Below are 43,952 nucleotides of genomic sequence, written 5' to 3' on the forward strand. Positions count from 1 at the left end.
ATTATTTCACAATACCAAAACAGAATTGAAACTTGCTTAACGTTTAACTTTTTGCGCCGTTTGCTGTTGTATCGTGTATATTGAACTTTCAAATGGTTTTGAATTTGCGAAATTATTTCAGGATATAACATAGGACTTACGTAGTTGAACTGAAGAATCAGCAGTATTAAACCGTTAAATGTCTAAAGCATGACTTTAATCCACAATCTTTGACGTAATTGATTTTGGTCCTCAAGTGCGTAAGTCCTATAACAGATATCATGCCGGATTAAATCCATAGAAACTTGTATCTTTTTTCGTCAGTACCTATTAATTATCTTGAACAGGCATCATCCCTCATTAGAAATCTTTATTCAACAAATATCCTGTTTGAAATGGTATCTCAATAGATCAATATTATAATCAAAAAGCTGTCTTGTAATCAAAAAGCTGTCATCTTCTTTTGCTCAGTTCTACAAGTCTTACACTAAAGAACTTCCAGGGGTTATAACAAGATTTGAGATGTGGAATCTTCATTTATATGGAGAGGGTCATGAGTTTTATATATAAAAAAGTAATACTCAAGACCATATTTCATTGAACCGCTATTTACTGTTAGGCTTATTGACCACATATAGAGACGAAAGCAATATGAAAACAGTAATATATAAAAATCAAGGTTTTAAAAAGAATCAGTTTCCTTTTTTCTTATGGGTAGAAAAGATCACGATTTATCATCCTAGGGCTTAACGCGTGAAACTTTTATTTCAAATTTTATCTTTGTGCAAATTTCTGGAACAAAAAGGTGAATATTATGTTTTCCAAGTCAGAGTTCAGAGAAGTAGTAAAGTCTATGGGTCTTGTTTTTGGAGATATTGGGACAAGCCCCATTTATACTTTGACCGTTATTTTCCTTCTAACAAGACCTACACACACTCACATCATAGGAGTTTTATCGTTAATTATCTGGACACTTATCGTACTTGTGACTATGGAATACGCCTGGCTTGCAATGAGTCTGGGTAAAAAAGGGGAAGGAGGTACAATAGTCTTAAAAGAAATACTCGTTCCTCTGCTCAAGTCAAGTAGGAATGTAGCTCTGGTCACATTGTTAGCTTATATAGGAACATCTTTCCTCATGGGAGATGGAGTAATTACCCCTGCAATAAGTATTCTGAGCGCAGTCGAGGGTTTGCGAATCATTCCTCAGTTCGAAAACATAGGTCAGGGAACTATTATACTTATTTCTGCCGTAATTGCAATAGCACTTTTTTCAGTTCAGAGCAAAGGAATAGAAAAAATTACATGGGTTTTTGGACCTATAATGGTTCTATGGTTTGCAGCTATCGGATTTTCAGGTGTCGCCTCTATTTTCTATACACCAGAAGTACTTAAAGCCATCAATCCTTATTATGCTATCAGGTTCCTTCTGGATAACGGGATTATAGGATTTTTTGTACTATCCGAAGTCATCCTGTGCGCTACAGGAGGTGAAGCATTATATGCTGATATGGGACACCTGGGAAGAGAGCCTATCTTAAAAGCCTGGAGATTCGTATTTGTAGCATTGGTTTTAAATTATCTCGGGCAGGGTGCATTTCTTATCCGAAACCCGGGTTCGACAAATTTTTTGTATCAGATGATAAACCAGCAGGCAAACATTTTTTATATTCCGTTCCTCCTCCTGAGCATCGTAGCTACAATTATCGCTTCTCAGGCTATGATAAGTAGCATGTTCTCTATAGTATATCAGGGAATAACAACCCGGATAATTCCAATGCTGAAGATTGATTACACCTCCGGGGTATTTAAGTCCCAAATCTACATAAGTACCGTAAACTGGTTACTCCTCGTTGCTGTATTATTTATGATGCTTATATTCAGAGAATCGAACAGACTTGCAGCTGCATACGGCCTGGCAGTTACAGGAACCATGTCTATTACGGGCATAATGATGACTTCGATATTTTATCACAGAAAAAACATAACCAAAGCTATTATTTCGCTATTTATAACGTTTATTGATGTAGTGTTCCTTCTCTCAAATAGCTATAAAATCCCTCACGGAGGTTACTGGTCAGTCATCATAGCACTTTTCATCCTCTCTCTTATACTTATATACACGTCGGGACAAAAGAAGCTGTATAAGTTGATGAAGCTAATGAAGTCCAAAGATTTTCTTGAAAAATACAGGCAGGTCTATGCTACTCAAAATAAAATTATGGGGACTGCCCTCTTCTTTACACGCGACATTGAAAGAATTCCCCAGTATATTTCCCATGTAATGTTTAAAAACAACATCATTTACGAAAACAACATTTTTATTTCCATTATCAAGTCAGACAGTCCTTTCGGAATAGAAACCTCGTTCACAAAAGAACCGGCAAAAGGGTTAAAAATTTTGGAGATACGAGCAGGATATATGGAGATTGTTGATGTTGAAAAGATCCTTAAAGACCAGGGCATTGGTGAAAAAACCATCTTCTACGGAGTAGAAGATATCTTTACCAATAATATAATCTGGAGAATCTTTTCCATAATTAAAAAAGTATCGCCTTCCTTTGTCCAGTTTTACAAGCTCCCTACTGATGAACTGCATGGGGTTATGACAAGGTTCGAAATGTAAAAAAGGATTAAAAACTGACATATACATTTCTGGCCTTCAACCTGGATTTAAGACGAAAATACATCCGCATGAAATTAGGGTAGTGATCAGAAACCTTAGTTTCATGATTCTCTTTTTTTCTCGTGATCACACATTGCATTGCAGCAACTGAAGATAGATCCTTGTCTATTATAAGGCCGGAAGCCGAAGTGTCAATACGAGCAAACTTTTGGTAAACGCAGGCTACACAAACGTCAATAATATAGAGGGTGGGAATCATCCTAGATAGACGCAGGATATCTGGTTGTAAGCAGTTTTGTGAAGGAGTTTGAATGTGCAAGATAACTCAACCAAAAATGCTCATAACAAAAGTCAACACCAAACTCGGTTGCCTTAAAAAAGAGAAGAGTCTTAAAGTTATAGAAAAAGTCGACTATTTACGGTTTTTATCGAGAAAATAGAAGTTAACGCAGGCTGAATTTTGGAGAGCAAAATGACCTGCTCCATGAATCCACAAGCCATCTTAAAGGCCTCATATGATTCGTGGCTTATGCAGTTGCCTGTGGAACAGGCAACTTTTGATTTTTGTACACTCAGAATTATAAAACTGTTCTCATAAGTAATTTTATAAGTTCTGTTTGGCATATTTTCATATGCTTATAATATTTTTATATAGGTTGCATATTTTTACATACGTTGCATATTTTTACATACGTTGCATATTTTTACATACGTTGCATATTTTTACATACGTTGCATATTTTTATATTAACGTCTTTTTAAGATAAATGCCGCTACTAATACGAATACCAGGCTCGTCAGTCTAAATCCAGGTAAGGATTCTTCTACAGGATACGATTTTGTTTCGACCTTTATAGGTAGATTAAGCGTATAATCTTCGGCATTTTCAGTATCTTCCCCAAAATAATAAACCACCCTTCCCTCAACATTAAAGTCTCCAGGCTGGTTGGTTTCAATCCTTACTTCAATGTCCCTGCCCTGTCCGGGTTCAAGCTCGTAGGTTGTCGTATACTGTCCTGCACCAGACTGGACAAACTCCGAGGAAGAGACGCTCATTCCTGAAGGTGGAATTATTATGACCTGGACGTGCATGACAGGTTTTGTGATAAGATTAACGGCTGAAAGCTTGAGCAGAATGTCTTCTCCAGAAACAACCCTAGTCTTTTCACCGTGAAGATTGACACTTGCAGAGGGCGGTGCAGCAGATTTTGAATTTTCAGTTGATCCTGAACTTTCCAAAGCCTCTTTTTTTACAGGTTCGTGTTGTACATATGTGTTATTCTCTACTATAGTGTACTCTGAATGTTCGATATGATACGAATTTCCTGTGCGATGCGAAGAATCGTTCTCTATATCCTCTGCGACTCCTATATCTCCTGAAGTTTGATTTTCAGTACCTTCGGTTCCGACATCCTCATCCACTGAAGACTGATTTTCCGGGTTATCGGAGGACACGGTTTCGTTATTTTCCGAGTAATTTGTTTCGGTTGCCTCGATTGATTTCACTCTTGTATCTTTTGAAGAATTTGTTTCGGTTTCATCATCAGGTTCTATTTCCGTATTTTCCGAGAGATTTGTTTCGGTCTCTTCATCAGATGTTATCTCCGTATTTTTAGTGGGCTGAGTTCCTTCGCTTTCGGACTCATTATTTTCTGAGCTTTGCATGTCTGCATTTTCAGAGGATTTTAACTGCTCATCGGAGTCTTGAACCTCCTCTAAAGACTGCTTTTCTTCTGAAACCTCTGTTTTATTCTCGTAAGAATTTGCCGAAATATCAGATGACGCACATACACATGAAATGTTACTTACCAGGAAACAACCAATCAAGAGATAAACTATTAGAGTTTTTAAAATAGCCCTCTCAGACATTCTATCACCTTTTTTGGGCTTGCCGTCTGTAAATATCCGGTATAAGCTTAAATGAAAGGTTTCTCTGGATTACGGATGCCTTTCTTAACTACAAAAATTTAAAAAAGGAAAAATGTATGTATTTTCCCCGCAATCGCGTTTAAACGCTTTTTTAACCTGATTTTACTTCCTTTTAATAGCATAAACTCCTAAAAGGCCTATAGCTGCAATTAATATTCCAAATCCGGGAGCGCTAAATGAACCCTGTCCTTCAGCTTTTACTCCTCCAGTCTCTTTGGTTTCGGTATCTCCATTATCATCAGAACTGGGAGCTTCTTCGGGATTTTCGGAAGCTTCATTGACTTCAAAGGGATGGCTGAGTGAAATAGGGTTGTAACTGTCTTTATTGTCTCCAGGCCAGTAGAGACCACTGAAATGTACCGTATAGGAGCCTACTTTATCTCCTTTGAGATCAATAGAAATTGTTCGAGCGCTTCCTGGGGGCACTGAAAATGTTCCGTAAGCTGTACCTGCTGCACCGGTCTGAGCAAAATCCTGTCCATATACATGAATTCCAGAGGGTACGCTAATCCTTGCATCCACATTCAGAGTCACATCATTGAGGGATGGATTATCAACATAGAGTTCAACAAGGCCATCTTCGTCTTTGGTTATGACATCATTAACCGGCCTCAATACAACAGTCGGTCCCACCCTGAACTTCTGTTCAGCCACAGGAGTTTCTGCCGCAGGTTCATTCTGGTTTATGGACTCATTCTGGCTTATGTTGCATGTCTGATTTTGTGATGCGGATTGATTAGTAGATTTATTGACACATTCGTTGGTCTTTAAAACCTTTGATGCCGTTTCATTTACTACTGGGTTATCGGCTGCACCGGCAACAGTAATTGAGAGTACAGCCCCAAAAATAAAAATCGACATAAATAGCATGAGCAAATATTTTTTCAATTTTGATACCTCCTTTCAGGGGTATTAAATTACCTGTACAATAGCTTTTTGAAATAATTTTTTTTAAAATTCTCATTGTTGATTTTTACAGAGAAAAGTTTACTTTAAATCAATATTTTCCAGCACGTAATGAGCATCTTTGTTTAATTTATTTTCGGATTTTTTTGAGAATATCCTAAATATCCCATGCACATTTCACAGTAATGGCAGATGATAAATGTGATTTAATGTGACAGTATTTTAAGTATGTACCTTTTCCCAAGAGATTTACAGTTTTGTAGTCATTTTTTTCTGCAGTATTTGTACACCTGGCTCCCTGCGTTTCTGTGAATATTTATCTCATACACAGATGCAAACATTCAAATAAAATTTAGTTAAAATTTCAAACCACAAATTATATCTATATAAAATAATGTGATTGATTAATCAAAATTTTATGACTGAAGCATATAAATTGAAAACCGAATGACTTGATCCTGGCTTTATATGCCGTTCCTGGTGATAAACGATTCCTACGTTATCATGTCTTCAGGTCTTGGTTTTTAGCCTTATGGACTTGCTTTTTACTGTTTTACGCTACCACAATTTGAAGTCAAAACTGAAAATTAGCCCGCCTGGCTTTACAAAAATATGGATTCTCGAGTCTAGAACCTAACTCGGGAATCTTACAAAGGTGAGAAGATGAAGACCCAAGTAGCACCATTAACGATCAACACTGAAAATAAAACCGAGACCCTATTTACTCAATCAGATAAACTGGGGGTTTTTTTCCATAATCCTGCTTTGTTCCAAGTACCGGGTATGTACTCTCCCTTAGTGAAAAGCAATAGGGTTGGCCTTGTTTGCGGCGATGTGGCAGAGTATAAGCTTAAGATAAAGGTTGGATCCAAAGAATATGACTACATTGTACTCACCAACTATGTAAAAGAAAAGAGCGTCTGGAGCACAGCTCAAAATAAAAATTTAATAATCCTGCCCGGGCAGGCTTTGACTGAAAGTTTCTATTCCGATATGGCAATATACTATGCTCAGCTAGGATACAGTACATATATTCTGGATCGAAGAGAGACAAATGTTCCGGTAAATGAGACCGATTTCAGTTACATGAAAAACTGGACCATTGACAATTACCTGAATGATACATACAACGGCATCGCTGTGTCGAAAATTCATACAGCTTTCCTGAGTGATAAAGCGGCAGAGGAGATCGAAGTTACGGCAATTGGCCACAGTCATGGAGCTTTGATCCTTACCGCTTACGGAGCTAGCAAATACCAAAACCTTGTTTTAGGTTCGGTTAGCAGAATGGTACCTGTTGATATCATTATTAAGTACGAGCCTAAACATTCGGAGTTAATAAGAGCTCAGGCACAGGAATTTGATACTATCTCCAGATGTTTGGAAAACAGGGTCTATAACGGCAGCAATATGGCTTTCATGATGCAGATAGCCAGTATGGCTTTAACCGATCCTGACCGAGAATCTGTTTTTCAACCTGACCTTACAAACATACAATTTTTCCGGCTTATAGCTACTCAGACTCATACATTCAATGCATATCCCTATACTCCGAATTATCACTACTGGAGCGGAGATCTGGACGGCCTTTACTATGTTGATGAAAACAGGTTACTTAACTTGACCTTAACCGGAGGGGCTGTTCCTTACGCACCTAAGCATCTGGATCTTTATATGGCCGGACTGATGGGAAATGTGAAAGGCTATAAGATTGACTTTTCAAGAATAAGCTCACCTGTTCTTTATATAGGGCTTGGGGGAGGTTTCAGTGACTACGGTTCCTGGTGGTACAAAAACGAAGTCGGAAAAATAAATGATAAGGTTACTTCCATAAGCTGGAAGAACCAGGGTCACGGTAGCATAGCCCTTGATTATAATTCTCGTGATTTATGGGTAATTATACACAACTGGATAATGAGTAATTAGTTCTGAAAAATAAGAAACATTAGTTCTGAAAAATAAAAACCTGGAAGGAAAAAATCTGGAAAAAATATTCAATGTCTTAATAGCTTACCGACTCAAAACTAGCAGGGTTTATAAAAAAATTAGATATAAATGAAATTAAGGGTATTGGTAAAAGAGGGGAAAAGAGGGAGATAAAATTAATGGAGAACATGTTCAGATTTGCGGATGAACTTGGGCCATTTAAGATCATCCATGTTTACGAACCGTCTGCTGACCTGAAAGCGGTTCTTGTCGTGGACAATATAGCACGAGGGCCTGCTATTGGAGGGGTCAGGATGGCCCCGGATATAAGTACTGAAGAATGTTTCAGGCTGGCAAGAACCATGACCCTTAAGAATGCGGCTGCAGATCTTCCTCATGGGGGCGGTAAGGTTGTCATCTACGGGGATCCGCGAATGCCGCAGGAAAAGAAAAGCCAGATGCTTAGAGCACTTGCCAGTGCCCTCAGGTATGAGGAAGAATATATCTTCGCCCCTGACATGGGAACAGACGAAATCTGCATGGCCTGCATAAAAGATGAGATCGGAAGGGTGGTAGGCCTTCCCTGCGAGGTTGGAGGAATTCCTCTGGATGAAGTAGGAGCCACAGGTTGGGGGCTTGCGCAGGCTACCGAAGTGGCATTGCAGTACTGTGACTTCGAGCTGAAGGATGCCCGCGTGGTTGTTCAGGGCTTCGGAGCAGTTGGGAGACATGCTGCTCGCTTCCTTACACAGAGAGGAGCGATTATCGTAGGAGCCGCTGACTCCAGAGGTACGGTTTATGATCCCTATGGTCTTGATGTGGATACCCTGATCATGCTTAAGAAAGAAGGAAAAAGTGTGATTGAATACCCTGGAGGAAAAAAGCTTGACAGTAATGCCGTTATTGCCATTCCCTGCGATATCTGGATTCCAGCAGCCCGTCCGGACGTGATCAACGAGAATAATGTTCATCTTTTGGACGCTAAACTGATTATTGAGGGAGCAAACATTCCGATCACAGGAAAAGCTGAAAAAATCCTCTACGAGGCAGGTATTCTCTACATCCCGGATTTTATCGCAAACGCAGGCGGCGTGATCTGTGCTGCTGCAGAGTATCAGGGAGCCACACAGTACGCAGCTTTCGGGTCAATTGAAGAAAAAGTTAGAAAAAACACGGCTCAGATACTGGAAACTGCAAAAAAGAAAGGAATCCTCCCAAGGGAAGCTGCAGTCCAGCTTGCCGTAAAACGAGTTAAGCAAGCTATGGCGTACAGGCGCTGGTCGATCTTTTCTTCGGCGCCGGGCTTTGTGTAACCTGCCGGATTTGTGTAAGCTTTATGTGAGATTCCAATTTATCACTCCTTACTTTTTAAGTTAGTTAGTTAGGGTTTCTGAACTCCAGGTTATTCAGGATTTCTGAACCTCAGATCAATTTTCAGTTTATTTTCCCTCCGCACAGTACCACTGCCGCCCTGACCGCGCTCTCCGGGGTAAAAAAGACCGGCATTCCAATAGCTATAAAAGCCGAAGCCATTTCCCTGCTGAATCTTCCACCCGGTGAACATATTAGGACTGGTTTTGCACAATTACTGGCAAAAGCTCTGATTTTTTCCGCGACCCCTTTGGAAAGAAGAGGCGGACCCCATAGCAGGCTCACTATTGCAAGGTCATATTCTTCACCAAAAGCTTCCTGTAGAGCATCAACGTAGTGTTCGTCCTTTACGCTGCCTGTCAGATCAACAGGATTTCTTACGGAAGCAAAAGTAGGGAGTTTCTTCCTCAGTTTGCTAACAGCTTCTATGGAAATATCAGGAACCCTGAGCCCAGCCTCTTCACAGGCATCAGCGATGGAAATTCCAATCCCTCCTCCGTCAGTTATTATGAGGACCCTTTTCCCTTTTACCAGCGGATACCTGTTCAGGACTTTGCAGGCGTCTTTTAATGCTTCATAGCTCTCAACTTCTATTATACCTGCTTTTCTGAAAGCGGCTTCATAAGCCTCATATCTCCCGCTGACAGCCCCTGTATGAGAACTCGCGGCTTTTGCGCCTGGCTCCCGTTTTCCGACTTTGAGAGCCACTACCGGCTTCTTTTGCACACATCTGGAAGCAGCAGCAAGGAACCTGCGTCCGTTTTCAACATCCTCAATATAAAGAGCAACGGCTTTTGTTGCTTCGTCTCCTGCCAGGAATTCAAGGCAGTCACTTTCGTCCACATCCACTTTATTTCCATAACTTACTACCCGTGCAACCCCTGCTCCCTCGTTTGCCATTTCGTCCATAATCATAGCGGCAAAAGAGCCACTCTGAGTAAGTACCGAAACCCCACCTTTTGAAGGTCTTTCGACCTTATCGCTGCTTATAAAAAATGTATCCACTTTTGAAGCTGTATCGTAGATCCCAAGGCAATTCGGCCCCATAGCCCGGATCTTTTTAGTTTTTAAAATCTCTTTCAGGCGGACTTCCATTTCCTTTTCTTCAGGTCCAATTTCCCTAAAACCTGAACTGACAATTATTGCTCCTTTTATATTTTCCACAGGGCCATTGAGGATTTCAAGGACAGTAGAAGCTGGAACTGCAAAAATTGCAATGTCTATTTTGTCCTTTATCTCGTTCGAAGCCGGATAACATTTAAGCCCCCTGATTTCCTGGTAACCCGGATTTATGGGATATATATTTCCCTGAAACCCCATTTTCAGGAGGTTTTCCAGGATTGTGCAGGAAAGTTTTTCAGGGTTTGGTGAGGCCCCTATCAGAGCTATGCTTTCAGGCTTGAAGAAAAAGTCAATTTGTTCTTCAGTGGTCATTAATGGCCTTCCGAATTATATTCAGATTATATTCAGATTATATTCAGATTATATTTTAGAGCTTAAATATTTACACATAACAAACTCCGATTTTATAAAACAGAAAAGAAGCAAAATCTGGAAAAATTTGATTGGATAAAGAGAAGCTCATTACAAAACCTTTAAAGGACATTTAAAGGACATTTAGAGGACATTTAACTGCTACAAGCATAGATAAACTGGACGAGTGGAGGTCCCACTGCCTTTGTCAATGCCCTTGTTTTTTCTCGCATATTTACGTTTTAGGATTCTCGTTACTTAGTTACGGTTTAGTGCTCACAGTACATGCAAATAGCCTTTTCGCATTCTTCATTCTGGAATTTCCACTTCAGCCCCCAGCGTTTAATTTCCTGTATTATTTTCACGAAATCCATTCCGCTTTCGGTCAGGTAATACTCAGATTTAGGAGGATTTGTGGAATGATCAACCTTCTTTTCAATCATGCCTTCAGTTTCCAGCTCTGTCAGTCTTTCAGAGAGAATTTTGGGTGTTATGTAGCCGAGTTTCCTTTTGAGCTCATTAAAGCGCTTTTCCCTTTTTTCCCCCTTGTACAGCTCCAGAAGGATATGAATTGTCCATCTTTTCCCTATGATATTCATGGTCTTGTAGACTGTGCAGTCTTTCATAGTATAAACATAGAAACTGTCAAATATATAAATTAATATCTCTAATATACTAGTATTAAAAGAATATTAGTATATAACATATTTTATAAAACAAAATTGTATTAATTTCCTGTAAAAGTTTTCCTGTATCTGGCAAAACATAAAAGTGGATCTATACTCAAGAGACGGAACTCGAGAGTGGGATGCGGGCTATATTGTCAGAACTGCCGGAAAATTAACCCGATCGGAAATTTGCAAAGTATGGAGAGTGTGATAACCATGAAAGACAACTTACCGGAAAAAGGTGCAATCGTTCAGAGAGACCGTGAAACCTATGCAATCGCCCCTCATATCCCAGGAGGAATTGCGGACCCTAACACCCTCAGGAAGATAGCCGACGTTGCAGAAAAATATGGAGCTGCTGCCCTTAAGATGACTTCTGCCCAGAGGATTGCAATCGTGGGTCTAAAGGAGGAAGACCTTGATAATGCATGGGCTGATCTGGACATGAAACCCGGCGCAGCTGTAGGGCTTTGCGTAAGAAGTGTAAAGTTCTGTCCCGGGACTACTTTCTGCAAGCAAGGAAAACAGGATGCTGTAGGTCTAGGTCTTAAACTGGATGAAAAATACCACGGAATGTCGATGCCTTCCAAGTTCAAGATGGCAGTTTCCGGTTGTCCGAACTCTTGCTCTGAGCCTGCAATTAAGGACATAGGGGTAATGGGTACTGCTAAAGGATATACCCTGATGGTAGGAGGTGCTGCAGCTGCAAGTCCAAGACTTGCCGAGGTTGTTGCAAAAAACCTGTCAGAAGAGGAAGTTCTTGACACAATCGATAGAATTGTTACTTTCTATAAAAGCTCTGGCACGAAAAAGAGGCTTGGAAAGTTCATTGAAGGCATGGGACTTGAGAGTTTTAAATCCCAGGTAGGCCTGTAAAACCAGATAAGTTTGCATGTGTCATTTACAGCTCTTAAATTGCTTTATTCAGCATTGAGTGCTTTCGGATCTGTTCCCATTCAAAATGTTTCCCCTGTAAACTCTTAACCAAATCTTAAACCAAGACAAATCCAGAGTTTCAGGGATTGAAATTCATAACACTTTTCAAAGTAGTGGGAAAACTTATACCGACCAGGCATATATGGGACGGATATCATAATAACATATACTATAATAACATATACTATAGATGGATATCAGAATGGCATACATGATAGACGGATTTAGAATAATATATACTATAGACGGATATCAGAATGACATACATGATAAACGGATTCAGAGTAACATATATAATATAAAGCGTAATCAAAAACATCCGAACGATTCTCATAAACCTGGTCGGTATAATACTAAGGCACGGTGTTAAGGCATAATGCTAGGTCAAAGCATAATGCCGAAAAATAAAAAAATATGGTCAAAAGGGGAGAATTAATGAAAGTTACCGAGATGAAATCCTCACCTGAAAAACCGAACCCTCACAATGTGAGTGTCCGGATGCTCTACAATACCGAACACGCCCAGGCGGTACATATAGAGCTTAAGCCAGGGGAAGCTTTAAAAAAGCATATGACTCCCACAGATGTCTTTTTCTACATTCTTGAAGGAAAAGGTATTGTTGAAATTGGCGATGAACAACAGGAAGTTAGCCGGGATATGCTGATTGAGAGCCCTGCAAGAATTCCCCATCGTCTTCTGAATCCGGGAGATGGGATTTTCAGGGTACTGGTCGTAAAGGCACCAAGACAAACCGAAGCTACACGTATGCTCTAAATGTAAAGCAAATGTAAGAACGGCTGTCGAAATGGTTCAAAGCGAGGCATAAATGGAAGAAAACGCAAAACCTACAAAAATAGCGGTTGTGCGCTGTGAAATTGTCTCGGAAACCTGTCCGGGAGTAGGCTGCTTTAAAGCTTTCAACGAAAGAAAGTCACACTTTGAGGCCTACAATGAAAACACTCAGATGATAGCCTTTTTCACGTGTGGAGGCTGTTCGGGCAGAAGAGTGTACCGTCTGGTAAATACCCTCAAAAAGTATGGCCTTGATGCTGTACACCTCAGCTCCTGTATGCTTATGGAAGACACTTATTCTAAGTGCCCTAACCTTGATAATATAAAAAAGACGATTCAGGATGCAGGAATAAAGATTGTGGAAGGTACTCATCACTGAAGATAAGTTACTATTGAAGATAGTTAACTATTGAAAATAACTTACTATTGAAGACAATTCACTATTGAAGACAATTCACTATAAAAGATAAGTTACTATTGAAGATAGTTCACTATTGAAGATAGTTCACTATTGAAAATAACTTACTATTGAAGATAAGTTACTATTGAAGACAAATCACTAGTGAAGACAAATCACCACCAAAGACAACTTTTGATAAAAAGATTTATAGGCAAGAAGTACGTCAAAAGTCGAGCAGATAAACGCGCAAATGAGGGAAATCGGTCTAGAGGGAAATATGTTTACAGAAGAAAACAAGGCAATAGTTCGCCGATTTTTTGAAAAAGGCCCTTCTAAAGGAAATATAAGTGCTGCTGACGAGTTACTATCACCTGACTTTGCTATACATATTCCTTTTCTTTCTTCTACGGGAGTCGAGGGAATAAATGAACTAATCACTGCATGTAGGGCAGCCTTAGAACACCTAAATGTTACAGTTGAGGATATGATTGCAAAGGATAATGCCGTTACTGCGCGTTTTACAGATCGCAGTGTACCAGAGGTAGTTTCATGGGATTCCCGGCTACAGACAAGCTGATAACCATGAATGGAATAGAGATTTTCCGTATTAAGGACGGTAAGACTCATGAGTTGTGGAGTGAAGCTAATCTTCTTGGTCTGACGCAATAGCTAGGGATTGTTTCCGCACCTGGAAACGAGAGTTAAACTTTATCAGGTGCACGGTATCGTTTTTATGTTTCTTGCATTTAAAATTCTATGATAAAAATTGTATTAAAATTCTATGATGAAAATATAACTTATGAATAAACTAGGGTAATAAAATGAGCCATGATATAACTCGAGACAGGAATATTGAAGAAGATGAAAATTACGAAGGTGCGGACCTTGAGCTTCGTGACATTCCCCTTCCAAACACGGACAATATTCTGTATTCGATATTAAATTCCTTAAACCATAATATTGCAAACTTTTATGCTTACACGAAGTTCAAAGACTATATATCTGAAAAGACCCTGGATATGGAACTGCTCCAGAGAAGCATGAGCATCCACAGGGATTTTTCAGCTCTGTTCCTGCACACAAAAGAAGAGCTGGTACTTGTTTATCCTGATTTTCTGGAAAAAGCTGAAAAGCTGTTGTTCAAAGGAGATACAGGCACGGACTTTATAAATTATACTCGCAAACTGTGCAAATTAATAGGCGACTATAAGAAAATACTGTACAGAGAAGGATATTTGCCGGACCTTTGAATGTAACTCTTGCTCAACGCCATCTTATTCTGAAATTTCACTGCGTTGGGCAATTAAAATATATTTTTAGTTTGAATATATTGAGGGGAGTTGGTTAAATGGTAAAACGAATGATAGTAAAAATTGACGAAAAGAAATGCACAGGCCACGGAAAATATGTTGCATTCTGTGCCGAAGGTGCTATTAAAATCATTAACTGAAAAGCAAAGGTCGTATCCGAGGAAAACTCTGTGACGGTATGGGGATTCTGTCTTGGCATCTTGTCCCGAAGGCGCAATCTCAGTCGAAGAAAGACATACCGTCGAATTGAACCGGGAAAGAGCAGAAACTCAACCCAGGAAAAAAGGTATCTTCATCCACTGCTTCACCTGCGGGGCAGGCGAAGACACCAGCTATCTCCTCCCACTCAAGCACAACATGCAGTATGAGTATGTACCGCTGCTTTCCTAAACTGATTCAAGGCTAATCCAGTTCAATTAATCCAGTTCAATTTTAGAATCAAGCCCCCTTCTATGGAACTCCTCATGTTTTTCTGGACCTATTATTTCAGTTTCTGCAGCTTCAAAGGACTCCAGCAAATATTTCTGGTTAGCCTGTGAGAGGCAGGCATCTGCTATCGGGTACAGGATTCATTTTCCGGATTTGGAAGTTATTTTTCAAAAAACTTTTAAGATATCAGGAATTGAATTCTGTATGCAAAAGAAAAGGCTTCTTCAAGACATAGGGCTGAGTGCTTATGAAGCAGCTACATATCTTTCTCTCTTGAAACTCGGGATCTCCGGAGCAAATCACATCGGCAGGGACGCTGATGTACCCTATGGAAAGATATATACCGTTCTTGAATCGCTGGCAGGAAAAGGTTTTGTAGAAGTCCAGACTTCAAGACCTAAAAAGTTCAGGGCAGTTGATCCTGAAATAGCATTAGATCTCTTTTTTGAAAAGCGAAAATCCGAGTTTGAAAAAGAAATAAAGGTCTTAAAGGGCTTTGTTCAAGAAGCAAAACAAGTTCTGAAAACTATGCCGGTTCAGAAACGAAAAGACGAGGTTTTCTGGACGACTGCTATAACCGAGTCCGAAATCAGGAAGTTTGCCGTTTCCATCTATGGAGAAGTAAAAAAGTCTATAGATATAATTCCTCCTGCCTTTGGAATGCCTATCATTTCTAGCCTGCTGCCTGAGATATCAAAAGCTATTGACCGCGGGGTTAAAATCAAGCTGCTGGGATCTCATCGTTTTACAGCTCTTTCTTCTATGCTTTCACTGCTGGGAGAAGATAGTTTCGGTAAATTCAAAAAAGGCATAGAAATAAGGCTTGTTCAGAACTTTAATTCCTGTTTCGGTATTGTTGATGACAGTATTGTGGTGCTATTTCAGCTCCATCCCCTGGACAATGACCGCGTCCTTTCGGTTGTGAAAATCTGGGATGCGGGGCTTGCAAAAAATCTGGGTAAGGAATTCGAACTCCTCTGGAATGAGGGAGAAGAGTTTGATCTTGAAAAAGCTGCTGAAAGGTAAGTTTTCCGTCGTCAAGGACCAAAATATCTTCACCGATCTGAAGTGAAAAATCAACCACGGAAATCGCGGAAAACACAGAATAAAGGAAATTGGTAAAGGAAATGACAAAGGAAATTGGTAAAGGAAATGACAAAGGAAATTGGTAAAGGAAATGACAAAGGAAATTGGTAAAGGAAATGACAAAGGAAATTGAGGCACAATTCTTCCATACTTTCCGTGTCTTCCATGGTTATAAAGTAAGTGCTTAAGTTAGAGACTACGAATTCTCAGGAATAGATAAATAACATATATACAGATAATATTATACGAATATACAAATAATCAGTTGAATTATAGTGGGGGTTAACAGCCATGGGAGAACATGGGGAAGGAAGTCATGAAAGACATCACGAAGAGCACGGAGAGTTTGAACACGAAGAGTTACTGAAAAGTATGAGCGAGAAGCTGGGTTTTACCCCGCACATTCTTGAGATCCTTGGAGAACTTGACAGTGAATCCCTTAAAAAATATAGCAGATGCGACAAAAAATTACTGTCAGATGGCGCTCTACCTGCAAAGGTGAAAATCCTTATCGCCCTTGCTGTTGTTGCATCCAAGCAGTGTGAAAGGTGTACGGTTGTGCAGATGCAGAGTGCACTCAAGAATGGAGCTACCAAAGAAGAAATAATGGAAGTTATGGATGTTATATTCATAACCTCAGGGGCACCTGCCGTAGCAGCTTGCAGGGATGCTTTAAAACTGCTAAAATAAGATGTCTTTAATTTTATAGAATTTATATTTTTAATTCTATAAAGACTTTCTAGATGCCTGTAAGCCTGGATCTAACAGTTCAGACTTAATTATGGTATTTATAAGACAGAAAAACTGTAGAATTCTCTAGCAACATATTTAAATTTTTTGTATTAAATTTTTTCAAATTCATTTAGTTTAAGACGCTCTTGCGAAGAATCCATTCTTAATTCCTCGGTTTTTTAGTCTTGTATTTTGGAATTTTCCTTCTTCCACCCTGATAATTTTCTGTCCGAGCAATGGAAGCAAGCGAATGATGGAAGAAGTCAAATGATGAAGGCAGTCGAATGATGGAAGAAGTCAAATGCAAAATTTTTCATCCTTCAGGCAGGATTTTGTCAAGTATCTCCAGCTACTGCAGTTACGCAGAGTTTCCATATTTTCCAGATTAATTGTTTGGATTGCATCACTTTGATTTCCAGCACCTCACCAATCTCCCCGAAACATCCTGTAGTTTCTGCGGCTTTTTACACGCGTCCGTTTTCTCCCTGCACAATCTGTAGTAGGAACAGCCTGAAAAACCATCAGGCAGCTCTCCAAACTCTTCCGGCACCACAACTTCAAGCGACATATACTGTGCTGCATTCAGAAGAGCACGCGTATAAGGATGCAGAGGCCGGTCAAACACATCCTTCCCCTCCTCCACAATCTCACCTGCATACATCACCAGTACTCGGTCCGAAACAGCCTTCGCTGCCTCCAAGTCGTGCGTAATAAACACCAAACTGAGACCGCGTCTTTTCTGAATCTCTTTGAGCATCGTCACAATAAACGCCTGCACCGACACATCAAGCATCGAGGTCGCTTCGTCACAGACCAGCAACTCAGGCTTCAGAGCAAGCGCCCTGGCAATTACTACCCTTTGCAGTTCCCCTCCTGACAGCTCATGCGGGTATCGTATCTTGTGCTCCGCAGAAAGCCCTACCTCTGCAAACAGAGCATCTACATTTACCAAAATTTCTTCTTGGGAAAAAACTCCACAAATCATTAATGGCTCGGCAACCGACCGTTCAACTGTCCATCTCGGATCAACCACATCATCTGGGTTCTGGGGAATCAGCTGGATTTTTCCCATAAACTTCCGGAGATTCTTCCAGCTCATTCCAGTAAGCTTCGTCCCGTTGAAAAACACTTTCCCTGAAAGCGGCTCAAGTTGTTGGACAAGCATCTTTGCAAGTGTTGACTTTCCACATCCCGACTCCCCGACAATAGCCACCGTCTCGCCCGAACAAACCTCAAGATCAACGCCGCAAACGGCTGTTTTTTTGACGGTTTTGATCAGTCCTGATGTGTAAACGTAATGCAGGTTCTCTGCCTTAAGCATACAGCCAGCACCTCACACATCTTCCGTTAATATCCACAATCGGCGGATTCTTCAGGCACCTGTCCGTTTTATGCGGGCATCGAGAATGAAATCTGCAGCCTTCAGGCACTTCAATCATCGAAGGCGACGAGCCTGGGATCGGGTGCATACCGCGCTCAGGCACTGCGTCCAGAAGCGCTTTTGAATACGGGTGCAGAGGGTCTTTGAAAAACGCATCCTTTCCTGCAATCTCTATAATCTGCCCGCAGTAATTTACCGCGATTCTGTCTGACATCGCCCGGGCAAAACCTACATCATGCGTAATTAAAAGAAACGCACAGCCGTCCGAGGCAACTTTCTGAAATATTGCTGCAATATTGCGCTTCTTAAGCACATCAATGCCTTTTGTTGGTTCATCAGCAATAATAAGTTCAGGATCTGCAGCCGTTCCCATTGCAACCATTGCCCTCTGCAACATTCCACCACTGTACTGAAACGGGTACTCCTTTCCCCTCACTTCAGGAGGGATGATGTCAAAATACTTCAGAGCCCGAAATGTCCTGGCCTTTGCATCCTCTTTGCTCATTCCAAGATGTGCCTGCATCGGCTCTGCAATCTGAGTGCCAACCCTCATTCCGGGGTTCATTGCAAGATATGGGTTCTGGGCAATTGATGCAACTATTTTGCCGCGGACTTTCTGCATTTCCTTATCGGAAAGTGCTGAGATTTCCGTACCGTCAAGTTCCACTTTCCCGGAAAACACCGCATTTGGAGGAAGCAGCCGCATTATTGCCTGGCCAAGAATTGATTTACCGCTACCTGACTCCCCAATCAGTGAAAATATCTCGTGTTTGTTAATCGAAAACGTCGCATCATCAACCGCATGAACTGCTCCCTGCCCGGTTGGGATTGCTACAGAAACGCCGGATACTTTCAGCAATAAATCAGGCATATCAGAACCTCCCTTCAAGTTCAATATTTTTCATTTTCTGGTCAAGTACATCCCGCAACCCATCGCCGAAGTAGTTGAATGCAAGAACAGTTATCATTATAAAAAGCCCCGGGAAAAGCATCAGCCAGGGAGCAGTTGTGAAATATGTACGGCCTGCATTCAGCATTGCACCCCATTCCGGTGTTGACGGCTGCACCCCAAGCCCAAGGAAACTTAAACCGGCCGCTGCCAAAATTACATTCCCGATTCCAAGCGATGCCATAATCAAAACCGGAGAGATAATGTTTGGAAGAACATGCTTTATCATCACATAAGTGTTTGAAGCACCAACCCACCTGGATGCTTGAACGTAGCCTTTTGTCTTTACATCAAGTGTTGAACCGCGTGCAACTCTTGCAAACACAGTCCATTCGACAACAATTAAAGCAAGCATCATGTTTTCCATCCCCTGTCCCAGAAACGCAGTAATTGCAAGTGCCAGAAACATCGACGGAAAAGCAAGGAAACTATCCGTCAGCCTCATGATAATCTCATCCAGCCACCCGCCGTAATACCCTGACAGAACGCCAAATGTCATTCCTATTGCAAGCGAAACGCTGACAACCACAAACCCGACGAAAAGGGATGTCCGTGCACCGTACATCACCATTGTCAGGATATCGCGGCCAAGGTTATCGGTTCCGAACAGGTGGTCAGAAGACGGAGGCTGAAGACGGTTTTGCAGATCCTTTTCCATGTAATCATAAGGAGCTAAAACACCGGCAAACATGGCCATGAAAATAAGCCCACCAAGAATCATCAGGGAGATAATGATCTGCCGATTTTTAAGAAGTTTTATCATAACGTATCTCCGGGTTTGCCCAAACATAGACAAGATCTACAAAGAAATTGGTCAGAAGGAAAATAACTGCAACAAAGAGCACCGAACCCTGTACCATCATATAATCGTGGGAAAGAATTGAATTCACCACAAGATTTCCAATACCTGACCATCCGAAAATTGTCTCAACAACAACCGAGCCGTTTAAGAGAAAACCAATCGACAGACCAACCACGGTAATAACCGGAACAAGTGCATTTTTCAATGCGTGTCTGATAACAACGATTTTTTCAGAAAGCCCTTTTCCGCGTGCGGTCTGAATATACTCTTTTCCCATGACATCCAGCATGCTTGAACGGATCATCCGCATCATTACAGCCGCTGACCCTGTCCCAAGAACAGCCGCCGGCAGAATCATGTAGCTGATGTCTGTCCCGTGTCCGAATCCGGATGCTGGGAGCCAGTGGATGATTACCGAGAAGAGAATTATCATCAGATAGGCCTGCCAAAAGTTCGGTATGGACACTCCGAGAAGAGCACCAAAGCGACAGGCGTCGTCAACAATGGTGTTATGTTTCAGAGCTGAGACTACGCCGAGAGGGACAGCGATAACAAGAGCAATTGCAAGCGCGAGAACGGAAAGTTTCAGCGTATTTTTGAATGCGGTCAGAACAGTATCAAATACCGGCTGTTCACTCATGTACGAGTAGCCAAAATCTCCGACAGCTGCGCCTTTGAGCCAGTTCAGATACTGGATGTAAAACGGCTGGTCAAGCCCGTGGGCTACACGGAAAGCTTCAACAGCTGCTTCATCATATCCACCAGAGGGACTCGTCATCATAATCTCTGCTGGGTCTCCCGGCGCGATGTAGATGAGTGAAAAACTCATGAATGAGGTAAATATGAGGACCGGGATGAGATACAGAGCCCGGCGGATGAAATACTCATTTAGCATTTCAGTGCCTCTGGAAAACTTCCACTCTTTCTTGCAGAGATGAGATCCAGAAGTTCCAGGTATGATGCCGAGTATGATGCTGCATATTCTTTTGGATCACATTTCAGCAAAAATGAACAATATCTATCATCTGCAATTTTGTATTCCATTTTAAATTCCTCAACATTTTATTCCAGTAGCGAGATATGGAACAGATAAATAGTCATAACCTTCCGGATCACATCTTTTCATATACTCTGCATACTCAGGAAGATATTTCCAGGAGACCTCCGAAAACCCGTTATTTTCCATGATAGCTGTAATCATTTCAGGTGAGTTGCTGTCATAAAGCGGAAGATACTCAATTAATTCATCGTGATTTCGTTCTTCCGGATTGTAATTCCTGTTTGAAACGTATCCTGGCTGGAACCATTGACCGTCAATTGCAAGAATCCTGCCCTCTGGTACCAGAACGCGGCAGCATTCACTAAAGAATTTGTCATGGTCTGTGAGCGTCCAGAGAAGGTGCATGTTTACGATAATGTCAAACGTATTGTTTTCAAAAGGCAGGTTTTCTCCATCACCTTCAACAAACTTAATTGACAAATTACGGTTCTTTGCCCCTTCTCTTGCACGTGCAAGCATCTCTTCCGAGATATCAAGAGCAGTGACATTGTGTCCCATGTCAGCAAAAACAAATGCCTGGATGCCAGGCCCTGTTCCGATATCAAGGACATTGAGTTTTTTACCAGCTGGCAGCTTATCTAAAAAGAGGTTTTGCATCAGGAGAATCTCTTCGTCAAGGTGGTCACGATACATTTTCCGGTAATTTGGACTGATCTTATTCCAGTGTGCTGTAATTTTGTCTTTCATTTTTAATCCCTCAGGCAAGTTCCATTTCCTTTGTAATGAACGTGTATTCATTTGGATAAATTTCAAAACCTTTGAGATTGGGGGAGAGCCCGTCAATTTCGTTCTTGTATGCGATACAGACCAATACCGCATCATTCTGGACCTGTTCCTGAATCATTTCGTAGAGTTCTGCACGTTTTTCTTTGTCTGTCTCAGCCCTTGCTTCAAGAATCCACTTATCAACCTGAGGATTAGAATAGCGTAACCATGTTGATGCATAGGTTCCGTTTGAAAGGAAGTGGCTAGAAACGAAATAGTCAGGGTCTCCTACAGGTGCGACACCCCAGGAATAGAGTGCAAGGTCATAATTTCCGGCTACCGCGTCAGCGCTAATTGAACTTGTTTCGGCAATTTTTATTGTAGTGGTAATGCCGATTTTTTCAAACTGGGCGGCAATTACTTCTGCCATTGGCTGGTGTGCTGCCTGTTTTGTATAGGTCTGAATTTCAATTGCGAACGGCTTACCGTTGTAATAGAGTCTACCATCACTTCCCTGCGTGATTCCTGCCTCAGCAAAGAGTTTCAAAGCTTTTTCAGGGTTATAATCGTAGGCTTCAATCTTGTCGTTCGCACTCCATGGCATGATGTCAGGGAATATTCCGATTGCTGGAGAGCCGGCAACGCCTTCGAGGGCTGTATCGACAATCTCCTGGCGGTTAATTACATAATTGAGTGCCTGGCGAACCCTTACATCATCGAATGGTGCTTTTCCTTCGTTAATGTACATGAAATAGGTTCTAAGCGTTTCTCGGGATACGATATTAATATCAGGATCAGCTTCAAGAGTTGTGTACTCGCTTTGCAGGACATCTCTTGTAATGTCAACATCGCCTGATTTGAGCAGAAGAGTTCTTGCAGCGGCATCTTTGCTGTACTGAATAATTATCCTGTCAATTTTTGGCTCTCCACCCCAGTAATCAGGATTCTTTACCAGTTCTATACTGGCACCAGGCTCAAATGAGACAAACTTGTATGGTCCTGTTCCGACTGGCTCTTTGTCGAGATCACTGGTAGGACTTACAATGGACATAATGGTGTCTGTGAACATGAGAATCGCTGGCGCGTATGTTTCATTTGTTTCCACAACGATTGTATAGTCATCGGTTTTGTAGACGCCTTTGATAAAAGAGTATTCTGCAGAACGGCTGTTTGATGAGTTAAGAACTCTGTTGATGGAATAAATTACGGCGTCAGCATTCATTTTTGTTCCGTCATGGAAGGTTACATTCTTGCGGAGCTGAATTTCCCATGATGTATCATTTAGCTGTTTATAGCCTGTTGCAAGTTCAGGCTGTAGACTCATATTTTCGTCGTAAGAGAAGAGCGTCTCATAGATTCCGGTTCTTCGCATAGGCCAGCCTTCCCATGAAATGGAAGGATCAAGGCTTCCTCCTGTATCAGGGCCAGTCGTGAGAGCTACGCGAAGAACTTTTTCTTCAGAACCCTCTGTCTGAACACAACCCGAACAGATGACGATTGCAATAAAAAAAACTGCAGTACAGACAAATGATAACTTCACCTTAAACGCCACGTCAATACCTCTTCCAGTCAAAAAATTGTAATTATCCGGCTGGGTAATACAGCATATCGTAACTATCCAGCCCGGATAAAACAACATCAATCTCCATTATTCACTTCACTGATTTTTCCGGGATGAAAAAACCCTTGAAAATATCCGTTTCCAAACATCATCCTGTTATTTCAGAGATTGTTCACGGCATGTTGTTGCCTTAAAAGGAGAGACCCACCAGAACTTTGCTGCGGAAGCTTTGAAGCTTTTATCCTTTGCTGATCTCTCCTCCGGGGGCATATCTTTCTACAAATAACATCAAACCTACTGCCTGTAAACGGTAGCTTTTCCTTACTTCCTCCTGAAAATTTATGCAAATCCTATGTCCTTGGTGATGATTGTGTACTCATTTGGATACATCACAAAGCCTTCAACATTCGAGGACAGAGCATAAATTTCGTTGGCATAGAAGACTGGCAATACTGGTGCATCTTCCTGAATCTGTTCCTGGACCTTATCATATAGTTCGGCCCGTTTCTCTGTGTCAGATTCGTTTCTTGCTTCGAGAATCCATTCGTCTACCTGAGGATTTGAATATCGGAGCCAGCCTGATGCATAGCTTCCGGTAGAGAGGAAATGGGTTGAGAGGAAATAATCGGGATCTCCGATCGGGGCCGTGTTCCATGCACTGAGTGATAAATCATATGTTCCTGCAAGAGCGCTTTCTTTAAGTGCAGCACTTTCCAGAATTGTGACCTTTGAGGTGATGCCAATTTTTTCCAGTTCTGAGGCAATTACTTCCGCACTCGGCTGAAGAGCTGCACGTTTTGTGTAGGTCTGGATTTCAACGGTGAAGGGCTTCCCGTTGTAGTAGAGTTTGCCGTCCTGCCCTTTTGTGATTCCTGCTTCTTCGAAGAGTTCCAGAGCTTTTTCAGGGTTATATTCGTAGGATTTAATCTGGTCGTTTGCGTTCCAGGGCATGGTATTTGTGAATACTCCCGTTGCCGGGATACCGGAGACTCCTTCAAGTGCTGTATCCACGATTTCCTGACGGTTGATCGCATAAGAGAGGCCCTGGCGGACCCTGGTGTCATTGAATGGTGCTTTGCCGCCATTTACATAAAGGAAGTACGTACGCAGAGTTTCTTTGGAAGTGACGTTTATATCAGGATTATTCTTAAGTGCTGAATACTCGCTCTGTAGTGGGTCTCTGGCAATGTCTACATCGCCTGATTTTATCAGCATGGTCCTGGCTGTGCTGTCTTTATTATACTGAATGAGCACACGGTCAACTTTTGCTTCCCCACCCCAGTAATCAGGATTCTTTTCGAGTTCAAGGCTTGTACTCGGTTCGAAGGACACAAACTTGAAGGGTCCAGTTCCAACTGGCTCTTTGTCAAGATCACTGGCTTTAGGACTTACAATGGACATGATAGGGTCTACAAGGGATGAAATTAGTGGAGCGCAAGTGCCATTGGTTTCAATAACAATGGTGTAATCCCCGGTTTTTTGTACATCTTTGATGAAGGAATACTCTGATGATCTGCTGTTTGATGGGTCAAGTACTCTGTTCAGTGAAAAGAGAACCGCATCCGCATCCATTTTTGTCCCGTCATGGAAGGTTACATTCTTGCGGAGCTGAATCTCCCATTCTGTATTGTTTAACTGTTTATAGCCTGTTGCGAGTTTAGGCATGAGATTCATGTCTGCGTCATAGTAGAACAGGGTTTCATATATGCCTGCCTGATGGACATACCACCCTGTCCAGCCATTGGCAGGGTCAAGACTGCCGCCGGTATCGGGGCCTTCGTTAAAAACTACACGAAGGACTTTTTCTTTAGACGCCTCTTTAGTCTCATCAACACATCCTGCACAGAGCAGCGCTACAATCAGAATTACGGCAATGGCAGGGATGGAGAGTTTTATTTTTGAAATGTTGAGTTTCACCATTAACACACCAATATGCATAAATATTTAATAGATATTAACACTATTTTTAACTAAGTTATATATAATGTATATTTAAATTGTGTGATTTTATTTTATAGTTATGCAGAAAATTTGATAAAATTTTTAGTTTTTTGAAATAGAAACGGTCCAGTAAACCGTATCGGTGATTTTGTTCAGAATTTCCTATTTCAAATGTCACTGAAAGCCCGGATATTTTGCCTTTTCTCGCCCAATACTCTTTATATTTTCTGAAGAATCAATTTCCTTGACACGGTGTCCCGACACGATGTTCCATCTCAGAAGAACTAATCCCATTGTACCGGTTCCGCATCAACATCCAGAACATCTATAGGTCTTTTAGGCAAGATTTTTAGGCAGTTTGATGGAAAAAGCTTCTTTCCAGAACTCTCTTTCACCCTCGATCTTCATTCCATGGTTTACGTAAACAGTCATAATTCCAGGTTCCTTCATCCCAGTAATTTCTGATCTCTTTTTTAAGGTGGCATCCGCCATTTAAACCACCTGTGTTCATTCCTACTATTTAGAATCCCATACATAATCGGGATATAAATTAGTAGTTAAATATATTATTTAGATTATGAAATAAAGAGTATAGTTAATAATTTATTGTTAATTATGATGATTTAAATGCACAATCTTTATAAAGAGTAATATCAATTAGTGTTTTATTATTACTATGCAGATGTAATTTTATTAAAAAAGATACCAAAATCACGGACTGTCATCAGCTTTCAGAATATCAACTATCGTTACGCACTTTATGACAAAGTCACTTTATGACGAGGTTCAGCAGTTATTCAGGATGAGATGCCGTTAATCCCAATCAATTCTGTTACAAACTTTTTCGCTCTGAATAACATGTTGTTCTGATAGAGACAGTTTAATGCCAATTTTATTTGAGGGATAGAAAATGAATGAAATATTAGAAATGAAAGATAAAATCTTAGAATACTGGGACTACAGGAGTTCTGATTATCACACAGAATATGCCAAATGTATGGATGAGGAAATGGAAATTTGGAAATCTGTTTTTTCTGAAATTCTGCTAACGGACAAAAAAATCCGTGCAGTAGAAGTTGGAACAGGTACTGGGCTTCTTGCAATATCTCTTGCCACAATGGGACATGATGTAACCGGTGTTGATTTGTCAGAAAATATGCTTGAAAAAGCAGCAGAAAATGCAAAAGAAAAAGGTGTAGATGTTTCGTTAGTACAGGGAGATGCAGAAGAAATTCCTCTAAATGACGGAGAGTATGATTTCGTTTTGAGCAAGTATCTTCTCTGGACTCTGCCTCAACCGGATAAGTTTATGAGTGAGTGTTGCCGGCTTTTAAAAGACGGTGGCCTTATGATGATAGTTGATGGTTTGTGGTTCCAGAACCCTGATGGGACAGAGAAGAAAAGCAGTCGTTATGAAAAGTTTAATGAATTGTATTCTGGTGTTAAGCCGAATCTGCCCCTTGCAAAAAACAATACACCTGAGAGGATAACTGCCCTTGCACAATCTCATGGGTTTGAGGCCGTTTCATGGAGATTTTTGAAAGATTATGATGCGTTTTTGGAACGGAATGATCCGTCTGGTCATGAAGCAGGTTATATCCAGCCTCCACATATGGTTCTTGCAAAGAAAAGAAGCCAGACTTGATTAATCTTTTTTATTCTTCGTAGTTTTGTGTACTCAAGTTGTGGACTTAAGGCCTTAAATATCTACAGAGAGCTTTATCACTCACCCTGTTTAATCTGAAGATTGTCATCCGCACGAAACCACGAAGACCCGAATCTCAATTTCCAGGAAAGTAAACAAAAAATTTACTGTAAGTTATACTTTAGCTATTCTTTTATATACCCAGGCAATTGTCTAATTTATCGAGATAATATATCAAAAGAATTACATGCATCCAGGAAGGGATTACCATTAATGCAACTGTTTTTATCTGTTTCTGCGATGTGACATCGGTTACAATGACGCAGGAACTCCTCCAAAAAACGTCGCTTTCGCATCAGGCTTTATTCTCGGGCTTTGTATGGGTGCTGGAGGAATAGGAGCCGCGGTTATCGAATGGACTGCTGATCTGATTGGGTCGCTTTCTGATACAATGTTTCTGTTGATTATTCCGACGATATTGTGCCTTATTCTTGCATTGTTAGTCCGACATCCAGCAGGAAATTAAAAACCCACAGTTCAATATCTAAAAGAACACAAAAATTATGTATATATAAATCAGGCCCTAATTAATTATACATGAGAGTGGGGAAATACTTTTTATGGATCATTACAGTGCTTATTGGGCTTGCATTACTTTTTTCAGCTTATATGTCTCCAAATCCAGAAAGCATTGCTCAGGCAAATCTGTCCGGCAGCGAAAAGAATCCAGTCGGGTCAAATTAAGTAATCTCTGTGGAAATTCCAGCTGCATCTCCATCGGGTATTCTGGCTTCTGGAAATGTTGAAGCAGGAAGTATTGAAGCAGGAAAGATCGAAGCCGGTAAGGATCTTGAGCTAACTATTTATGAGCAGGGGATTGCCCTTGTGAAAGAAAGGCGAGAAATCAACCTCGATAATGGGGTCAATCAGGTTAAATACACGGATATTACTTCCAGAATTGATCCCGGCTCTGTTATAATCAAAGATCCTGAAAATAAGGACACTGTTTTACTTGAGCAAAACTATGAATACGATCTTTTAAGCAGTTCGAACCTGCTTGAGAAATACCTTGGCAGAGAAGTTAATGTAACTAACAGAAACGGCGAAACGTACACCGGTATACTGTTGAGCCATACAGGAAATAGCGTTGTCCTTGAGACTAAAGCAAAAAAAGTTGTGGTACTTGAGGCTTTTTCAAAAATCGAGCTTGCAGATTCATCAGGACTTTCGATAAAGCCTGCACTGATATGGCAGATTTATTCTCCTGTATCTGGAACCCGTAAACTTATGATTTCCTACCTGACGAGCGGTATAAGCTGGAAAGCGGCTTATGTCCTGATGAGTAATGCGGAGAATACCGAAGCTGACCTTCGAGGATGAGTTAATATTGTGACAATAGGGCAGGAATGACCTTTGAAAACGCAGTATTGAAACTCGTTTCAGGTCAGATAAACCGTGTTTCTCAGCCCGCGACTCTGCGTACTGAAGAAAAAGCCGTGGCTGGTGAAGCGGCATCGCAGACGCCCTTTTCCGAAGAAGCTCTTTTTGAATATCATCTTTATACCCTCGAAAACCCGGCAACTCTGAAAAATAACCAGGCAAAGCAGATTTCTTTGATGTCTGCCGATTCCGTGCCTATCGAAAAAAAGCTAATCTACGACAGTTCTCGAAACGAGATCAACAGTATTTTTCACCAATTCCAAAGTGTATAGTTTTCAAAAAACTAATGATTTCAGCATCTAAAAGAAGTTTTTTCCGATATTTCATACAAAAAACCATGTGGTATTTTATTCTATAGACACAATGGTTTGCATGTCTGAGTTTCATTTACAGTACAAATGTAGCTAAAAATATAAGGTAGTTATTTAACAATGGTTCTCGGGGAAGTTTTCCATCCCCGCAGCAAGCTAGCGGGGTGTTCGAATGAAAATAAAGAAAAAGAGGAATAAGGGAAAAAAGGTAAAATAAGGAAAAATGAGTAAAAAAAGATGCCATTAAGGAAAATATCTGCAAACCCATATTTAAGCAAGATCAGATTTACAAGAAGATAAAATTTGCAGAAACGCTGGCGGAGAGGGCGTCTGAGTTGACGGCCGCCGGCAGATTCCTCATAAATTTATACTGAGGAAAATAATCTATTCTAAAGTAAAGAAGTGGAAAAGAGGTTTGCAAGACCGGGTACAGAAGATTTCTGTAGCCTGTCTCTATTTCTCGTTTATCCTTCGAGTACGATTTCAATATTGATATCTTTAGGAACCTGGATTCTCATGAGCTGGCGAAGTGCCCTTTCATCGGCTGCGATATCGATGAGACGCTTGTGTACACGCATCTCCCAGTGGTCCCAGGTTGCAGTTCCATCTCCGCTCGGGCTTTTTCTTGTGGGAACTACAAGCTTCTTTGTGGGAAGCGGAACAGGCCCTGAAATGTTAACTCCTGTTCTTTCAGCAATGGATTTTACCTGATTGCAGACTCCGTCCAGATCTTTGGGACTGATGCCTGACAATCTTATTCTAGCTTTCTGCATACCTTTTTTCTCCTTAAAAAATGAAAAAGGAGAGTGTTACTTCTGTTTAACACTCATACACATGCCGGCGGCAATTGTCATACCCATATCACGGATAGCGAACCTGCCGAGCTGTGGAATTTCTTTTACTGGCTCGATAACCATCGGCTTTGTTGGTTTGATGGTAACGACTGCTGCATCTCCGGCCTTAAGGAAGGTCGGGTTTTCTTCCTTTACCTGCCCGGTCTTCGGGTCCAGCTTCTTGTTAAGCTCGATCAGCTGGCATGCGATCTGGGAAGTGTGGGCGTGGAAAACAGGAGTGTATCCGGCAGTGATTGCGGATGGGTGCTGCAGAACGACAATCTGTCCTACAAACGTATCAGCTACTTTTGGTGGGTTGTCAGTATGGCCACAAACGTCTCCTCTGCGGACATCGGCCTTGCCGATACCACGAACGTTCCAGCCAATGTTGTCTCCTGGAAGGGCCTGTGGAATTTCTTCATGGTGCATCTCAATGGACTTAACTTCACCGGATGCTCCGCCTGGCATGAAGACTACCTTGTCGCCCTTCTTCATGGTACCGGTTTCGACTCTGCCTACAGGCACGGTTCCGATACCGGAAATTGTGTATGCATCTTCCACAGGGATCCTGAGAGGAAGGGTGGATGGTTTTTCTGGCACTTTGAGGTTGTTAAGAGCTTCCATCATAGTTACTCCCTTATACCAGGGGGTCTTTTCACTGTGATTTACAACATTGTCGCCGTAGAATGCAGAGGTTGGGACAAATGGAATATCACTTGGCTTGAACCCGATCATCTTAAGGATACCGGAGACCTGCTCGACAACTTCCTTGTATCTCTTCTCGCTGTATTCAACTGCATCCATCTTGTTGACTGCAACAATAAGCTGGTTGATACCAAGAGTTCTGGAAAGGAAAATGTGTTCCTTAGTCTGGGCCATTACACCGTCAGGAGCTGCAACAACAAGGACAGCGGCGTCAGCCTGGGAAGCACCTGTGATCATGTTCTTTACGAAGTCACGGTGGCCTGGACAGTCTACTACTGTGAAGTAGAACTTATCTGTGTCAAATCTCTTGTGAGCGATGTCAATTGTGATACCTCTTTCACGCTCTTCCTTAAGAGAGTCCATAACCCATGCGAAGGCGAAGGATTCCTTGCCCTTCTGCTTTGCTTCTTCCTTATACTTCTCGATAACGTGTGCAGGTACAGCTCCTGCTTCGTACATTAAGCGTCCTACAAATGTTGATTTTCCGTGGTCAATGTGACCAATCACTGCTAAGTTCATGTGCGGTTTATCAGATGCCATATTATAATCTCCTGTAATTATGGATGAGTTTCATTCGTATATCAAATATTTACTATATTAAGATTAGGGCGGATCTCAATATTGGCTCATCTTTTCTATATTCTTTTATCCGATCAATATTGTCAGTTTTCCTTTTTTGGATACCTTCGTGAACCGCCACTTTATATATTTCCAGTAGTCTGGACTGCTTTTCCCAATATAGGCATACCTTATTTTAAAGTTTTCCGATTGGCCGTATTCCCGAACCGATAGGGATGCTCTTCCCTTCCAGATCGGTCCGGGTGCTCTTGTCTATCCTGTCTGAGGATAGGTAATATTAAGGAAAAGCGGAAGAGATTCCGCTTACATTGAAAGGAAGTCAGAAGCCTTGGGCAATTCTTTCTTCAAGCCCTTCCTTTCTCTAATCTGGCCTACAATGTCATTCTGAATGCTGGTAGGCACAATATCAAAGCCTCCGAATTCGGTGCTCCACATAGCACGTCCTTCAGTTGCAGACCTGATCTCACCTGCAAATCCAAACATCTCAGCTACAGGCACTCTGGCCTCAATAATTGCCAGGTCTCCTTCCGTACTCATGTTAAGGATAATTCCACGGCGGCCCTGAAGTTCCTTTGTTGCACCACCCATTAAAAGCTGGGGCACCTGAACAAAAACCTTCTGATAAGGTTCGAGCAGAGTGTCATCTGCCATAAGCATGCCTGCCTGAATTGCCTGCCTTGAAGCTGGAATAACCTGAGCCGGACCTCTGTGAATTGCGTCTTCGTGAAGCTTTGCATCTACAAGCACACATTTCACGTTTGCTACAGGTTCCCTTGTGAGCGGACCTGCACGCATGACTTCCTCAAACCCATCAAGTATGAGTTCCATTGTCTCGTTCAGGTACTGGATACCTTTGGTCATATCAATGAAGATATTGGAATTGAAGATCCCGACAATGCCTTTTGCTTCTTCTTTATTCATTCCGAGATCGATGAGTTTCTGCCTGCGTTCAAGCTCGGGCAGATTCATATGGATATCGCCGGCTTTGATAGCACTGACAATCTCAAGATCAAGGGGTTCCACATAGATATAGAACCTGTTATGCCTGTTTGGAGACTTTCCTTCTACAGGTTCGATCTTCTTCTTAATGGTTTCCCTATAAACGACAATTGGCTTGCTTGTGGTAATTTCCACATTCTTGTCCCTTTCGATCCTGTGGGCAATAACCTCAAGGTGAAGTTCTCCCATACCTGCCATCAGGTGTTCCCCGGTTTCCTCATCAAGAGTGATCTGAAGAGTCGGGTCTTCCTTTGCAACCTGTCTGAGTACTTCGATTAATTTGGGCAGGTCTTTGGTATGCTTTGCTTCTACCGCCACAGTCACTACAGGTTCACTCACGTGCCTGATGCTTTCGAAAGGCTCCATGCCCTCAAGGGTCGTTACTGTGGACCCTACGATTGCATCTTTTAAACCGGTAACTGCAGCAATGTTTCCTGCAGGAATCTTGTCCACTTCAAGCCTTTCCGGACCCATGAAGATACTGACCTGCTGAACTCTGCTTTTCTTTGCAGTTCCTGAGGTAAAGACCTCCATACCACGGCTGAAAGAACCGCTGAATAGCCTTCCTGTTGCAACTTCACCTGCGTGTGGGTCAACTGAAATGTCAGTTACCATGAAGGCAAGGTCTCCGTCTGCATTTGCATGGGTCATTGAAGTTCCGATTTCAGAGTTCTCGTCTCCATGCCAGATTACCTTTACTCTGTCCTTCTGGGCTTCAAGAGGATTTGGCAGGAAGTGAATAACCATATCAAGAACAGCTTCGTGCAGAGGACACTTTTCTGCCAGGGACTTCATGTCTCCAGCCTTACAGTAATCATATACATCCCTAAAAGAGACCCCTGTTTTCTTCATCATGGGCACACTGATTGCCCAGTTATAAAGAGCTGACCCAAAAGCAACAGTTCCGGCTGCAGCATCGACTCTCCAACCTTCCTTGTATTTTTCAGGGTTCATGTTCTTGATGAGCTTGTTCACGTGATCAATGACTTTTCCAAGACGGATCTGCATTTCCTGGGAATCAACCTGGAGCTCGTTGATTAGCCTGTCGACCTTGTTAACGAAAAGTACAGGTCTGACATGTTCCCTGAGTGCCTGCCTCAGCACAGTTTCGGTCTGGGGCATTGTACCTTCAACTGCGTCCACGACAACAACAGCTCCGTCCACAGCTCTCATGGCACGAGTGACGTCCCCACCAAAGTCAACGTGTCCTGGGGTATCGATCAGGTTAATCAGGTAGTCTTCATTATCAAAATTGTGAACCATGGAAACGTTAGAGGAATCGATAGTGATACCTCTTTCCTGTTCCTCTTCGTCGGAATCCATGAATAACTGTCTGCCTGCAAGTTCCTTCGAAATCATGCCGGCACCGGCTAATAGGTTGTCCGATAATGTAGTTTTTCCGTGGTCGATGTGCGCAACGATCCCGATATTTCTGATCTTTGTCGGTTCACTCATGAGCGTAGTTACGCGCTCGACCATCTTCTTCCTTCGTCCCATGCTAATACCTTTTAAACAAATGTAATCTAGATTTAAATTTCTTATATCGAGGCAACCCGCATAAGCAATTAACGTGCTGCCTTTGCTACTCTTTCCTTTGCATCCTTCCTGTTGATAGCGAAGGACTTCGTGTCACGGTTTGCAGCGCCTATTAATTCGGTTGCCAGACATTCCGCAACCGAGCGTTTGGATTTGAAGGATGCGTTGTTGGTTCCCATACTGATATAGCGCAGAGCTGTGTCCACACGTCTCTGGGGTGCGGTGTCTACTGCTTTTGGCACGGAGATTCCGCCGTACTTCAGCCTTACTACTTCTTCCCTGGGGCCTGCATTAGCAATAGCATCCACAAGCACTTGGATAGGGTTCTGCTTAGTTTTCTTGTTCACGATGTCGAAAGCTTCTTCAACGGCGCGGAGAGTCTTCTGCTTCTTTCCTGTGTTTACCTCGGTCCTCATCAGGTTATTTGCCAGACGTTCCACAATCGAAATATCTGATTTGTTAAATTGCTGCCTGGCATGTTTTCCACTGCTATGAGGAACAATAACAGGAGTGAGACTGACATAGCGCTTAATTCCTAGGTCTCGGACTTCAACTTCAGCCGGGTCCCATTTGCCGAATATCTTCAAGAAAATCATCTCCTGGGTTTTTCCAATCTGCCAATGACCATCTGGTTCAGGGACACATTGTTTACGGCAGTTACTTTGAAGCGTACACCCGGAATATCACCCATAGCACCACCCATACGGCCTCCGATCCTTTCCACGGTCACTTCATCGTGTTCATCAATGAAATTCACTGCGCCGTCTCCTGGACAGAAAGCAGTTACCTGACGCCCGTTTTTAATGAGCTGGATTCTTACGCACTTTCGGATAGCTGAGTTTGGCTGCTTTGCTTCAACTCCTACCTTTTCTAACACAATACCTCGACCCTGCGGTGCACCGCCTAGCGGATCGGCTTTCACGTTCAGTCCAAGAACTCGCCTGCCGTAGGATGTATCTTTCCAGCGGGCATTTTTCCTAGTCTGTTTGAGAATATTAGCTGCATATTTTCCTTTAGCCATTGTTAATTTCTCCAAATTAAAAATTGATCTCAGTTTTCTAGAGGCATACAGGATGCCAGATTGTCCTTCAACGCCGGATTAATGGATCAATGTAAATTAAGTTAGATTACTGCAGGATCACATCTTCTATATTATGATGGCGACGGGCAAGCATCTTTACTTTTTCTATATTTTTCCCATTGCGGCCTATGGCAAGCCCCTTCTCTTTATTGGGTACCTCTACATAAGCTAATCGCTTGCCATTTTTGGTTATAATGTTTACCGAACTCACGGACACAGGTCCGAAGGCGTTCTTCAGGAAGGTGACAGGTTCATCTGAATATTCCACAAGTTCTATTGGTTTGTCCAGAGCCTTTTTAACACGGTTTATATTCTCCCCATTTCTGCCTATAGCAAGTCCCATATCACCCTGTTTTACGACATATACGAGCCTTTCCTCTTCAGGGATACAGTCGAGGATTTTAGCTCTTGTCATATTTTCAAATAACGCAATGTACTGGATGCTTTCTGCAGTAAGTCTTATTTCACCCAAGACGTTGCCAACTCCTTCTATTAAACTGTAGCAGCCAGAATATCGGATTCTCCTACATCGAGGATTGCCATGGCTGCAATCGTAAAGGGCTTACCACATATGGGCCCGAGTTCCACACTTGTACCTTCGTATTCCAGGACAGGGACATTTGTTGCCTGAACTTTCGTTTTAATTTCTTCGGGGCAGTTTGATGCCAGGACCACCATTTTTGCAGAACCATCTTTAGCTGCATCCACGGTCCGTTTGGCTCCAACTATTACATTTCCTGTTTTCACAGCCTTGATAAGAGATTTATCAACATTGATCTTCATTTTCATCAACTCTGTCTCAAATGAGCTCGTCTACTCTATCTCTTTCCTAATAAAGATTTTCCAAGCTCGGTGAATATATGGTACTCTAAATACCTGATGCCTTATATTTATTTTCTGGTTATGAGCCTAGCAGACTCGAGTTTCTGCATCAGGATTTTCCAAGTTTCGTAAAGGTAATATATACCTGATCTGAAGTGGTCTTCTATCAGGCTACGAATTTAAATAATTATAGGTTGAGTTTCAAGTTTTTTGCCCTGAAACCTTTCACTCTTCTGCTGCTTCTGCAGCTTTTACTGCTTCTGCTGCTTCTGCAGCTTTTACTGCTTCTTCGATTTCCTCTCTTCTTCTGGTTATAAGATGCACGTCTCCCGTACCCATACGGATAGGCTGGCCAACGATAATATTTTCCGTGACCCCCTGGAGCTGATCCACATCCCCACGCATCCCTGCATCCAGCAGATGATTTACCGTAACTTCGAAAGCTGCACGGGCAAAGACACTTGCCTTTTCACCTGAAATTCCATGCCTTCCGATCTGTTTTACTTCCCCATCACAGGTCATGAGATCGGCCACGAGCATAATATGCCGGATATCCACAGTAAGACCCTGTTCGCGCAGGGTGTCTGTCGCTTCTTTAATAATCGCATTCCTTGCAGCTTCGACTCCAAGCACTTCATAAATTTCGTTAATATTATTTGTACTTGTTCTTGTCTTGTCCACACCATCGAACTGAAGCACTTCACGCAGGGCCGAACCTTCGGTATATAGTGTGTATTCTTCTCCTTCCTTGCGGACTACCACACGTTTGATTCCTTCTATCCCTTTAAGGGTGACATTGTGGATACTTTTTGCAAGCTGGAGAAGCTCCCTGTAAGAAGGCTCTCCCGGAGCAATGATAATCTGGTTATCTATATCCGGGGAAATGGTAACCATTACGTTCAATTCTTCATTGAACTTTTCTTTTACCTGATCTATAGTAATATTCCTGCCTTCCATCGCCTTCTCATGCAGGTCAATTATCAATTTCATCTGGGAAAGATCAGTGGTCACATCAGCGATATGGTCAATTTTCGTTGCTTCAATCTCCCAGGCAAGAGCTCTTGTCTTTTCCCTGTCGTAAGCATAATCTTCAGGATTCTCTTTAGAAAGGGCAATTGTCATCATAGGAGTACTCGGAATTTTTCGAGCATCCACAATTTCTATAAGACGGGGCAGACCGAGAGTAACGTTAATCTCGGCCACACCAGCGTAGTGGAAGGTACGCATTGTCATCTGGGTACCCGGCTCCCCTATGGACTGAGCTGCAACCACACCGGCAGCGTCACAGGGCTCAATGCATGAGGTATGATACTCTTCCATTACCTGTTCTACAATCTCTTCCATTTCCTTCTTACTTACTCCGGCTTTGATGACATCCTCTCTTAGAGTATTAAGGATATTCGAAGGGAGGGGCAGATCCTTTATCATACTATCGATTGTACTTTCACTGATACTCATCAGGCCACCTCCCGGTTTACTACGGAATTGACAATTCTGTGGATTGTATCGGGTTTGCTGAAATCGCTTTTTGTGGGGTTAATCCCATCTTCTCCATACTTAAACTGCACGAGCACACCTCTGGTATCCCTGACTGTAAGGTCATACTGGACCTCCAAGTCCTGGAGCGCATTGACAAGCCTTCTCTGCAGGTACCCTGATTGTGATGTCCTGACTGCAGTGTCCACAAGACCTTCCCTACCACCAATTGCATGGAAGAAATATTCAGTCGGGTTAAGCCCGCTTTTGTAGCTTGCCTTTACGAAACCATGGGCGTCCGAACCAAGATCCCCCTTCTGGAAATGAGGTAATGTCCTGCCTGCATACCCTCTGCGGATACGTTCACCACGCACTGCCTGCTGACCAACACAGGCCGCCATCTGAGTAAGGTTCAGGATGGAACCTCTTGCCCCTGAACGGGCCATAATAACTGCCGGGTTTTCAAGTCCCATATGGCTGTCTGCTATGTTACCGGTCTCGTCTCTGGCCTTTCCGAGCTTCTGCATGATGCTCATTTCAATTGTCTCATCAAGGGTCCTTCCAGGAAGAGGTTCAAGTTCCTTATTCTGGTAAGACTTGATGAGGTTCTGCACAGCATCTTCAGCTTTGCCGAGGACTTCATTGATCTGGATCCTGGCTTCTTTCGGAATATCTTCATCAGCGATTCCGAAACTCAAGCCTGTCCGCATAATAGCCCTAACTGCAAGCATGGTCATATTATCTATGAAACGAGCTCCGGCTTCAGGGCCTATTTCCTTGATAATGCGGTCCTGAATCTTTCCTTTGAAAGCTCCAATGGCTGCCTCGTCTATCGTTCCTTTAATGAGTTCTCCGTCCCGGATTACCACATAGGCATCGTTCGGACACTCCTCTTTCTTGCAGACGTCACAGTGTGAGCAGACCTGGGCTGCAAACTGTGTATTAAGGTTTTTAGGCAGGATCTGGCTGAAGATCTGTTTTCCTGTCCAGTAGGGCTTTCCATCTGGATCGTAACCTGCAGGGGAAGGCAACTCTCGGATATCGCTCTTCCGGAGCATATCGTAAGCATCATTTTTAGGGATATGATTCTCAAAACGTGTCAGCAGGAAAAGCCCTGAAATGTGGTCATGAATCCCGCCTATAATAGGACCGCCAAAACGCGGGGAAAGAATGTTCTCCTGAACCTGCATCAGGATCTTTGCCTCAGCCCTGGACTCTTCGGTCTGAAGGGCGTGCATGTTCATCTCGTCCCCATCAAAGTCAGCGTTATATGGAGGACATACAGCAGGATTCAGCCTGAAAGTCTTATTCGGAAGCACCTTCACAGAATGAGCCATAATACTCATCTTGTGCAGAGACGGCTGCCTGTTAAAGAGTACAATGTCTCCATCTTTTAACTGGCGTTCAACTGTCCATCCGAACTCCAGCTTTTCGGCAAGGTCGTCTTTGTTTACACTTGTAACTTTTATACGCCTGCCGTCAGGGCGGAGTACATAGTTTGCTCCTGGGTGTATATCCTCCCCATTACGCACGTAAATTTTGAGCTGTTCTATATTCCTTTGTGTTACCACCAGGGGCATTGTAAGGATCCGTGCAATGGGCATAGGAACCCCTACCTCATTAATGCTCAGGTTTGGGTCAGGAGAAATTACTGTACGTGCCGAGAAGTTAACACGTTTACCCGATAAGCTTCCTCTGAAACGACCTTCCTTACCTTTTAAACGCTGGGAAAGAGTCTTTAAGGGCCTGCCTGACCTGTGCCTTGCAGGAGGTATCCCTGAGACAGAATTGTCAAAAAAGGTTGTAACGTGATACTGAAGAAGTTCCCAGAGGTCCTCAATAATGAGCTGAGGGGCGCCAGCTTCCCTGTTTTCCTGGAAGCGCTGGTTAATTCTGATAATATCTACGAGTTTATGGGTCAGGTCATCTTCACTGCGCTGCCCGGATTCAAGGGTAATCGAAGGACGAACTGTAACAGGAGGTACAGGCAGGACTGTAAGGATCATCCATTCAGGCCTTGCATTCTTCGGGTCCATCCCGATAACCCGGATATCTTCATCAGGGATATTCTCAAAACGGTCCCTTATCTCGGTAGGGGTCAGCTTCTCCCCGTTTTCGAGATATTCAGTGGGTTTTTCGAATTTAATTTCCAGCTGTTCCTCATTGCAGTAAGGGCAGGTCTTTACTTTACTGGCCTCCTTATAAGCCTCGTTAATCAGGTCATCAGGCATATGTCCGATTTCCTCAATGCCGACAAGCTGGTCCAGATAATGCTGTTTCTGTGCAGGGTCAAGCAGGAGCCTGCTGCATTTCCTGCAGGTTGCCCTGAGAAGTTTTCGGATTACTTTATTGAAGCCAACATGGACTACCGGGGCGACAAGTTCGATATGTCCGAAGTGTCCGGGGCATTCGCCTGCTCGCCCTGAACAGGTTTTGCAGCGAAGCCCAGGGTCAATAACTCCGAGTCTTGTGTCCATAAGCCCCATGTCAATTGGAAATCCGTCATCGTCGTAAGTGTCGGCTGTGATGATCGGGGTTGAACTCATTTTACGGATCTCTTTTGGAGACAGTAAGCCGAATTTAATAGAAGAAATTCTTTTCGGAATTGGAGGTACATTTGCCATATCTGTCTCACCTCATACCGCGTCTTCAAGTTTAAGCCTGGGCGCAACTCCCAGAGATTTGATTTCGTCCAGCAGCAGCTTGAATGCATAGCTCATCTCCACAGGATATATATCCGTGTCAGCCCCACAGGTTGAGCAGAAAGCGACATTTCGCTGCTTGTCATACGTTGCAATCATTCCACAGTGAGAGCAGACAAGTTCAACAACCTTATCTGACTCGTCGAGCAGCCTCTCTTTTAGCGACATGGCAGCCCCGTGGCCTACCAGCACATCACGTTCCATTTCTCCGAATCTGAGACCACCTTCTCTGGCTCGACCTTCGGTTGGCTGGCGGGTAAGCACCTGTACAGGCCCACGAGACCGTGCGTGCATCTTCGAAGTGACCATGTGGTGCAGTTTCTGGTAGAGAATAACCCCAACAAAGACATCTGCAGGGATCATCTTGCCGGTAGCTCCGTCGTAGAAAACCTCTTTTCCGGTGTGAGCAAACCCGTGCTTTTTCAGGGCTTCTCTGAGGTCTTCTTCTTTCTCTCCTGAGAAAGCTGTTGCATCAACTCGTCTGCCTTCCATGGAACCTACCTTTCCACCAATCATTTCCAGGACGTGGCCTACAGTCATACGGGAAGGAATTGCATGTGGGTTAATCATCAGGTCAGGAGTCATGCCGGATTCCGTAAACGGCATATCTGCAATAGGGACTTTCAGGCCAATAACTCCTTTTTGCCCGTGCCTTGAAGCGAATTTGTCCCCTATGTCAGGAATCCTTTCGTCTCTTACCTTTACTTTAGCAAGCCTGGTTCCGTTAATGGATTCGGTCAGGATGACCGTGTCAACAATTCCGGTTTCATTTGACCGCATTGTGATCGAGCTTTCTCTTCTCTGCTCCATTGCAATCCCGAAGTCTGACGGTTCTTCAAGGAACCTTGGTGGACTGGTTTTTCCGATAAGTACATCATTGGGACCAACCGGGGTTTCGGGATTTACAAGCCCGTCTGTATCCAGGTTTGCATAGGCTTCTGCACTGCGCGCTCCGCGGTATTCGGAGTCAGGAATCTCAAACTTGTCTTCCTGTCCACCCGGATACCTTCGTTCTTCTCCTTCGAAAGTTCTGAGAAAGTGACTTCTCCCGAGACCTCTTTCAATTGAACCCCTATTGAAAATCAGGGCGTCTTCAATGTTATACCCTTCATAGGACAGGATTGCGACCACGAAGTTTTGGCCTGCAGGTCTATCATCAAAACCTATTGCTTCCGAGGTCCTAGTTCTGGTCATTGCTCTCTGAGGGTAGTGAAGGACATGGGCCCGGGTATCAGGTCTGAGCTTCTGGTTTGCGGTTGCAACCCCAATACACTGTTTTATCATGGCTGCACCCATGGTATTACGCGGAGATGCATTATGTTCAGGATAAGGCACCATTCCCGTAGAGATTCCAAGAATAAGTTCAGGATCAATCTCCATGTGAGTGTGCTTTGGAGTAAGATCAGCCTCGTAAAGTGCGATGTAGGCATTTTCCTCTTCTTCGGCATCGAGATACTCTATACAGCCTTCTTTTACCAGTTCATCAAAATTGATTTCCTTATTTTTAATTTTCTCTATGTGCTCTTCAGTTACCTTAGGAACTCCGTTCTCCACAACTATAAGTGGCCTTCTTGCTCTGCCCATATCGGAGTTTATAATTACTTCTCTTGTGTTGCTGTTAAGAGCGACATTAACCTGCCTGGATATGAAACCCTGCCGCCTCATCTTTCTGAGCTCGTCTACAAGCTCCGTAGGGTTATCGTGGGTCCCGACAAGCTCCCCGTTTATGAATACTTTTGCTTTAGTCATCTGACATCGACCCCTTAATCACCGAACATTGATCCGCCATCATCCGAATCTGAGTAATCGTAAAACTCATCATCTTTGTATTTGCTTTCGCCTTCCGAAGGCTCTTCATATTCTTCAACAATCTCTTCTCCGAACTCATCAAGTAAGGTTTCTTTCATTTTGGCCGGGAGTTCCGGTACCTTTACAACCGCACGCTCAACATTCAGGTCGTGGAGAATTTTCTTTATCCCGTCGATGTCTTCTATACCTGTTGAAAGTTCGACCATCTCGGCAAAGTTTTTCACCAGACTACAGTTTGGACCTTCAGGAGTTTCCGAAGGACAGAGCCTTCCCCACTGGGTTGCATGCAGGTCTCGAGCCTCAAAGTGAGGCTGGGCTCGTGAAAGGGGCGAAATTACCCGGCGCAGGTGGGAAAGCGTGGAAATATAGTCATTTCTGTCAAGGAGCTGAGACACACCTGTTCTTCCTCCAACCCAGTTTCCGGTTGCCAGCGGATGCTGCAGCCGGTCAGTCAACACATCGGCTCTAACTATTGTTGCGACATTCAACTCCCTGTTTCTCATGTTTGCGCGTTCGAGCTGGTATTTTATGTCTCTTGCAAGCCTGTTGAAAGATACCCTGAAGAGGTCTTCCATCAGGTCTCCAGCTAGTTTCAGCCTTTTGTTCGCATAGTGGTCTTTATCGTCTTCCGAACGCTTTCCAAGGGCCAGCTCGAAACAGGACTCAGCCATTCTTGCCAGGAAGTGAGCCTTGGAAAGCCTGTCTTTCATGTCGTTTCCAAGATGGGGGAACAGGTACCTGTCAATAACATAGTTTGCTCTTTTTATCTGGTATTCCTTGGCCTGACCTGCAGCGACCCGGGCCCCGATTTTCTCGATTGCTTCTTCCTGGGTTTCAACTTCGGCTTCTTCGAGGTTTTCCAGCATGAATTTGATAATTTCGGGATCACTTGAAACTGCATTTACGATATCTTCATCAGTTACAATTCCAAGAGCTCTCATCAAAGTAATGAAGTATACTCTTCCGGAGATAGAAGGAAAAGAAACCTCGAGCAAGGATTTTCTTCCTCTTTCTACGATTACAAGGGCTCTGTATCCGCGCTTCTGTGAGAAAACCTTTGCAACCTCTATAGTATCGCCATACCTCTCCCCATACTCTACGAGAATCTTGTTAGGGGCGAGGTCTTCCAGGGTCATAACCACCCTTTCGGTACCGCCAATAATGAAATATCCCCCAGGGTCAAGGGGATCTTCACCATAGCGGACTTTTTCGGATTCACTAAGTCCTGGAAGGTTACAGATCTTGGATTTGACCATGATAGGAAGCTGTCCTATTTTTGCTTCCATTACTTCAGACTCAACTCCTTCTTTTACCACGCTCATTTCGAGGTAGAGAGGACCTGAGTATGAAAGGTTTCTGAGCCTTGCCTCGTTGGGATAAAGTTTTTCGATTGCCCCGTCGGCTTCCTTTACCACAGGATGTTCTACCCTGATTTTTCCAAGTTTAAGGTAGGTATCCTCGATATCGGTTTCTATTGTTCTCTGTTCATCTATGATTTTTTGCAGCCCGTAATCTATAAACTTGTTAAACGAGTCTATATGGTGCTGCACTATCTTGTCCCGTGTAAAATAAGCCTGCGACAGTATACTTGTTTCTAACGCGATGATAGCACCCTCTTTGCTTTATTAAAATGAAAATCAAGAGATTCTGATCCTTGGATCGGTGTGCAACTGTTGAGTTTTGCCATACGATGGTGCATGGGATTCAAAAAGGCATTCCGTAAAGAAAATTTGATCATACAAGCGGTTTACTCCCCTCCGCTTAATCGATCACAAGTCTATAGTAATCTGCCTCCCCTGCAGTTTGACTTTTTCTTGTGATTTTCACTACGTCTCCGACAACAGCACCTATTTCTTTACAAACAGGATCGTTCACTTTGATTTTCGGAAGTTGCTCCTTTTCAATAGAATACTTGCTTAAAACAGACTTTAACTCGCCTTCAGGCATGATTTCATGTTTAGGGACCGACTCATGGTCGAGCAGGCTGAATTTTGTCAAATCCTTTCCTCCAAAAATAAAGTATTCAAAAAATTTGTCAGACCGATTTTTCCCGTGGATGGCCTTTCCACCGGGTATAATAAAGAACATGGCGGGCCCGTAGGGATTTGAACCCTAGGCCGTCTGGTTAAAAGCCAGACGCTCTGCCTGACTGAGCTACGGGCCCATTTGCGTATATAATTCCACTTTACTTTTTTGCACCTGGATATTTTTTCATGCTACCACTGCTGCCCCGCTGCTTCAGGGAGCACCTATCACACCAGTGCAACCCTCTAATTCCAGCTATTCTATAAATAGTTTATGGTGAAGAGATATTTTCTTTCACAATTCCTGTATATTTAAGCTAAAATTATTTTTTTTGTGGTGAATTTCAACCAAATTTTTTCCAGTTTTGCTGGAAAAATATATGTACGAGAATTTTCAATTTTTAAAAAGTAAGGCCAAGAATTCAATTTATTTCTCTTATTTACGGGTAACTTGAGACATTTGCCCCGATTCTTAATAATGTCTCGATTTCCCGATAGTCACCCTCTCCAAAAATAAAGTACTAATATCAAAGTCAAATCCGAATTCCTGAAATTTAAAATTTCTAAATTTAAACATTTTATATTTAAACGTTTTTAAAGAATGTATCCAGATATATCCTAAACTCCAATGTTCCTATATTTTATAAGTCCATCCCAAAACTAATTTTATCCTCAAATTAGTAAAATTTCAAAATTATTTTCGTGATCAGAAAATCTATTACTTATTGTAGATCTGGGATTCAGAAAAATCATTTTGAGTTTTGGGATCAGCTCTATAACAATATCCTAAACTCCAATGTTCCATATTTTATAACAAATACTATTTTTATAATATAAATAAAATGAAGAGCAAATCCAATTTTAGGATGGATTCATCCAGAGTCCATCCTGTAATAAATCTTTAAAATCCTTTACTTAGATGCTTCCTTTGCTTAGATGCTTTATTGTCATGCACATAGCTTGCCATGCACATAGCACGCATGCATTATGGATTTTCCTTAAATAGTAAATAGGGTCCTTCCAAATCA

Annotated in this window: 41 protein-coding genes, 1 tRNA gene and 1 pseudogene; 16 read left to right on the forward strand and 27 right to left on the reverse strand. The window is 42.5% G+C overall.

Annotated features, from left to right (window positions below):
• Positions 1 to 793: 793 nt before the first annotated feature.
• The gene (locus A9239_RS01570) at positions 794 to 2,605 is read left to right on the forward strand and encodes a KUP/HAK/KT family potassium transporter (protein WP_048119324.1); all 1,812 of its coding nucleotides are present in this window, start codon (positions 794 to 796) and stop codon (positions 2,603 to 2,605) included.
• A gap of 747 nt (positions 2,606 to 3,352) precedes the next feature.
• Here the strand turns inward: A9239_RS01570 and A9239_RS01575 are convergent.
• Complete coding sequence (locus A9239_RS01575; protein WP_048154861.1) at positions 3,353 to 4,474, reverse strand: hypothetical protein; 1,122 nt, start codon at positions 4,472 to 4,474, stop codon at positions 3,353 to 3,355.
• A 162-nt stretch (positions 4,475 to 4,636) separates the two neighbouring features.
• Entirely contained in the window at positions 4,637 to 5,422 is a 786-nt protein-coding gene (locus A9239_RS01580) for a PGF-CTERM sorting domain-containing protein (RefSeq protein ID WP_048154858.1), read from the reverse strand.
• 681 nt (positions 5,423 to 6,103) lie between these two features.
• On the opposite strand from A9239_RS01580, the gene A9239_RS01585 reads away from it, so the two are divergent.
• Both A9239_RS01585 and A9239_RS01590 read left to right on the forward strand, forming a co-directional pair.
• Complete coding sequence (locus A9239_RS01585) at positions 6,104 to 7,366, forward strand: hypothetical protein (RefSeq protein ID WP_048154855.1); 1,263 nt, start codon at positions 6,104 to 6,106, stop codon at positions 7,364 to 7,366.
• Between the two features lie 179 nt (positions 7,367 to 7,545).
• A complete protein-coding gene (locus A9239_RS01590; RefSeq protein ID WP_230669052.1) occupies positions 7,546 to 8,679 on the forward strand; it encodes a Glu/Leu/Phe/Val dehydrogenase in 1,134 nt (377 codons plus the stop codon).
• A gap of 121 nt (positions 8,680 to 8,800) precedes the next feature.
• Here A9239_RS01590 and A9239_RS01595 read toward each other — a convergent pair whose 3' ends face one another.
• Together A9239_RS01595 and A9239_RS01600 are read right to left on the reverse strand one after the other, a co-directional pair.
• Positions 8,801 to 10,171, reverse strand: a complete 1,371-nt coding sequence (locus A9239_RS01595) for an acetate--CoA ligase family protein (RefSeq protein WP_048154850.1) — start codon at positions 10,169 to 10,171, stop codon at positions 8,801 to 8,803.
• A 308-nt stretch (positions 10,172 to 10,479) separates the two neighbouring features.
• A complete protein-coding gene (locus tag A9239_RS01600; protein WP_048119338.1) occupies positions 10,480 to 10,836 on the reverse strand; it encodes a helix-turn-helix domain-containing protein in 357 nt (118 codons plus the stop codon).
• Positions 10,837 to 11,094: 258 nt separating this feature from the next.
• On the opposite strand from A9239_RS01600, the gene A9239_RS01605 reads away from it, so the two are divergent.
• The 9 genes from A9239_RS01605 (at position 11,095) to A9239_RS01640 (ending at position 16,521) form a co-directional block, all read left to right on the forward strand.
• Positions 11,095 to 11,754, forward strand: a complete 660-nt coding sequence (locus A9239_RS01605) for an NAD(P)/FAD-dependent oxidoreductase (protein ID WP_048119340.1) — start codon at positions 11,095 to 11,097, stop codon at positions 11,752 to 11,754.
• A gap of 495 nt (positions 11,755 to 12,249) precedes the next feature.
• A complete protein-coding gene (locus A9239_RS01610) occupies positions 12,250 to 12,588 on the forward strand; it encodes a cupin domain-containing protein (protein WP_048119342.1) in 339 nt (112 codons plus the stop codon).
• A 52-nt stretch (positions 12,589 to 12,640) separates the two neighbouring features.
• Complete coding sequence (locus tag A9239_RS01615; RefSeq protein WP_048119345.1) at positions 12,641 to 12,985, forward strand: CGGC domain-containing protein; 345 nt, start codon at positions 12,641 to 12,643, stop codon at positions 12,983 to 12,985.
• Positions 12,986 to 13,256: 271 nt separating this feature from the next.
• The gene (locus tag A9239_RS01620; RefSeq protein ID WP_048119348.1) at positions 13,257 to 13,583 is read left to right on the forward strand and encodes an ester cyclase; all 327 of its coding nucleotides are present in this window, start codon (positions 13,257 to 13,259) and stop codon (positions 13,581 to 13,583) included.
• Between the two features lie 5 nt (positions 13,584 to 13,588).
• Positions 13,589 to 13,675, forward strand: coding sequence for a hypothetical protein (locus A9239_RS20795; protein ID WP_369815386.1), 87 nt, complete (start codon positions 13,589 to 13,591; stop codon positions 13,673 to 13,675).
• A gap of 152 nt (positions 13,676 to 13,827) precedes the next feature.
• Positions 13,828 to 14,256: a hypothetical protein gene (locus A9239_RS01625; RefSeq protein WP_048119350.1), complete on the forward strand. Its 429-nt coding sequence runs from the start codon at positions 13,828 to 13,830 to the stop codon at positions 14,254 to 14,256.
• A 252-nt stretch (positions 14,257 to 14,508) separates the two neighbouring features.
• Complete coding sequence (locus tag A9239_RS20800; protein WP_329957107.1) at positions 14,509 to 14,706, forward strand: hypothetical protein; 198 nt, start codon at positions 14,509 to 14,511, stop codon at positions 14,704 to 14,706.
• A 243-nt stretch (positions 14,707 to 14,949) separates the two neighbouring features.
• Positions 14,950 to 15,771: a TrmB family transcriptional regulator gene (locus A9239_RS01635; RefSeq protein ID WP_048123116.1), complete on the forward strand. Its 822-nt coding sequence runs from the start codon at positions 14,950 to 14,952 to the stop codon at positions 15,769 to 15,771.
• A gap of 351 nt (positions 15,772 to 16,122) precedes the next feature.
• Positions 16,123 to 16,521 carry a carboxymuconolactone decarboxylase family protein gene (locus A9239_RS01640; RefSeq protein ID WP_011308572.1) on the forward strand — a complete coding sequence of 133 codons (399 nt, stop codon included), beginning with the start codon at positions 16,123 to 16,125 and terminating at the stop codon, positions 16,519 to 16,521.
• Between the two features lie 445 nt (positions 16,522 to 16,966).
• Here A9239_RS01640 and A9239_RS01645 read toward each other — a convergent pair whose 3' ends face one another.
• The 9 genes from A9239_RS01645 to A9239_RS19245 all read right to left on the reverse strand — a co-directional run bounded on the left by A9239_RS01645 (position 16,967) and on the right by A9239_RS19245 (position 25,454).
• Positions 16,967 to 17,884, reverse strand: a complete 918-nt coding sequence (locus A9239_RS01645; protein WP_048119352.1) for an ABC transporter ATP-binding protein — start codon at positions 17,882 to 17,884, stop codon at positions 16,967 to 16,969.
• The gene (locus tag A9239_RS01650) at positions 17,877 to 18,815 is read right to left on the reverse strand and encodes an ABC transporter ATP-binding protein (RefSeq protein ID WP_080941516.1); all 939 of its coding nucleotides are present in this window, start codon (positions 18,813 to 18,815) and stop codon (positions 17,877 to 17,879) included. Before A9239_RS01650 ends, A9239_RS01645 begins: the two co-directional genes overlap by 8 nt.
• A 1-nt stretch (position 18,816) precedes the next feature.
• A complete protein-coding gene (gene nikC / locus A9239_RS01655) occupies positions 18,817 to 19,656 on the reverse strand; it encodes a nickel transporter permease (RefSeq protein ID WP_052712702.1) in 840 nt (279 codons plus the stop codon).
• Entirely contained in the window at positions 19,640 to 20,590 is a 951-nt protein-coding gene (locus A9239_RS01660; RefSeq protein WP_048119359.1) for an ABC transporter permease, read from the reverse strand. The genes nikC and A9239_RS01660 overlap by 17 nt, the downstream gene beginning before the upstream one ends.
• On the reverse strand, positions 20,584 to 20,739 hold the full coding sequence (locus A9239_RS19240; RefSeq protein ID WP_155400455.1) for a hypothetical protein: 156 nt from the start codon (positions 20,737 to 20,739) through the stop codon (positions 20,584 to 20,586). The genes A9239_RS01660 and A9239_RS19240 overlap by 7 nt, the downstream gene beginning before the upstream one ends.
• Before the next feature lie 10 nt (positions 20,740 to 20,749).
• Positions 20,750 to 21,442 carry a class I SAM-dependent methyltransferase gene (locus tag A9239_RS01665; RefSeq protein WP_048156821.1) on the reverse strand — a complete coding sequence of 231 codons (693 nt, stop codon included), beginning with the start codon at positions 21,440 to 21,442 and terminating at the stop codon, positions 20,750 to 20,752.
• Between the two features lie 10 nt (positions 21,443 to 21,452).
• Positions 21,453 to 23,012, reverse strand: a complete 1,560-nt coding sequence (locus A9239_RS01670; RefSeq protein WP_048123124.1) for an ABC transporter substrate-binding protein — start codon at positions 23,010 to 23,012, stop codon at positions 21,453 to 21,455.
• A gap of 348 nt (positions 23,013 to 23,360) precedes the next feature.
• The gene (locus A9239_RS01675; RefSeq protein WP_048119361.1) at positions 23,361 to 24,941 is read right to left on the reverse strand and encodes an ABC transporter substrate-binding protein; all 1,581 of its coding nucleotides are present in this window, start codon (positions 24,939 to 24,941) and stop codon (positions 23,361 to 23,363) included.
• Between the two features lie 357 nt (positions 24,942 to 25,298).
• Positions 25,299 to 25,454, reverse strand: a complete 156-nt coding sequence (locus A9239_RS19245; RefSeq protein WP_155396485.1) for a hypothetical protein — start codon at positions 25,452 to 25,454, stop codon at positions 25,299 to 25,301.
• A gap of 418 nt (positions 25,455 to 25,872) precedes the next feature.
• Between A9239_RS19245 and A9239_RS01680 the strand changes: the two genes are divergently transcribed.
• From A9239_RS01680 to A9239_RS01690, 4 genes are all read left to right on the forward strand, one after another.
• Complete coding sequence (locus A9239_RS01680; RefSeq protein ID WP_048119364.1) at positions 25,873 to 26,607, forward strand: class I SAM-dependent methyltransferase; 735 nt, start codon at positions 25,873 to 25,875, stop codon at positions 26,605 to 26,607.
• Positions 26,608 to 26,986: 379 nt separating this feature from the next.
• A complete protein-coding gene (locus A9239_RS19250; RefSeq protein WP_155400454.1) occupies positions 26,987 to 27,133 on the forward strand; it encodes a hypothetical protein in 147 nt (48 codons plus the stop codon).
• 227 nt (positions 27,134 to 27,360) lie between these two features.
• Positions 27,361 to 27,987 carry a hypothetical protein gene (locus tag A9239_RS01685; protein ID WP_052712701.1) on the forward strand — a complete coding sequence of 209 codons (627 nt, stop codon included), beginning with the start codon at positions 27,361 to 27,363 and terminating at the stop codon, positions 27,985 to 27,987.
• A 26-nt stretch (positions 27,988 to 28,013) separates the two neighbouring features.
• The gene (locus A9239_RS01690) at positions 28,014 to 28,319 is read left to right on the forward strand and encodes a hypothetical protein (RefSeq protein WP_052712700.1); all 306 of its coding nucleotides are present in this window, start codon (positions 28,014 to 28,016) and stop codon (positions 28,317 to 28,319) included.
• Here the strand turns inward: A9239_RS01690 and A9239_RS17915 are convergent.
• The 14 genes and pseudogenes from A9239_RS17915 to A9239_RS01755 form a co-directional block, all read right to left on the reverse strand.
• A pseudogene (locus A9239_RS17915) lies at positions 28,288 to 28,434 on the reverse strand (transposase); the annotation flags it as partial. The gene A9239_RS01690 and the pseudogene A9239_RS17915 overlap by 32 nt on opposite strands.
• A 388-nt stretch (positions 28,435 to 28,822) precedes the next feature.
• A complete protein-coding gene (gene rpsJ, locus A9239_RS01695; protein WP_011021276.1) occupies positions 28,823 to 29,131 on the reverse strand; it encodes a 30S ribosomal protein S10 in 309 nt (102 codons plus the stop codon).
• Between the two features lie 36 nt (positions 29,132 to 29,167).
• Positions 29,168 to 30,436 (reverse strand): translation elongation factor EF-1 subunit alpha, encoded by a 1,269-nt coding sequence (tuf, locus tag A9239_RS01700; RefSeq protein ID WP_048119370.1) that lies wholly within the window; start codon positions 30,434 to 30,436, stop codon positions 29,168 to 29,170.
• A 342-nt stretch (positions 30,437 to 30,778) separates the two neighbouring features.
• The gene (locus tag A9239_RS01705) at positions 30,779 to 32,971 is read right to left on the reverse strand and encodes an elongation factor EF-2 (RefSeq protein WP_048119372.1); all 2,193 of its coding nucleotides are present in this window, start codon (positions 32,969 to 32,971) and stop codon (positions 30,779 to 30,781) included.
• A gap of 68 nt (positions 32,972 to 33,039) precedes the next feature.
• Positions 33,040 to 33,606, reverse strand: coding sequence for a 30S ribosomal protein S7 (locus A9239_RS01710; RefSeq protein ID WP_048119376.1), 567 nt, complete (start codon positions 33,604 to 33,606; stop codon positions 33,040 to 33,042).
• The gene (locus tag A9239_RS01715; protein ID WP_048119378.1) at positions 33,603 to 34,031 is read right to left on the reverse strand and encodes a 30S ribosomal protein S12; all 429 of its coding nucleotides are present in this window, start codon (positions 34,029 to 34,031) and stop codon (positions 33,603 to 33,605) included. The genes A9239_RS01710 and A9239_RS01715 overlap by 4 nt, the downstream gene beginning before the upstream one ends.
• A 106-nt stretch (positions 34,032 to 34,137) precedes the next feature.
• On the reverse strand, positions 34,138 to 34,563 hold the full coding sequence (locus A9239_RS01720) for a NusA-like transcription termination signal-binding factor (RefSeq protein WP_048119381.1): 426 nt from the start codon (positions 34,561 to 34,563) through the stop codon (positions 34,138 to 34,140).
• A 20-nt stretch (positions 34,564 to 34,583) separates the two neighbouring features.
• On the reverse strand, positions 34,584 to 34,880 hold the full coding sequence (locus A9239_RS01725; RefSeq protein ID WP_080941517.1) for a 50S ribosomal protein L30e: 297 nt from the start codon (positions 34,878 to 34,880) through the stop codon (positions 34,584 to 34,586).
• 258 nt (positions 34,881 to 35,138) lie between these two features.
• Positions 35,139 to 36,371 (reverse strand): DNA-directed RNA polymerase subunit A'', encoded by a 1,233-nt coding sequence (rpoA2, locus tag A9239_RS01730; RefSeq protein WP_048154847.1) that lies wholly within the window; start codon positions 36,369 to 36,371, stop codon positions 35,139 to 35,141.
• Positions 36,371 to 39,013: a DNA-directed RNA polymerase subunit A' gene (locus tag A9239_RS01735; protein ID WP_048154844.1), complete on the reverse strand. Its 2,643-nt coding sequence runs from the start codon at positions 39,011 to 39,013 to the stop codon at positions 36,371 to 36,373. Before A9239_RS01735 ends, rpoA2 begins: the two co-directional genes overlap by 1 nt.
• Positions 39,014 to 39,025: 12 nt before the next feature.
• Positions 39,026 to 40,840, reverse strand: a complete 1,815-nt coding sequence (gene rpoB, locus A9239_RS01740; RefSeq protein WP_048119393.1) for a DNA-directed RNA polymerase subunit B — start codon at positions 40,838 to 40,840, stop codon at positions 39,026 to 39,028.
• Between the two features lie 14 nt (positions 40,841 to 40,854).
• A complete protein-coding gene (locus A9239_RS01745) occupies positions 40,855 to 42,450 on the reverse strand; it encodes a DNA-directed RNA polymerase subunit B'' (RefSeq protein WP_048154842.1) in 1,596 nt (531 codons plus the stop codon).
• Between the two features lie 211 nt (positions 42,451 to 42,661).
• A complete protein-coding gene (locus A9239_RS01750; protein ID WP_048123125.1) occupies positions 42,662 to 42,898 on the reverse strand; it encodes a DNA-directed RNA polymerase subunit H in 237 nt (78 codons plus the stop codon).
• A gap of 89 nt (positions 42,899 to 42,987) precedes the next feature.
• A tRNA-Lys gene (locus tag A9239_RS01755) sits at positions 42,988 to 43,064 on the reverse strand.
• Between the last annotated feature and the right edge of the window lie 888 nt (positions 43,065 to 43,952).

Origin of the sequence: Methanosarcina sp. A14 (assembly GCF_001729375.1) — an archaeon.
GTDB classification, from domain to species: domain Archaea; phylum Halobacteriota; class Methanosarcinia; order Methanosarcinales; family Methanosarcinaceae; genus Methanosarcina; species Methanosarcina barkeri.

What these genes read in the sequence shown, in the direction of transcription:
- A9239_RS19240 (WP_155400455.1), bottom strand. Translation starts at nt 20,739, where the DNA reads ATGGAATACAAAATTGCAGATGATAGATATTGTTCATTTTTGCTGAAA.
- rpoB (WP_048119393.1), bottom strand. Translation starts at nt 40,840, where the DNA reads ATGACTAAAGCAAAAGTATTCATAAACGGGGAGCTTGTCGGGACCCAC.
- A9239_RS01620 (WP_048119348.1), top strand. Translation starts at nt 13,257, where the DNA reads ATGAGGGAAATCGGTCTAGAGGGAAATATGTTTACAGAAGAAAACAAG.
- A9239_RS01570 (WP_048119324.1), top strand. Translation starts at nt 794, where the DNA reads ATGTTTTCCAAGTCAGAGTTCAGAGAAGTAGTAAAGTCTATGGGTCTT.
- A9239_RS01575 (WP_048154861.1), bottom strand. Translation starts at nt 4,474, where the DNA reads ATGTCTGAGAGGGCTATTTTAAAAACTCTAATAGTTTATCTCTTGATT.
- tuf (WP_048119370.1), bottom strand. Translation starts at nt 30,436, where the DNA reads ATGGCATCTGATAAACCGCACATGAACTTAGCAGTGATTGGTCACATT.
- A9239_RS01645 (WP_048119352.1), bottom strand. Translation starts at nt 17,884, where the DNA reads ATGCTTAAGGCAGAGAACCTGCATTACGTTTACACATCAGGACTGATC.
- nikC (WP_052712702.1), bottom strand. Translation starts at nt 19,656, where the DNA reads ATGATAAAACTTCTTAAAAATCGGCAGATCATTATCTCCCTGATGATT.
- rpsJ (WP_011021276.1), bottom strand. Translation starts at nt 29,131, where the DNA reads ATGCAGAAAGCTAGAATAAGATTGTCAGGCATCAGTCCCAAAGATCTG.
- A9239_RS19245 (WP_155396485.1), bottom strand. Translation starts at nt 25,454, where the DNA reads ATGGCGGATGCCACCTTAAAAAAGAGATCAGAAATTACTGGGATGAAG.
- A9239_RS01690 (WP_052712700.1), top strand. Translation starts at nt 28,014, where the DNA reads ATGACCTTTGAAAACGCAGTATTGAAACTCGTTTCAGGTCAGATAAAC.
- A9239_RS01665 (WP_048156821.1), bottom strand. Translation starts at nt 21,442, where the DNA reads ATGAAAGACAAAATTACAGCACACTGGAATAAGATCAGTCCAAATTAC.
- A9239_RS01725 (WP_080941517.1), bottom strand. Translation starts at nt 34,880, where the DNA reads ATGAAAATGAAGATCAATGTTGATAAATCTCTTATCAAGGCTGTGAAA.
- A9239_RS01605 (WP_048119340.1), top strand. Translation starts at nt 11,095, where the DNA reads ATGAAAGACAACTTACCGGAAAAAGGTGCAATCGTTCAGAGAGACCGT.
- A9239_RS01640 (WP_011308572.1), top strand. Translation starts at nt 16,123, where the DNA reads ATGGGAGAACATGGGGAAGGAAGTCATGAAAGACATCACGAAGAGCAC.
- A9239_RS01615 (WP_048119345.1), top strand. Translation starts at nt 12,641, where the DNA reads ATGGAAGAAAACGCAAAACCTACAAAAATAGCGGTTGTGCGCTGTGAA.
- A9239_RS01610 (WP_048119342.1), top strand. Translation starts at nt 12,250, where the DNA reads ATGAAAGTTACCGAGATGAAATCCTCACCTGAAAAACCGAACCCTCAC.
- A9239_RS01600 (WP_048119338.1), bottom strand. Translation starts at nt 10,836, where the DNA reads ATGAAAGACTGCACAGTCTACAAGACCATGAATATCATAGGGAAAAGA.
- A9239_RS01710 (WP_048119376.1), bottom strand. Translation starts at nt 33,606, where the DNA reads ATGATTTTCTTGAAGATATTCGGCAAATGGGACCCGGCTGAAGTTGAA.
- A9239_RS01705 (WP_048119372.1), bottom strand. Translation starts at nt 32,971, where the DNA reads ATGGGACGAAGGAAGAAGATGGTCGAGCGCGTAACTACGCTCATGAGT.
- A9239_RS19250 (WP_155400454.1), top strand. Translation starts at nt 26,987, where the DNA reads ATGGGTGCTGGAGGAATAGGAGCCGCGGTTATCGAATGGACTGCTGAT.
- A9239_RS01735 (WP_048154844.1), bottom strand. Translation starts at nt 39,013, where the DNA reads ATGGCAAATGTACCTCCAATTCCGAAAAGAATTTCTTCTATTAAATTC.
- A9239_RS01590 (WP_230669052.1), top strand. Translation starts at nt 7,546, where the DNA reads ATGGAGAACATGTTCAGATTTGCGGATGAACTTGGGCCATTTAAGATC.
- A9239_RS01650 (WP_080941516.1), bottom strand. Translation starts at nt 18,815, where the DNA reads ATGCCTGATTTATTGCTGAAAGTATCCGGCGTTTCTGTAGCAATCCCA.
- A9239_RS01660 (WP_048119359.1), bottom strand. Translation starts at nt 20,590, where the DNA reads ATGCTAAATGAGTATTTCATCCGCCGGGCTCTGTATCTCATCCCGGTC.
- rpoA2 (WP_048154847.1), bottom strand. Translation starts at nt 36,371, where the DNA reads ATGAGTATCAGTGAAAGTACAATCGATAGTATGATAAAGGATCTGCCC.
- A9239_RS01585 (WP_048154855.1), top strand. Translation starts at nt 6,104, where the DNA reads ATGAAGACCCAAGTAGCACCATTAACGATCAACACTGAAAATAAAACC.
- A9239_RS01595 (WP_048154850.1), bottom strand. Translation starts at nt 10,171, where the DNA reads ATGACCACTGAAGAACAAATTGACTTTTTCTTCAAGCCTGAAAGCATA.
- A9239_RS01680 (WP_048119364.1), top strand. Translation starts at nt 25,873, where the DNA reads ATGAATGAAATATTAGAAATGAAAGATAAAATCTTAGAATACTGGGAC.
- A9239_RS01635 (WP_048123116.1), top strand. Translation starts at nt 14,950, where the DNA reads ATGCAAAAGAAAAGGCTTCTTCAAGACATAGGGCTGAGTGCTTATGAA.
- A9239_RS01675 (WP_048119361.1), bottom strand. Translation starts at nt 24,941, where the DNA reads ATGGTGAAACTCAACATTTCAAAAATAAAACTCTCCATCCCTGCCATT.
- A9239_RS20795 (WP_369815386.1), top strand. Translation starts at nt 13,589, where the DNA reads ATGAATGGAATAGAGATTTTCCGTATTAAGGACGGTAAGACTCATGAG.
- A9239_RS01715 (WP_048119378.1), bottom strand. Translation starts at nt 34,031, where the DNA reads ATGGCTAAAGGAAAATATGCAGCTAATATTCTCAAACAGACTAGGAAA.
- A9239_RS01625 (WP_048119350.1), top strand. Translation starts at nt 13,828, where the DNA reads ATGAGCCATGATATAACTCGAGACAGGAATATTGAAGAAGATGAAAAT.